Origin of the sequence: Bremerella cremea, from assembly GCF_003335505.1 — a bacterium.
Lineage (GTDB): Bacteria > Planctomycetota > Planctomycetia > Pirellulales > Pirellulaceae > Bremerella > Bremerella cremea_A.
Window position 1 is genome coordinate 346,029 of sequence record NZ_QPEX01000046.1, and the last position, 57,671, is coordinate 403,699.

At 55.6% G+C, this 57,671-nt stretch carries 51 protein-coding genes (2 of these 51 cut by a window edge); 28 read left to right on the forward strand and 23 right to left on the reverse strand.

Going from position 1 to position 57,671, the window contains the following annotated elements; translation table 11 throughout:
• From DTL42_RS25175 to DTL42_RS25190, 4 genes are all read left to right on the forward strand, one after another.
• Positions 1 to 732: the 3' portion of a GNAT family N-acetyltransferase gene (locus tag DTL42_RS25175; RefSeq protein WP_158545546.1), read on the forward strand. The gene continues 483 nt to the left of window position 1, outside the view; the window shows 732 of its 1,215 coding nt (coding positions 484-1,215); its start codon lies beyond the left edge, outside the window; the stop codon is at positions 730 to 732.
• A 96-nt stretch (positions 733 to 828) separates the two neighbouring features.
• Complete coding sequence (locus tag DTL42_RS25180) at positions 829 to 1,128, forward strand: hypothetical protein (protein WP_114373544.1); 300 nt, start codon at positions 829 to 831, stop codon at positions 1,126 to 1,128.
• Positions 1,129 to 1,626: 498 nt separating this feature from the next.
• Complete coding sequence (ptsP, locus tag DTL42_RS25185; protein ID WP_114373546.1) at positions 1,627 to 3,396, forward strand: phosphoenolpyruvate--protein phosphotransferase; 1,770 nt, start codon at positions 1,627 to 1,629, stop codon at positions 3,394 to 3,396.
• Between the two features lie 161 nt (positions 3,397 to 3,557).
• The gene (locus DTL42_RS25190) at positions 3,558 to 3,770 is read left to right on the forward strand and encodes a hypothetical protein (protein WP_147274435.1); all 213 of its coding nucleotides are present in this window, start codon (positions 3,558 to 3,560) and stop codon (positions 3,768 to 3,770) included.
• A 107-nt stretch (positions 3,771 to 3,877) separates the two neighbouring features.
• Here the strand turns inward: DTL42_RS25190 and DTL42_RS25195 are convergent, their stop codons facing one another.
• From DTL42_RS25195 to DTL42_RS25205, 3 genes are all read right to left on the reverse strand, one after another.
• Positions 3,878 to 5,257: a glycerate kinase type-2 family protein gene (locus DTL42_RS25195; RefSeq protein ID WP_234824357.1), complete on the reverse strand. Its 1,380-nt coding sequence runs from the start codon at positions 5,255 to 5,257 to the stop codon at positions 3,878 to 3,880.
• Between the two features lie 48 nt (positions 5,258 to 5,305).
• Positions 5,306 to 5,896: a hypothetical protein gene (locus DTL42_RS25200; RefSeq protein ID WP_147274436.1), complete on the reverse strand. Its 591-nt coding sequence runs from the start codon at positions 5,894 to 5,896 to the stop codon at positions 5,306 to 5,308.
• 104 nt (positions 5,897 to 6,000) lie between these two features.
• Entirely contained in the window at positions 6,001 to 8,733 is a 2,733-nt protein-coding gene (locus tag DTL42_RS25205) for a hypothetical protein (RefSeq protein WP_114373552.1), read from the reverse strand.
• Positions 8,734 to 8,987: 254 nt separating this feature from the next.
• On the opposite strand from DTL42_RS25205, the gene DTL42_RS25210 reads away from it, so the two are divergent.
• The 4 genes from DTL42_RS25210 (at position 8,988) to asnB (ending at position 12,932) form a co-directional block, all read left to right on the forward strand.
• Positions 8,988 to 9,287 (forward strand): transcriptional regulator, encoded by a 300-nt coding sequence (locus DTL42_RS25210; protein WP_114373554.1) that lies wholly within the window; start codon positions 8,988 to 8,990, stop codon positions 9,285 to 9,287.
• Positions 9,288 to 9,657: 370 nt separating this feature from the next.
• The gene (locus DTL42_RS25215) at positions 9,658 to 10,218 is read left to right on the forward strand and encodes a glutathione peroxidase (protein WP_114373556.1); all 561 of its coding nucleotides are present in this window, start codon (positions 9,658 to 9,660) and stop codon (positions 10,216 to 10,218) included.
• A 187-nt stretch (positions 10,219 to 10,405) separates the two neighbouring features.
• Positions 10,406 to 10,906 (forward strand): MarR family winged helix-turn-helix transcriptional regulator, encoded by a 501-nt coding sequence (locus DTL42_RS25220; protein ID WP_114373558.1) that lies wholly within the window; start codon positions 10,406 to 10,408, stop codon positions 10,904 to 10,906.
• A gap of 97 nt (positions 10,907 to 11,003) precedes the next feature.
• Positions 11,004 to 12,932, forward strand: a complete 1,929-nt coding sequence (gene asnB, locus DTL42_RS25225; protein WP_114373560.1) for an asparagine synthase (glutamine-hydrolyzing) — start codon at positions 11,004 to 11,006, stop codon at positions 12,930 to 12,932.
• A 55-nt stretch (positions 12,933 to 12,987) separates the two neighbouring features.
• Here the strand turns inward: asnB and DTL42_RS25230 are convergent, their stop codons facing one another.
• Complete coding sequence (locus DTL42_RS25230; protein WP_114373562.1) at positions 12,988 to 13,596, reverse strand: hypothetical protein; 609 nt, start codon at positions 13,594 to 13,596, stop codon at positions 12,988 to 12,990.
• A 704-nt stretch (positions 13,597 to 14,300) separates the two neighbouring features.
• Between DTL42_RS25230 and DTL42_RS25235 the strand changes: the two genes are divergently transcribed.
• The 10 genes from DTL42_RS25235 (at position 14,301) to DTL42_RS25275 (ending at position 24,145) form a co-directional block, all read left to right on the forward strand.
• A complete protein-coding gene (locus tag DTL42_RS25235) occupies positions 14,301 to 15,029 on the forward strand; it encodes a DUF1559 domain-containing protein (RefSeq protein WP_114373565.1) in 729 nt (242 codons plus the stop codon).
• Between the two features lie 95 nt (positions 15,030 to 15,124).
• Positions 15,125 to 15,889: a DUF1559 domain-containing protein gene (locus DTL42_RS25240; protein ID WP_114373568.1), complete on the forward strand. Its 765-nt coding sequence runs from the start codon at positions 15,125 to 15,127 to the stop codon at positions 15,887 to 15,889.
• 37 nt (positions 15,890 to 15,926) lie between these two features.
• Positions 15,927 to 16,655 carry a DUF1559 domain-containing protein gene (locus DTL42_RS25245; protein WP_114373570.1) on the forward strand — a complete coding sequence of 243 codons (729 nt, stop codon included), beginning with the start codon at positions 15,927 to 15,929 and terminating at the stop codon, positions 16,653 to 16,655.
• A 106-nt stretch (positions 16,656 to 16,761) separates the two neighbouring features.
• Positions 16,762 to 17,604, forward strand: a complete 843-nt coding sequence (locus DTL42_RS25250; RefSeq protein ID WP_114373572.1) for a DUF1559 domain-containing protein — start codon at positions 16,762 to 16,764, stop codon at positions 17,602 to 17,604.
• 73 nt (positions 17,605 to 17,677) lie between these two features.
• Positions 17,678 to 18,460 (forward strand): DUF1559 domain-containing protein, encoded by a 783-nt coding sequence (locus DTL42_RS25255; protein ID WP_114373574.1) that lies wholly within the window; start codon positions 17,678 to 17,680, stop codon positions 18,458 to 18,460.
• Positions 18,457 to 19,149: a DUF1559 domain-containing protein gene (locus DTL42_RS25260; protein WP_114373576.1), complete on the forward strand. Its 693-nt coding sequence runs from the start codon at positions 18,457 to 18,459 to the stop codon at positions 19,147 to 19,149. Before DTL42_RS25255 ends, DTL42_RS25260 begins: the two co-directional genes overlap by 4 nt.
• Before the next feature lie 6 nt (positions 19,150 to 19,155).
• Positions 19,156 to 19,281: a hypothetical protein gene (locus tag DTL42_RS26980; RefSeq protein ID WP_261341610.1), complete on the forward strand. Its 126-nt coding sequence runs from the start codon at positions 19,156 to 19,158 to the stop codon at positions 19,279 to 19,281.
• A gap of 11 nt (positions 19,282 to 19,292) precedes the next feature.
• On the forward strand, positions 19,293 to 20,039 hold the full coding sequence (locus DTL42_RS25265) for a DUF1559 domain-containing protein (protein ID WP_114373578.1): 747 nt from the start codon (positions 19,293 to 19,295) through the stop codon (positions 20,037 to 20,039).
• 67 nt (positions 20,040 to 20,106) lie between these two features.
• Positions 20,107 to 20,823: a DUF1559 domain-containing protein gene (locus DTL42_RS25270; protein ID WP_158545547.1), complete on the forward strand. Its 717-nt coding sequence runs from the start codon at positions 20,107 to 20,109 to the stop codon at positions 20,821 to 20,823.
• Positions 20,824 to 21,109: 286 nt separating this feature from the next.
• The gene (locus DTL42_RS25275; protein WP_234824358.1) at positions 21,110 to 24,145 is read left to right on the forward strand and encodes a DEAD/DEAH box helicase; all 3,036 of its coding nucleotides are present in this window, start codon (positions 21,110 to 21,112) and stop codon (positions 24,143 to 24,145) included.
• 22 nt (positions 24,146 to 24,167) lie between these two features.
• Here DTL42_RS25275 and DTL42_RS25280 read toward each other — a convergent pair whose 3' ends face one another.
• Positions 24,168 to 25,097, reverse strand: coding sequence for a hypothetical protein (locus DTL42_RS25280; protein ID WP_114373582.1), 930 nt, complete (start codon positions 25,095 to 25,097; stop codon positions 24,168 to 24,170).
• A gap of 275 nt (positions 25,098 to 25,372) precedes the next feature.
• On the reverse strand, positions 25,373 to 26,866 hold the full coding sequence (locus DTL42_RS25285) for a trypsin-like peptidase domain-containing protein (protein WP_114373584.1): 1,494 nt from the start codon (positions 26,864 to 26,866) through the stop codon (positions 25,373 to 25,375).
• 437 nt (positions 26,867 to 27,303) lie between these two features.
• On the opposite strand from DTL42_RS25285, the gene DTL42_RS25290 reads away from it, so the two are divergent.
• Both DTL42_RS25290 and DTL42_RS25295 read left to right on the forward strand, forming a co-directional pair.
• A complete protein-coding gene (locus DTL42_RS25290) occupies positions 27,304 to 27,831 on the forward strand; it encodes an RNA polymerase sigma factor (protein WP_114373586.1) in 528 nt (175 codons plus the stop codon).
• Positions 27,832 to 27,838: 7 nt separating this feature from the next.
• On the forward strand, positions 27,839 to 30,025 hold the full coding sequence (locus DTL42_RS25295; RefSeq protein WP_114373588.1) for a DUF1553 domain-containing protein: 2,187 nt from the start codon (positions 27,839 to 27,841) through the stop codon (positions 30,023 to 30,025).
• Positions 30,026 to 30,084: 59 nt separating this feature from the next.
• Here DTL42_RS25295 and DTL42_RS25300 read toward each other — a convergent pair whose 3' ends face one another.
• The 5 genes from DTL42_RS25300 to DTL42_RS25320 all read right to left on the reverse strand — a co-directional run bounded on the left by DTL42_RS25300 (position 30,085) and on the right by DTL42_RS25320 (position 34,821).
• Complete coding sequence (locus tag DTL42_RS25300) at positions 30,085 to 30,399, reverse strand: hypothetical protein (RefSeq protein WP_114373590.1); 315 nt, start codon at positions 30,397 to 30,399, stop codon at positions 30,085 to 30,087.
• 908 nt (positions 30,400 to 31,307) lie between these two features.
• Positions 31,308 to 31,694, reverse strand: a complete 387-nt coding sequence (gene panD / locus DTL42_RS25305) for an aspartate 1-decarboxylase (protein WP_114373592.1) — start codon at positions 31,692 to 31,694, stop codon at positions 31,308 to 31,310.
• A gap of 232 nt (positions 31,695 to 31,926) precedes the next feature.
• Positions 31,927 to 32,358: a nuclear transport factor 2 family protein gene (locus DTL42_RS25310; protein WP_114373594.1), complete on the reverse strand. Its 432-nt coding sequence runs from the start codon at positions 32,356 to 32,358 to the stop codon at positions 31,927 to 31,929.
• A gap of 537 nt (positions 32,359 to 32,895) precedes the next feature.
• Positions 32,896 to 33,978, reverse strand: a complete 1,083-nt coding sequence (locus DTL42_RS25315) for a PP2C family protein-serine/threonine phosphatase (protein WP_114373596.1) — start codon at positions 33,976 to 33,978, stop codon at positions 32,896 to 32,898.
• Between the two features lie 102 nt (positions 33,979 to 34,080).
• A complete protein-coding gene (locus DTL42_RS25320) occupies positions 34,081 to 34,821 on the reverse strand; it encodes a sensor histidine kinase (protein WP_158545548.1) in 741 nt (246 codons plus the stop codon).
• Between the two features lie 175 nt (positions 34,822 to 34,996).
• Between DTL42_RS25320 and DTL42_RS25325 the strand changes: the two genes are divergently transcribed.
• The gene (locus DTL42_RS25325) at positions 34,997 to 35,482 is read left to right on the forward strand and encodes a HEAT repeat domain-containing protein (RefSeq protein ID WP_114373601.1); all 486 of its coding nucleotides are present in this window, start codon (positions 34,997 to 34,999) and stop codon (positions 35,480 to 35,482) included.
• 235 nt (positions 35,483 to 35,717) lie between these two features.
• Entirely contained in the window at positions 35,718 to 36,671 is a 954-nt protein-coding gene (locus DTL42_RS25330) for an endonuclease/exonuclease/phosphatase family protein (RefSeq protein WP_158545549.1), read from the forward strand.
• Between the two features lie 48 nt (positions 36,672 to 36,719).
• Here the strand turns inward: DTL42_RS25330 and DTL42_RS25335 are convergent, their stop codons facing one another.
• Positions 36,720 to 36,974, reverse strand: a complete 255-nt coding sequence (locus DTL42_RS25335) for a hypothetical protein (protein WP_114373606.1) — start codon at positions 36,972 to 36,974, stop codon at positions 36,720 to 36,722.
• Positions 36,975 to 37,028: 54 nt separating this feature from the next.
• On the opposite strand from DTL42_RS25335, the gene DTL42_RS25340 reads away from it, so the two are divergent.
• Positions 37,029 to 37,673, forward strand: a complete 645-nt coding sequence (locus tag DTL42_RS25340) for an RsmD family RNA methyltransferase (RefSeq protein ID WP_114373609.1) — start codon at positions 37,029 to 37,031, stop codon at positions 37,671 to 37,673.
• Positions 37,674 to 37,950: 277 nt separating this feature from the next.
• On the forward strand, positions 37,951 to 40,518 hold the full coding sequence (locus tag DTL42_RS25345) for a hypothetical protein (protein ID WP_114373612.1): 2,568 nt from the start codon (positions 37,951 to 37,953) through the stop codon (positions 40,516 to 40,518).
• Positions 40,519 to 40,617: 99 nt separating this feature from the next.
• On the opposite strand, the gene DTL42_RS25350 is transcribed toward DTL42_RS25345, so the two are convergent.
• The 7 genes from DTL42_RS25350 to sucC all read right to left on the reverse strand — a co-directional run bounded on the left by DTL42_RS25350 (position 40,618) and on the right by sucC (position 46,370).
• On the reverse strand, positions 40,618 to 41,265 hold the full coding sequence (locus DTL42_RS25350; protein WP_114373614.1) for a hypothetical protein: 648 nt from the start codon (positions 41,263 to 41,265) through the stop codon (positions 40,618 to 40,620).
• A 343-nt stretch (positions 41,266 to 41,608) separates the two neighbouring features.
• On the reverse strand, positions 41,609 to 42,034 hold the full coding sequence (locus DTL42_RS26130; protein WP_147274437.1) for a hypothetical protein: 426 nt from the start codon (positions 42,032 to 42,034) through the stop codon (positions 41,609 to 41,611).
• 27 nt (positions 42,035 to 42,061) lie between these two features.
• Positions 42,062 to 42,499 carry a universal stress protein gene (locus DTL42_RS25360; protein WP_158545550.1) on the reverse strand — a complete coding sequence of 146 codons (438 nt, stop codon included), beginning with the start codon at positions 42,497 to 42,499 and terminating at the stop codon, positions 42,062 to 42,064.
• An 86-nt stretch (positions 42,500 to 42,585) separates the two neighbouring features.
• A complete protein-coding gene (locus tag DTL42_RS25365; protein WP_114373622.1) occupies positions 42,586 to 43,029 on the reverse strand; it encodes a hemerythrin domain-containing protein in 444 nt (147 codons plus the stop codon).
• Positions 43,030 to 43,071: 42 nt separating this feature from the next.
• Positions 43,072 to 43,506 carry a universal stress protein gene (locus tag DTL42_RS25370; RefSeq protein ID WP_114373624.1) on the reverse strand — a complete coding sequence of 145 codons (435 nt, stop codon included), beginning with the start codon at positions 43,504 to 43,506 and terminating at the stop codon, positions 43,072 to 43,074.
• 749 nt (positions 43,507 to 44,255) lie between these two features.
• Positions 44,256 to 45,134, reverse strand: coding sequence for a succinate--CoA ligase subunit alpha (sucD, locus tag DTL42_RS25375; protein WP_114373627.1), 879 nt, complete (start codon positions 45,132 to 45,134; stop codon positions 44,256 to 44,258).
• A gap of 51 nt (positions 45,135 to 45,185) precedes the next feature.
• On the reverse strand, positions 45,186 to 46,370 hold the full coding sequence (gene sucC, locus DTL42_RS25380; protein WP_114373630.1) for an ADP-forming succinate--CoA ligase subunit beta: 1,185 nt from the start codon (positions 46,368 to 46,370) through the stop codon (positions 45,186 to 45,188).
• Between the two features lie 396 nt (positions 46,371 to 46,766).
• Between sucC and DTL42_RS25390 the strand changes: the two genes are divergently transcribed.
• Entirely contained in the window at positions 46,767 to 47,540 is a 774-nt protein-coding gene (locus DTL42_RS25390; RefSeq protein WP_158545551.1) for a cyanophycinase, read from the forward strand.
• A 59-nt stretch (positions 47,541 to 47,599) separates the two neighbouring features.
• On the opposite strand, the gene DTL42_RS25395 is transcribed toward DTL42_RS25390, so the two are convergent.
• A complete protein-coding gene (locus DTL42_RS25395) occupies positions 47,600 to 48,985 on the reverse strand; it encodes a sigma-54-dependent transcriptional regulator (RefSeq protein ID WP_114373640.1) in 1,386 nt (461 codons plus the stop codon).
• 493 nt (positions 48,986 to 49,478) lie between these two features.
• Between DTL42_RS25395 and DTL42_RS25400 the strand changes: the two genes are divergently transcribed.
• Positions 49,479 to 50,111: a response regulator gene (locus tag DTL42_RS25400; protein WP_114373644.1), complete on the forward strand. Its 633-nt coding sequence runs from the start codon at positions 49,479 to 49,481 to the stop codon at positions 50,109 to 50,111.
• A 115-nt stretch (positions 50,112 to 50,226) separates the two neighbouring features.
• Here the strand turns inward: DTL42_RS25400 and DTL42_RS25405 are convergent, their stop codons facing one another.
• Genes DTL42_RS25405 through DTL42_RS25415 form a run of 3 tightly spaced genes read right to left on the reverse strand, consistent with a single transcriptional unit; the run spans position 50,227 to position 54,993 of the window.
• On the reverse strand, positions 50,227 to 53,373 hold the full coding sequence (locus DTL42_RS25405) for a hypothetical protein (protein ID WP_114373647.1): 3,147 nt from the start codon (positions 53,371 to 53,373) through the stop codon (positions 50,227 to 50,229).
• A gap of 15 nt (positions 53,374 to 53,388) precedes the next feature.
• The gene (locus DTL42_RS25410; RefSeq protein WP_114373650.1) at positions 53,389 to 53,904 is read right to left on the reverse strand and encodes a KdsC family phosphatase; all 516 of its coding nucleotides are present in this window, start codon (positions 53,902 to 53,904) and stop codon (positions 53,389 to 53,391) included.
• The gene (locus tag DTL42_RS25415; protein ID WP_114373653.1) at positions 53,905 to 54,993 is read right to left on the reverse strand and encodes a KpsF/GutQ family sugar-phosphate isomerase; all 1,089 of its coding nucleotides are present in this window, start codon (positions 54,991 to 54,993) and stop codon (positions 53,905 to 53,907) included. It lies immediately after the preceding gene.
• A 386-nt stretch (positions 54,994 to 55,379) separates the two neighbouring features.
• On the opposite strand from DTL42_RS25415, the gene DTL42_RS25420 reads away from it, so the two are divergent.
• A complete protein-coding gene (locus tag DTL42_RS25420) occupies positions 55,380 to 57,317 on the forward strand; it encodes a protein kinase domain-containing protein (protein WP_114373655.1) in 1,938 nt (645 codons plus the stop codon).
• A gap of 251 nt (positions 57,318 to 57,568) precedes the next feature.
• Positions 57,569 to 57,671: the beginning of a GNAT family N-acetyltransferase gene (locus tag DTL42_RS25425; protein WP_114373658.1), read on the forward strand. 1,046 nt of this gene lie beyond the right edge of the window; the window shows 103 of its 1,149 coding nt (coding positions 1-103); it begins with the start codon at positions 57,569 to 57,571; its stop codon lies off the right edge, out of view.

A 57,671-nucleotide genomic window follows, 5' to 3' on the forward strand; every position in this document is an offset into this window, starting at 1 on the left:
CAGATCATGGCCACCCAGTACGGCTATCAGTCTCGCGACGTCGAATGCCTCGATTGCTTTCGACTGCCTCTGCCCGCCGATTGGGAAACCTGGGTCATGCAGCTTTCCCGCTCGCGTCGTCGCCGCGTTCGCCAGTTGTGGCGTGATCAATTTGATACCGGCAAAGCGGTCATCAAAGTGGCCCACGACGAAAACACTTTGGCGGAAGGCTTCGAAATTCTGGTCGACCTGCATCAACGCCGCCAGAACGCGATCGGCCATCCTGGTTCGTTTGCCTCGAAGGCGTTCTATGAATTCCTGTGGGAGGCCGCGCAGCGACACTTGGCTTCCGGTCAACTGCGTCTGCAATGGGTTGAACTGGAAGGCAAACCGGTCGCCGCGCAGCTCGATCTGCAAGAGGGTGATACGCTGCTCGACTATTGCTCTGGCATTGCAATCGATTGCGAATACGCCCGACCAGGCTGGCTCGGTGTAACGGCCGGCATTCGTCACGCAATCGAAAGCGGCCGCACCACGTTTGACTTCCTGCGGGGGGACGAAAGCTATAAAAGCCATTGGCGAGCCGAGCCGGTCAAGATGATCCACCTTGATCTGGTTCCCCCGACGTTCAAAGGACGCATGCTGGCCCGGCTACGCGCCACGCTCGGGCACGCCAAGGCACTTGCCAAGCGTCTGCTACGACCGACCGCAAAACCGGAACAATCGGCCACCAACGGCGAAGACGATTCATAACCAGGCTCAACCGAATCGCCATCGCCAACCGATGAAACAGAACAGCAAGCCAGCTAGCAGCGACTTCCTGTTCTCCCTGTCGGTAATGGAACAGCCATGAAACAAAAGGCCTGGGCGATTCATTTCATCTATGCCGGCATCATCCTCCTACTTGCCGGAGGCCAGATGTACGCGGTGGAATCGTACCAATTGACCCCTTCGGCGACCAAGTTCCTGGCCCATAACGTCGGCCCTGGTCCCGAGACCACGCGGGGTGCGTTGAACCACTTGGTTGTCAACAGCGGAGCCCAAGTTCGCGAAACCATCACTCTACCCAATTGGATTGCCTGGGCGTCACTCAGCGCTGGCGCTATCCTAGCCGTTCACGGCGGCCTGCTGGTCGCCCATAAGAAGTAACGGACTTGGAATTTTTCTTTGGCGATGCCTTCTTAAACCTGAGACGACTCTTCGGCAAACGAAGACTCGCTGGGCGTGGTGCTGCCCAACCTCTTCGGAGCAGCAGCGTTTTAAAAGCCTCTGCCCATCGCATAACTGTTCGCTACGAGCACTCCTCCCACCCGCTTTCAGGTGTCTTGCTTAGGCGCGAGGTGAGCGATGACCTCTTCCCCACAAGCTTGAAATGCCTGGTCTAAAACGGCTACTCAAGGGAACCTCGCCTACTCACCCCTCACTAGCGTGTGACATCATTTCCGCGACCTATAGTATGAAAATCACGTATTCATTGAGATGAGATAGTTGTTGAAACGAATTTATCGGATTCAGTGGCGGACTGGGCCCCTTTAGCTTGCGTTTAAGTGGTTGCGGACCGCACATGAGGGGAGTAAGACTGCTATAATGCGGTGATAGGCGGACCTTCCCTGCGGCATCTACTAAAGAGAGACCATTGTGTCGGGAATGGAAAAAGGTTTAGCGGTGTCTCCGGGCATCGCCATTGGGGTGGCATATTGCATCCTAGAGATCTTCGTAAACCCAGACCGGAAACGGTTAGAAGAGCACGAAGTGAACAAGGAACTTGCGCGCTACGAACAAGCTCGCGAACGGACCGCAGTCGATTTAGCGGCGCTGCAAGCCAAGGTGGAAGAGCAAATCGGCAAGAGCGAAGCGGCCATCTTCGCCGTTCACCAGACGATTCTGCGCGACCCGGCGTTTACCAACAAAGTGCGTCACTGGATCGTGGAAGAACACCTCACTGCTGCAGGGGCCCTGCATCGTCTGCTGGAAGAATACACGACCATTTTCTCGAAGACAGGCGACGAGTACCTGCAGGAACGGCTCAACGATATTCGCGACGTGGTCGTTCGTTTAAGTGCCTACCTTTCCGATGTCCTGAACGAGGCTGAAGAGTCTGGTCTGAACGGGCCGCTCATTGTAATTGCGGACGAATTGTTGCCCTCACAAGCGGTTGCCCTGGGGGAAGCAGACGTGCATGGCATTGTGACGCAAGCCGGTAGCCAAACCAGCCACGCAGCGTTGATCGCGCGTAGCCGCGGTATCCCAGCAGTGAGCGGTGTCAGTGGGCTGCTTCGCAAAGTGAAGACCGGCGATACCGTCGTTGTGAACGGAAGCGAGGGGATCGTTTCGATCAACCCAGAATCGGAGGAACTAGCCGCCTATCGCAAGCTGGAACGCGAGTTCTTCCATCTGAAAGACCAACTAGCCGCCAATCGCGATCACCCTGCCGTCACCCGCGATGGCACCGCGCTGAAACTATTGGCCAATATCAACAACGTGAAAGATGTTGAGTCCGCCGTGGCAATGGGCGCCGCTGGCGTGGGATTGTACCGCACCGAGTATCTGTATCTGACGCACGAAAATGTCCCGGACGAAGACGAACAGTTTGCCGTTTACCGCGAGATTTTACAGAAGTCGCCCCAGCATCACATCACGATTCGCACGCTCGATATTGGGGGGGACAAGACGGTCGCTTACTTGGGGCATAATCACAACGAAGCGAACCCATTTATGGGCTGGCGGAGCATCCGCCTATCGTTCGAACACCCCGAGTTCTTCATGTCGCAGCTCCGCGCCATCATGCGCTGCGCGGCAGAGCTGAAGCCTGGGGAAGCGGGAGAAGTGAACATGCTTTTCCCCATGATCACCAACGTCGAAGAAATGCGCAAAGCTCGCCATTTGGTTCGCAAAGCCGAGAAGTCGCTCGACGAACGCGGTGTACCACGCGGCCAGATCAAAGTGGGCATGATGCTGGAAGTCCCCGCTGCGGCAGTTGCCATTCACCACCTCTTAGAACTGGTCGACTTCGTTTCGATCGGTTCAAACGACTTAGTGCAATACTTAACGGCAGCCGATCGCGATAATCCCAAAGTCAGCGGGCTCTGCCAGCCGTTGTCGCCGGCGGTGGTCATCACACTCAAGTATGTGATCGAGGCGTGCAATCAAGCCAACATTCCGGTCACGCTGTGCGGCGAGATGGCCGGCCAGCCGCGAGCGTTTCTCCTTCTTTTGGGAATGGGGCTCCGCAGCTTTAGCATGAGCCCGGCTTTCATCCCTACCATTAAAGAACTAGCCAATCTAGCCACCGTCGAGCACGCCCAAAGGGTGGTCGAGAAGGTCATGGAGATGAAAACGACCAATCAGGTGAAGCGGTATCTCCGCATGGAATTGGAAGCAATCTCACCCGATATCGCCCGTCTCGATACCGAATAAGGGGCAAAGCCAACTCGTCGCACTAATTTTACTGAATAGGGGGCTTGGGGTGCATGGATAAATTGAGGAAAATCTGACTGTCAACGCAGCTTGACGCGACGAGAGAGCTATACTTTCGCGTCCTTTGATTCTGATGATTGATAGAGAAAGGTTTACCCCCTATGACTCCTTCTTCCCGCATGAATGTGTTGTGCAGCTTGGCTATGGTAAGCATGGTTTGGTTTGGTTTCCAAGCAACCAACCTCAACGGAATGTCGCGTGTTCAGTACCGTACGCAAGTTCGCTCGATGCCGTTGCTCGAACGCCCGAACCGACCTGGTCACTTCTACGGCAATAATGTCCGTCGTGTCCACCACTGGCGTCACGGCCGCTAAGCCAACAACCATTTCCCCCCTAATGAATAACAAGATGGCCGCAACCGAACAGGTACCGGCCATCTTGGCGTTTCTTGCTTGGATAACGGGGCAGCTCACATCCAAAGCTACTTTGGCTGCGGTTGAATTCGGTCGACCACGACCACGCGGATATCGCATACGTTGGTATGGGTCGGACCGGTTTGAATTAAGCGGGCCAGGGGCTGGAAGAAGTGATAGGCGTCGTTTCTGGTCAGGTAAGCGGCCGGATCGAGGCTGCTCGTTTGCATCGTTCGCAGCGCCGGCCCATCCATCCAAGCCCCGGCTGCGTCGGTCGGGCCGTCTTCGCCATCGGTGCCGCCACTCAAGATGGCGATTCCATCCAGACCCTTTTGTGCGAGGGCATCCACGGTGGCGGCCAAAACTAACTGTTGGTTTCTTCCCCCTAGTCCTCGCTCAGACTCAGCGGCCAGCTTTACGACCGGTTCTCCCCCGGTGATCAGGCAATCGGGGCCTGCTTCGTTTTGCATCTTATAGGCCATCTTCAGCAGGTGCCGTCCGATCTCTTCGGCTTGCCCTTCCATGCTGGTCGCACAGTGCATCACGTGCGAGTAACCACGTTTTTCCGCTTCGATCCCTGCCGCATCAACCGCGACCGCATTGTTGCCAATCACATAGTTTGCCACGCTGCAAGACGTATGGGCAACGTCCTGCGAGTAACGCTTCGCTTTGGCGGTTAGTCCCTTCATAATCGCCGCAAACTTTGGCTCGCGATCGGCCCCAAGTTCTTCAAGCACGGCCAACGCATCGTCAGCCGTCGTAGAATTGGGCACCGTCGGGCCGGAAGCAATCACGTCGAGCGGGTCGCCAAGTACGTCCGAGATAATCAAGCTGACCAGATTGCCCGCTTGGCAGTGCCTTGCCAGGCCGTGCCCTTTAAAGCGGCTTAGCTGTTTGCGAACGGTATTGAGCTGTTCGATGTTGGCACCGGCACCGCTCAGGAACTTGGTGATCTCTTGTTTTTCGCCCAGGCTCACACCATCAATCGGGGCTGGCAACAAAGCCGAGCCCCCGCCAGAAATCAAACAGATGCACAGATCATCCGCCGTCATCGCTTCCGCCATCTGCAAAATCTGCCGCGTGATTTCCACCCCTTCGAGCGTGGGCGAGTTCTGTCCGGCAGGACGCCCTGCTTTTAGCTTGATATGCGAAAGCTCTTGCACGCAATCTCCAGGCACGCTGAGTAAACCGCACACCTTCTTTTCGTCGAGCAGTTTCTCTCCGAGCGCCTTTTGCAAACCGATTGCCATCCCGGCGCCTGCTTTGCCGCCGCCAACGACAAAAATTCGCTCAATCGCAGGTAAATGAAACTCGGACTCCCCGACGTACAGCGTTTCGCCCACCACTTCTACCGCGTCGTAAACTAACTGGTCACTTCGAACCGCGTCGACACCAGCTTGCCAGATGGCTTGGATATCCTCGGCAAGTTGCTCAGGCAGGCGTTTCATGGCGTAACCTCGGTTGGGGCCGCAAGGCGGACCAGAAAACAAATTGATCTAGGAAATCCGCACGATATCGGTCCACTGCTGCTTTTGCTGAACCGTAATTTGTCCCAACGGGTTGTCGTCGTCGGCACAACAGACCAAGCCAATGAGGTAGCCGGTTCCCTGGTAATCGGCTCGGCCAGATAACGCCAACCAGGGCGTCCCTTCACCATGCTGCCCCGGTAGGTTGGCCTGCGAAAAGAAACGTTGCGAGAATCCCTTCGTACTCATTTGGCCCGGCCAACGATAGACATCTGGGCGATGAGCCCGGACGACCGACATCATGTGGGGTAAGAAGTGGTCCATCAGGCCGCGCAAGGTTTCTTCACTGATCAAGTCGTGCCCCCTGCCAGCCTGGGCGACAACGATCGCTACGATTCGAACCGGCACGTTATAAACGCGAACGTCGGGTCCTAGAAGCGACTTTGGCCCCGAGGGGATCAGCGGATCGATGGCGATTTCCACCGGGTCGACTTCCGGAGGGAGATCCTTCTTGGGCAGCACATAAAAGTAGAAGATCAGGCCCACAACAAGCAGCCCAATAATCAACCCCAGCAGCATCGGCGGCGGCACGCCCCAATCAGCCAACAGCAACACAGGCAAGCACTCAGTCCTCAGAAGAAATCAAGATGCGGCGAAGATGGCCTCTCGATCGTAGCGAATCGACCTGCCTGATCGCAACTCCCCGGCTGGGAACTTCACGACGTTTACGGTTGAAGCGTTTGAAAACGATTGTCATCCGCCCCGGTTTCGAAGCCAGGGGCGATCTCTGGCCCACGTGCCTGTTCGTAAATCTGGACCGTTACATCATCCAGAAACACTTCCCCTTGGTCAGCCAGTTCAAAAGTCAGCAGCATGGTATCGTTCTCGCCGGTCGCTCGAATCAGCGTAAACTCGGTCCACTCGCTCGCCTCCTTGAGATGCAGCCCTAGCTCGCGTCCGCCTAGCGAATCGTGGATTAGTACGCCGCCCGATTCGTCCGAGAGTTTCTTGGGAATGCGAATCCAGCCACGAATTAAAACTAGCCGATCATGCTCTAAACGCACCGGAGCGCTGCGAATCGCGATCGGCGCTTGCTCGGGGCGGGCATACAAACCTTGAGCGTCCGGTTTCACGCGCATCGCCACCGCATAATTGCCACCGTGCGGCTCTTGCGGCGTGAACTCGACTTCCGAATTAAAGCCTGGCTGCGGCGTCCGTTCTTGCACCCAACCACTGCTTAGCAGGAACGACGGGTCTTCCATCGCTCCGCCTGGCAAGATGTTGCCACCAGGACGCAGGTACTGCAAGTTGCCTTGCAAACGCGAAGCAAAAGGTATCAGGTCGTACGACACCAACGTCGGATTGGTAAGCGGATAGCGATACTGCGCAGCTAACTGTTGCCACTGAATTTTCTGCACGCGGGCCACCTTGTTCTCGGCTTGCACGGCAAGGCGATAAGCTTCTTGCAAGTTCTCAGCTTCGTACATCCGCTCGGCCTCGCGAACCTCTGCCCAGGCCTGATTGATTCCGCGGGTGATCGCAGGGGATTGGGTCGGCGACTCGAGCGCACGTCGCACACTTTCGGCCAGGTTAAATTCATGCTGAGCAATATCGATCCGCAATTTCACCAGCGCCGCGCGATGCTCTTCGCTACGACGGTAAAGGTCGCGAATCACACGTTGGTCTTGGGTTAGCACGACGAGCGAAACGTGTTCCATCTGGTCGAGATGAATCTGCATGTCCCCCAGTCCGCGGCTTTGCTCTACCCAGTGAATGCCAGAGTCGCCAATCAAACGCGCCTCGGATGCCATAGGCACCCCTCGCACGCGGACGGTTACTTTTTTTCGTTCAGGGATCGGATCGATCACCAAGTGATCTTGCGGCGCGGTCCGAACGGCGATCAACAAAATCGCCGTATCGGTCGCCATCAACGAAACATGAACATTCGGATCGCTACACTCGGCCCCATCCATCCTGCGGCCAGCGGCCACCCATGGTTCGATCATATCGAGCCGACGATTGATGAGTTCTAACGCCAAACCTCGCGCGGCATTGGTGGGATGTTCGGCATTGAGTGGCTCGTTGCTTTCAAACAACACGCCGCGTACCCCACTGGCGACCGCCAGAAAGGTGGCTTTCTCTAATTGAACCGGCTGAAAACTAATTGGTACTTGCGACTGCTGTGCTAAGAGTGATACCTGACGCTGCGTGTTGGGGCTGAACTGGGTGGGAATCACCCCCCAACGAATCGCATTCGGCGAAGCAAACAAGCCCCACGATTCCATCCACTTGGCATAATCCTCTAACGGCTGCGAGGTTCCCAAGGTCGTGCGGCGCGTGGCGATCACGTCGCTGTGTTGGCTAAAATCGCGGATTCGGTTTTGCGTGATCGCTAAAATCGGGCGAGGCTTGGCTCCATCGAGCAAACGCAAATCGGAAGCCCGGATCGCGAAGTCAGAGAACGCATCTTCGCCACCGGTCACCGGCAATTCCCAGGCCAGGACAGCCGATTGATCTGCCGGCGATTGATCTTCAGGAGGGGAACTGACGCTCCACATGTTGTAACGCAACAACTCTTTCTGTAGCTGCGAAGAAGGTGCCTGGCTGGTCCGTATCGCCGTAAAGCCAAGCCGCCGCAGCAAGCCGAGAGGCTCGCCGTTGTAGTCGATGATGCGTGGCACTTCCGGATGATCGTTGACCTCGATCACCTGGCCGTTGGTCGTCGAATCAGAACGTTGGGGGGCAAGTTGCACGTTGACACCGGTGGTGCCTGGCATCCCTCGCAAACCTCCTGGGGTTTCAGGACGCTGGGTTATCGTGGCTGTCTGCTCCACGTTCAGCATTCCTTCTCCCTCCAACTGGTCGATCTGCACATTGACCGGGCCAGGTTTGGTATAAAGGTTCAGCACGACGTAATCGACATACGCTTCGCGCTGGTCGAACTGCGCACCATGCTCGCTGCGGAGGGCTGCCACTTGTTGGCGAACTTGTTCGTCAATGTTGCGAATCCCTAGCGCGTTCCAGCGGTTTGGCTCGCGATTGCGGTCGCCAAATACCAGCGTGACACGAGGATAGCCCGTTTGCGGATCGATCGCACGGGGAAAAACCACCCGAGCAGCGACCTGAATCCCTTGCCGATCAGTTTTGACCCAGACCGAGTATTTCAGGTCGGTCACCACACGCGCCGGGGGAACTGGATGTCCGAAGTAGGCATGCGTACCGGTGCCACAGTTCAGGCTGATCAGTTCGCTGCTGGCCCCGAAGTGTGAATCACCCACCTTGCGCTGATGAGCAACCAAGTTGGCGTTCGCATCGTTAGGCATTCGCACCCAAGTCGTCTGAGCCGATTCAAAGTCGTCGATGACGTCTGCCAGCGCGCAGCAAGGCAAGATGATGCCCAAAAGCAACATCGCCATCAGAGGCACGAGAATCTTGTTTGTCGCGTGACCGATTCGCACGCTGGATGTTTCCTTATAACAACACGTTGTTTCCTCGGTCGTAAGTCGTGCTTGTACTGGGATTTAGATTCCATTTCCAGATCAATCGTGGGGCAAAAATACAACATGTCGCCTTGCCACCACTTTTTCGTGAAATCCGTAAGTTGTTTCACGAAAAACACTTAGAGAATAATCGCAACATGCCAGCACGATCGTGGCACGGCGGGTGCAAATAATCGTGTCAGAAGCGAACAACACAATTGCGGAGAAACATCATGAGCCACGCCAACCAACCTATCGACGAACAAGCCGCCGCCCAAGAAGAACTGCCGAAGGATCTGGTCGAGCTGGCAATTATGATCGCTAAGCTGCCGAGCGAGCATCGCGACGTGCTGGAGCCAGCGGTCAATAAAGTGATCGAAAACAGCCGTCGTCGTCGCCGTATCTACACCCTGGTTCAAGAAGCGTTGAGCCAATTGCGGTTAGATATGAAGTACCTGATGTTCGACCTGGAAGCGACCCGCCGCGAACGTGACCACTACAAAGCTGAGTCTGGCGGACACGACGAAGAGTAATCTTCGCCCTGCCTACAAGAGCGGCGTGGCCGTTAAGAAAAAACATTCTGGCACATTCAATAAGCGAGACAACGCAGCCCTGGCGGGAAGCTATGCGTTGCCTCGCTTTTTTTGATACATCGCAAGCGGTAAGCAGGCTTTACTTCGTACGCAAGCTCGTTACGCTCGTGATGTTTAGCCGGAACAGTCTCAAGCACCGGTCCTCCTTCCACGGTTTCGGAAGGTCCTTTCGTGATTCTTCGTCAGAGATTTGTTTCTTTCCCACTGGTAGCTCGGTACACTAGATAAATGTCTGTTGGGACAACTAATGCCGTTCCCAGTCTCGCCCAGACCAAACATTCCCCCCGCACAAGTTTGAGGAGTTCCTCTGATGAAATCGGTTCTTGCCGTATTTGCTTCGCTGGCCTTGGTCGCCGCGTTTTCTGTTTCCGCCCTCGCCGCTGACGAAGTTTTGAAGGGTGAAGTCAAATCGTTGGAAGGTAAGGAAGTTGACCTGTCGCAGTACAAGGGCAAGGTCGTTATGGTCGTGAATGTCGCCAGCAAGTGCGGCAAGACGCCTCAGTACGAGCCCCTTCAAGCGTTGTACGAACAGTACGGCAAAGAAGGTTTCGTCGTGCTTGGCTTCCCTTGCAACCAGTTCCGCGGCCAGGAACCTGGGACCGCCAAAGAGATTCGTACTTTCTGCACGGAAGAGTACGGGGTGACTTTCCCGATGTTCGAGAAGATCGAAGTCAACGGTGACGACACAGCCCCGCTGTACGCCAAGCTGAAAAGCTACGAAAAAGATCCTGGCGACGTGAAGTGGAACTTCGAGAAGTTCTTGATCGGTCGTGATGGCGAGGTGGTCGCCCGCTTCCGCACCCCCGTCGAACCAGACGACTCGAAGGTGGTTAAGGCCATCGAAGCCGAGCTGAAGAAGAAAGACGACTAAGGCCAAAACGACGCAGGCCGAGTGAATCGCCCTGTCTGCGTTCCCTAGCTAGGATCAAAAGCCGCCAACACAAAGTGTTGGCGGCTTTTTGTTTATCCGACCCACCAGCGGCACTTTTCTGGTAATAATAGAAAGGTGTCGTCGCTTCCCAGCGCTTCCCCGTTTTTCGCAGGAAGGTCCCCTCGTTTTGTCGGAATCGATTCTTCAAAAGCAGCTCAAGAAAGAGCAACCGTTCGAGTCGCTCGAACTGGAAACGTTCCTGAATCTGCTGCGTACTCATAACATGATCGCCGCCGCTCCCGGCCGGTTGATGAAACGGCATGGCCTTTCTAGTGCGCAGTACAATATTTTGAAGATCCTCGATTCGCACCACGGGCAAGGGCTCCCTTGCTTAGAGATCGTCCAGCAGATGGTAACCCGGGTTCCTGATATCACCCGTTTGGTCGATCGCCTCGCCGAAGCCCAACTGGTGGAACGCAACCGCAGCGAAAGCGATCGCCGCGTGGTCATGATCAGCATCACCCCCAAGGGGCACCAGTTGGTGGAAACGATCCGCGAACCATTGCTCGAAATCCATCAACAAAACCTGGCCCACATGACCCAAGACGAACTTTCGCAGTTGAACCAATTGCTGGTCAAAGCTCGTGCCCGGGCTGAGGCCACGCCGCTGTGCGATGGCCCGGAATAACGCTCGATCAGCCCCTTTGTTTCTCGTTGCAGTCTGGCCTATGATGGCGCTCGACTCGCTGCTGACACCCTGAACCACTCATCAAGAACGACCAGCCATGTGTGGCATCGCCGGAGCATTTTGGACCAGTCCACACCACGAGGTGAGTGCAGCGGTGCTAACACAAATGACCGACAGCATCGCGCATCGTGGCCCGGACGATTCCGGTATCTACCATCGTTCGCAGCAAGTACATGGCCCCTACGGCATTATTCCCGGCATCGGGCTGGGGCATCGTCGGTTATCGATCATCGACCTGGCCGGTGGGCACCAACCTTTAGCTAACGAAGACGAAACCGTTTGGACCGTCTTCAACGGCGAGATCTTCAACTTCAAATCGTTGCGTGCCCGGTTGGAAGGGGCAGGGCACACCTTCCGGACCGATTCCGATACCGAGGTGATCGTTCACCTATTCGAGGATGAAGGTGTCGATGCGTTTCGTCACTTCAACGGCATGTTCGCCATCGCCGTGTGGGATCAGCGACATCGGCGAATTGTGCTTGGTCGAGACCGCCTCGGGCAAAAGCCGCTTTACTTTCGCGTGCAGGACGACCAACTTTTGTTCGGCAGCGAACTGAAAGCCATTTTGCAAGTCCCTGGCGTCCCGCGCGAGGTCGATCCTGGGGCGATTGATGCTTACCTGACCTATCAATATGTCCCTCACCCTCGCACGATTTTCAAAGGCATTCACAAGCTGCCGCCAGGGTGTTATCTGACATTCGATGGCCAGAAGCTTGAGGTCATCTCGTACTGGAACCCCGATTTCACCCAGGAAGCCAACCTCTCGCTAGCCGACGCCAAGGCCGAGCTGGTCGAGCTATTTACCGACTCGGTTCGCCTTCGCCTGCAAGCCGACGTCCCACTGGGCGCGTTTTTGTCTGGCGGGGTCGACTCGTCATTGGTCGTGGCGACCATGAAGCAGTTGACGGACCAACCGGTCAAAACGTTCTCGATTGGCTTCCCGCAGAAAGACTACGACGAAACCAGCTACGCCCGCCTGGTCGCCGAGCACCTGGGCACCGAGCATCACGAATTTCAGGTCACCCCCGATGCCGTCGAAATCCTGCCGAAGCTGATTCATCACTACGACGAACCGATGGCCGATAGCTCTGCCATTCCTACGTGGTATGTCTCGCAGATGACTCGCGAGCATGTCACGGTCGCGCTCAGCGGCGATGGCGGGGACGAACTGTTCGCCGGTTACGATCGCTACAAGGCGGTTCGCTGGGCCGCGATGATCGACAAGCTGGGCCCATTTGGGCGGCTGGCTTCGCGCATCGGGATGAAGGTCTTGCCCGCCGGCGGTCCGCAAAAATCGATTTTGCGGCGTGGTTACCGTTTTGCCGAGGCCATGTCCCTCAGCCCGGCCCGGCGTTATCTGGACTGGATAAGCATCTTCAACGAGACCCGCCGGGGCGACCTCTATAGCGATGCGTTCTTGGCCCAGCTTCCCGAGTCTGATCCCTTTTCGTTCCTGTACCAAGCCTGGAAACGCGTTGGCCAGCGCGATCCGCTGATAGCCGCTTCGCTGGCCGATTTAACGACCTACTTACCTTGTGACTTGAACACCAAGGTCGACATTGCGGCCATGGCCAACGCGCTGGAATGTCGCCAACCGTTTCTCGACTATCGCCTGGCCGAGTTTGCGATTCGCTTGCCCTCGAAATGGAAGTGGCGGGGGGGGCGTGGCAAGTTTCTCTTGAAGCATGCCTTCGGCGATCGCTTGCCCAAAGCGATCTGGAATCGCAAGAAGATGGGGTTCGGCGTGCCGCTGAACACGTGGTTCCGTGGCCAACTGCGCGATATCTTGCACGACACGCTGCTCTCGGAAGCCTCCCTTAGCCGAGGCTACTTCCAACCGGCTGCCGTCCGGCAACTGCTCGACGAGCACGACCAAAACCAATTCGATCACAGCGCCCGCTTGTGGGCCTTATTGGTGCTAGAACTTTGGCATCAAGAATGGGTCGATGGCCATCAGGCCGCTTAAACGGCCCGCTACTGCTCGCACTGGCCTGACGAGGTTCATTTTCTACGGGGGAAGCTTAGAACTGCTGTGCCTGGCCGTGTAAGCGATACGTGGTCGGTCTCTCTGGGGCAAGCACGTACGGGTATTCAACCTCGCCCTGTGGCTGCCGGGTTTCGTACCAGCCAGGATGAAGTACTTGCGGCGGAATCTGCGGACGCACCGGCACAGCAGCGAAATCGGGGTGGCGTCCAAAGTAGGGATCGAGCAGATCGTAGCCGTACAGGTCGTTGTAGACGCGATCGAAGTTGTTCTCGACGTTTCGCCAGTCTTGCATTCGCGGGTTGCCCTGCCGCCAATCTGAAGCCGTCTCGATGACGTTCCGCGCGTTCACGTAACGAACAATCATGGGATCGAACGCCCGCTGCAGCGCATAGTAACTCGCCTGACGCTGGGCCAAGCGGGTGTAACGTTCGGAATAGTCAGCCATCTCTTGCAAAGCCGAATTAAGCGTCTGCATGCCGGTATCGCGGGCTGCCAGCTTCTTGACAGCATGCTCTAGCGAAAGTGCATCGGCGGCCATGTTCCCTCGCTGAATGAAAATACCTTGCGCGAAAGCCGGCCCCGCCAGAAAGCCAGCCAACAACAAACCAGCCAGGCAGCCAAGCCGTGAAGTAGAACGAATCATGCGCATTACCTTCCACAAAGGAGCGAGTCGATGGTTTCATTCTACGGACGTTTGATAGCATTGGCGAAGAAAAAACAGCCCCCGCAGATGTAGAGAGCCACAGAAAGGTCGGCCTTGGGGAGGCTTTGCCTGGCGAAAAGTAGGTGCCCACCTCGCCTGTAACCGCTTGGGCCGGTACCGATTTTCAAAAAAACAAGAATCAAGAAACGTTGAAAGCCCGTCTCTCTTACCAAGGGTCACCGTACAAACAAGAAAGGATCACCAGAACTTGATCCCGGTCCAGAGGAGAAGCTTTCCCTGGAATCTTGTTGCACGATTTACTTTGGTAAGAGAGCCGGACTTTCAACTGAACTATCGTGCATGAACATGCGTCTTGTTCACTCTGATCGTTCACAAACCTTAACCACCTAGAAAGATCCCCATCTTGCCTAGGCATTAGAGATATCGACTTACCGTGGTTTTGACCTGATTGACACTGCTTTACTAATTAGATTTCTCGTCGCAGTCGACCGCTTTGCAGCGACTTTGCCGATTGTAAGGACGGTCAGGCAAAATGGCGTGTTGCTGGTTGCGCAAAATATGGTGGCGATTAACAGAATAAGTCAAAGTCGTTTTTTATTAATCGCGGACACGCCTGAGTGGGTGGTTTGATTGCAGCTTTCAAAGATACAGCTGATAGCAATGATCGTATAAGGATTTTTTTCGTGGTGCGTTGGTCGATTCCCCTTTTGCTGGTTGTCTTTGCGTCGGTGCTGGCGTTTGGCTGCAGCGACTCCATTTTCTCACACAAAGTTTGCTGCGCCGGCCCTCCGGCTGAATTGGTCTCGTCTGAGAAGCAACTACATAAACGCATGGCACAAATTATTCAGGGGCTGCGTGCTTATCACGAAGAGTTCGGCACCTTGCCGCCAGCTTATACCACCGATGAAAACGGACAGCCGCTTACTTCGTGGCGAGTCCTGATTCTGCCACAGATGGGCTTTCAAGCGATCTACGACCAGTACGACCAATCGCAACCGTGGGATAGCCCAGCCAATCAAGCGTGGGCCAACCAAACCCCGGCCCCTTACCAAGATCCTCTGTACACAGATGGCGAGCCAGGCTGGACCACGTTCGTTGGGATCGTCGGGGCTGGCCTGCCGCTGGGCGCAAACGGCTCGGCAGGGCGTTCCCTTTGGTCTGATAGCTTGACCAACGGAGCGCTGCTTGTGGAAGACTTGGCCCAGCCGGTTATCTGGTCGCAACCGGTCGATCGATCGCCCGACGAGATTTTGGCCCGCGAGTCACTTCGATGCGAGAAGGCTCCCTACCTCAACGTTGGGCTGGCCGATGAAAAGGTTTGGCAATTCACCGACGCCACCCGCCACACACTCGAACAACTACTTCGTCCTGAGGACAACTCCACCCCAGAAAACACGGTTGAACATCCTTAGTTTTTTCCTTTTACTCGCTTCCTCCGAGGGATATGATCTAAGCCAGTCTATTGTTTGCCAGCTTGATGATCTTAGCTTGAGGAGTTCTTATTTTGATGAAATGGCGTGCTGAATTTGCCACTTTGGGGCTGCTGTGGACGGTTTCTGTAATCTTGGTTGGCTGCCAGAAAATTGAACCACTCGACGGCGGCAATGCGAGTAGTACTTCTAGCAACGAAGGTAGCTCGAGCAGCACATCTGGCAGTGCGGTAGCTTCCGCTGGAGGATCGGCGTCGTCTGCCGACGTGAACAAGGCCGGCGCAAACATGAAGCGGCTCGTCTTGGCGTTTCACAAATATTACGACGCGAACGGAAAGATGCCTCCTGCTTATACCAAAGACGAAAACGGCAATCCGCTGACTTCGTGGCGGGTGCTGATTTTGCCCTACATTGGCGAGCAAGCGATCTACGATCAATACGACCAAACCAAGCCCTGGGACAGCCCAGAGAATTTGCGGCTCTCGAAATCAACGCCGGCTGGCTTGGTGAATCCACTGATTGCCAATGCAACCAGCGGCTTGACTCCTTTTGTCGGCGTGGTTGGACCGAAGACTGCTCTCAACACCGAGAAACCACTCCGCTACCAGGACATTTCCGATGGTCTCATCAACACGGCGGTCTTCATTGAAGATTTAAACCACCCGGTCATTTGGTCGCAGCCTACCGACCTATCGCCGGAAGAGCTCCTGGCCCGCTCTAGCTTCGAGGACAACGTCCACGGCGGCACGCAGTTCGGCATCGCCGACGGACATATCTATCAGTACGGTAACGAAGACCGCGAGAAAATCGGCTGGTTGATCGATATTGGCAACGGCTTGTAAGGACCGACGAAGTCTTTCCTCTTCCGAAAAATAGTTCATGAACGACATCAACGTACCCACCAACAAAAAGTTGCCAGCCCCGTTAATATTTGCGGCGGCTGGCTTGGCAGGGATTGTCTTGGCCCTGATTTATTTCTTCATCGTCACGCCGATGGTGGCTGCCTACCAAGAGCAAGTCACCATCAACCAGATGAAGCAGATTGCCTTGGCAATGCACCACTACCTCGACGCCAACCAGGTCTTCCCCCAAGCGGCTGTCTTGGACGAAACCGGCAAACCGGTTCGATCGTGGCGGGCCACGGTATGCTACGTGGATGAAAGCGATCTCTTCCAGCAGTACGACCGCCAGCAATCGTGGGATAGCCCAGACAACCTTCGTTTTGCGAAAGAGACGCCCCAGGCATTTCGTTCTCCTCAATGCGATTGTAGCGAAGGGAAAACCCCGTTCGTCGTGGTCGTTGGTCCCAACACGATGTTCCCTTCCGACCAACAAACGAAGTTTCGCGACTGCACCGATGGCAGCTCAAATACGTTGCTGCTGATTGCCGACCTAGAAAATCCCGTCCCTTGGAGCGAACCGAAAGATCTTTCACTCGTAGAGTTTCTGCAGCGCCGCTCTTCTCAAGTCTCCGATCAAAAGCCACTCTACGTCTCCCTGGTCGATGCCTCCACGTTTCGTGTTACCAAGATAACGCCGAAAGACCTTGAGAATCTGACCGTACGCAACGACGGCCATGTCACCTCCTTCGAAGGGCGAGCGTTTTAGCGTCTTGATGGATGATGTCGTCTTTCGAAAAGGTCAGCCAAGCAGAATATACTTCTATTTTCAGCATGCTTGATGAACCCGCAGCAAACACTTAAGACAAGAGACCATGCAAGACTCCAACATTACGAAGAAGAAGTCGTGGCCAATTGTAGTTGGAGTGCTGGTTTTCGTTTTAGCGATTGGCTTGGCCGCAGCATTCGCCTGGTATTACTACGCGATAATGCTTCCTGCCCAACTAGCAAAGCAGGAAGAAGTCACCATCAATCACATGCAGGCCATTGCCCGAGCGATGCTCGCCTATTACGATACCCACGATCATTTTCCGCCTGCATTCACTCCCGATGCCAAGCGTAGGCCGCTGACCTCTTGGCGGGTCAGCTTGCTTCCCTTTTTGGAGGAAGAAGCCCTGGCCCAGCAGTACGACGATCAGCAGCCGTGGGATAGCCCTGCCAATCGTAAGCACGCTGAAACGACCCCTAAACCATTTCAAGGCCCCTTAGCCGATTGTCTTCCCGGGCAAACTCCGTTCTGCGTGGTGGTTGGTCCAGATACGATGTTTACGGGCAACAAAATCAAGGGGCAACTCGTTCCAACTTTCTACGACCCCTACACCAATAAGCCACAGCCACCAGTCCGACTTCAAGGCACCCAATACGAGGATTGCCTGGACGGTACCGTCAACACGCTGCTGTTCTATGCCGATCTCGAACATCCGGTTACCTGGAGCGAGCCTACCGATGTTTCCCCGGAAACGTTTATCGCACGCTATTCCAAACAAGACCTACAACAGAAACGACTTTATGTGGCCTTCGTTTCTGGTGATGTTGTAAGGATTACGAAAATTGATCCGCAGAATATCTTGAACTTGCTCAATCGCCATGATGGCGAATCGGTCGAATATGAAAAGATCGATTTGCAGGAAGATCCCCTGGCAATCCCGACCAATTGATTGCACATAGCCCCCCAAACAGCGAAAATAAAGAGCACTCTTCTCTTCTCTTCTCGCAAAAACGGTGGGACTGATGGTCGACACACCCAATCCATTTCATAGTCCGCCCAAGGATGCCAGCGAGCGGGCACCTACGCTTGGACCTAATCCGCATTACCAGCGAAACGCGATCGTTACCTTGGCCGTCATTCCGATCGTCGGTTTCTTTTTCTTGCTTAGCCTGTGGTCTTTCATCCAGAATCCTCGGCCAGAAGCGACCAAGTACCAGGATCGGCACAACCTCAAGCAGATCGCCCTGGGGCTTCATAATTATCTCGATACCTACGGAAAGTTGCCCCCGGCCTGCGTTACCGATTCCGACGGTAAGCCTCTCTATTCGTGGCGGGTGTTGATTCTGCCCATGGTTGGCGAAGGGGCCCTGCACAAGCAGTTCGATCTGACTCAGGCCTGGGATTCGCCGGTCAACTTGCCGTTGGTTCGCCAAATGCCCGATCTGTTTCGCTCGCCCAATCGCCACATCGACGGCGCTACCGGGCAAACCCCGTATCAAGCGTTGGTCGACGAGTCTGGTTCGCGGACGCTCATAAAACATACGACTGCCCGCTCGCTGGCTACCGTCGGAGATGGAACCAGCAACACGGCCATGCTCATCGCAAACAACCAAGACCCGGTCTGCTGGACCGAGCCCAACGACACCGACCCCGCCAAGTTCCTGCGTCGCTTTCGACCAAGCGAGCACGAGGGGGAAGTGGCGATTGCCTACGGCGATGGATCGGCCCAAGGGCTGGGGGAGAACCTCCGCATCGTTCTGCCAGCGGCCATGTACGCCAACGACGGTAAGGTGCCACAGCGATGAAAGCAATCTTAGCTATTCTGGTGATTCTGCTCGGGCTGGCACTGCTGCTGCAGTTTATGCCGAATTTGGAAATGCCGCGGACCGAAGCTCGGCGGATGGAGTCGCTCCGTCAGCTCCAGCAAATCAGCCTGGCCCTGGCCGCTTACGAAGCCGATTACGGGACGCTGCCTCCGGCGGTCGTGACCGATGCCGAGGGAAATCCGCTCTACTCGTGGCGTGTTTTGTTGCTCCCTTATCTGCAACAACAAGATCTGTACGAACAGTTCGATCTTAACAAAGCCTGGGATGCCCCAGAGAACCTTCCGCTGGCGAGCAACCTTCCGGTGAATTACACCTGCTGGCATCTCGACTCGGAGGAGAATGGAGAAACCGCTTTCGTGGCCCTTGTCTCGGCCAAAGAGCCGCACACGGCCATGCTTCCCTTGGCCGGGCAATCGCTGGCCAAGATCGCCGCCGCCGATGGCCTGGCAGGCACTGCCCTGGTGGTCGAAGACCGCAGCCGCCCGGTCATCTGGTCGCAGCCGCAGGATGTTTCGCCAGAGGACTTCCTGGATCGGCTACCGCCAGCCGAGAAGTTCCCTGCGTGGATCGCCCTGGTGACCTGCGATGCGAACGCATTTGAAATCGAGAACCCACAACGGGAAGAGGTTGTGCCGCTGATGTACGCCGACGACGGAAAGGTACCCTAAATCCGTTTGACAGCCGAGAGCCCGGAAGCGGTTCTGGTACTGTTAGCCGATGGGGCGGTAAAATACCACGTCGAAGCGAGTGAACTTTCGGCCCTGGTATTCTGCGACGATGGTCGCATGAGTAGCCCGTAAGAGATTTTCCTATGAACCAGCCTCCCCCAACTCGGCAACCTCACCAACCGATCAAAGATATGCCTATCATGCTGGGAGTCGCTTTTTTCGCATTTTGTGGTCTTGTGTATGCGATGTTACCTGGCACCGGTCAACCTAGGTCGGCTTCATACCGTGTGCAGTCCATAAACAACTTGAAACAGATCGCCTTGGCACTGCACAACTATCACGACACTTATGGCGAGTTACCCCCTGCCTACGTAACCGATCAACAAGGCCGGCCGCTCTACTCGTGGCGAGTGCTGATCTTACCCATGCTGGAACATCAAGCACTGTACGATCAATTCGATTTGGATGCCCCTTGGGACAGCCCGACGAATCTGCCGCTGGTGCTGCAAATGCCCGAGGTTTACACCAGTCCTTTCTTTCGCCAAACTCAGCTCGAAGGGAAAACGCCCTATCTGGGCATCGTCGATGCAGTCGATGGAGGCACCATCTTACGGCCAGGCAAAGGACGCACGCTGCAGGAGGTGCCTGACGGTTTAGGCAACACAGCCATGGCGATCGACGACCCTGGCCGGATGGTGATCTGGACCAAGCCAGACGATATCGATCCGCTCGAGTTACTGACGATGGCTCCGTGGGATCAGAATGATCTGCATGGCATTCAGGTACTGCGCGGTGATGGCTCCGTCCACCATTTAAGTGAACAGGAACGTTCTCAGCTTGTCGATCTCATATTTTGCGACGACGGGCGAATCCCTAAAAAAGGCCCTTAGTGGTTATGAATCACTTGGCTGCAGAAACCACCACCAACCGACGGCTCTCGCCATGAAGGAACTCTCTTTGATACCAAACCGACTCGGTAATACCAAAGTGATTATCATCGTCGTGACGCTGGTTATGTTCATGCTGGGCTTAGCTTGTTGTGGAATCTTTAGTGCGGCGGTGATGCTGCCGGCCATTACTCAGGCCAAACGGGCCGCCCAGCAAATGACCTCGGCAAATAACATGAAGATGATCGGCCTGGCGCTGCACAACTATCACGACACGTACGGCGCGTTTCCGCCAGCTTATACCGTCGATGCAGCCGGCCAGCCGCTGACTTCGTGGCGGGTGCTGATCTTGCCGTTCATCAACGAGAATTACCTCTACTCGCAGTACGACCTTTCGCAGCCGTGGGACAGCCCCCAGAATCTTCCCTTGGCCAGCCAAACCCCTGCCATACTGACCAGCCCGGCGCTGCAAACGCAATACAACCCTGGGATGACCACCTACGTGGCTTTGGCTGCACCAAACACGCTGCTCAACACGCAGAAGAGCGTTAGCTTCCCGAACATTACCAACGGCACGTCCAATGTTATCGCCGTGGTGGAAGATGGCAGCAACCCGGTTCCCTGGACAAAGCCTACCGACCTTTCACCCCAGCAATTTCTGCTGCTCGATTTCAATGCCACCCCGTCTGGTGAAGTCACCGCTTTATTCTCCGATGGCTCGGTCCGCACCTTCACCAATGCCGACAAACCGCAACTTCAAGGAATGCTGTCGATTGATGGAAGCTAGTTCGTTGGCAGGCAATTTTATCTCTTCAAACGGGTGCCATGCTTTCGTCCTCGTAAGCATGCGAAGCCAGGAAGCTCATGCCGACGAAGACCACGGCATGGCACCCACCACATCGGCGCGAGAGAGGCATCCGGCAAGAGTGCCTTGGGCCGGTAAGGCCGCTGCAACCCGCATTACTCTGGTAGCCCGCGCCAGGTTTCGCTGATCCCATCGCCGACCGCTTGCCGAAGAAAGAGAATACGTATTGATGCTAGCTTTCGTGTGAACTTCCTGATCGACCGCCGTTATGATGCCTGATCCTTCGTTTCCTTCTATCCGGTTCCGCGGTCAGTTGCGTCCCTCGCAGTTGCAAGTCCGCGACGTCGCCGAACAGCAGTTGGCTCAGGGGGAACGGCAACTCCATATCGTTGCCCCGCCTGGCTCTGGCAAAACCGTTTTGGGGCTGTACCTTTGGGCCGAGTTGATCAAGCGGCCGGCACTGGTGCTAAGTCCGAACTCGGCCATTCAATCGCAGTGGGCGGCTAGGACTGATCTGTTCGAATCGAACGTGCCGGTTTCACAGATAGTCAGCACCGATGCCAACGAGCCGAAGCTACTCACCTCGCTCACTTATCAAGCCGTTACCTTGCCCCGCCGTGGCGACGACGGTCTCGATCATGCGGCTATGTCGCTGTGGGAAGATCGCTTGATCGAAAAAGGCCAGGCCCAAGATCCCGCCGAAGCCAAGGTCTGGATTCGCGATTTGAAGCGGCATAATCGTGACTACTACGATCAACGCTTGTCCGCCTATCGCAAGCAAGTCCGGGACGAAGCAGGCTTGGCTGGCCAATCGTTCGAGATGCTGCACCAATCGTGCTTACGTACGTGGCAGAAGCTCCGCGAAGCCAATGTTGGGCTGTTGATCTTGGACGAATGCCATCACTTGGTCGGCCACTGGGGACGTGTTCTTTCCGATGCCATGGCTTCGCTGGACGACGCCATCGTGATCGGGCTAACAGCGACTCCGCCGGATGGCGACGGCAAGGTGCCGGCCGACTTCGAGCGGTACACCCAGTTCCTCGGGCCGATCGATCACGACGTGCCGGTGCCTGCGGTGGTGCGTGATGGTTTTCTGGCCCCGTACCAAGACCTGGCCTATTTCGTGCGTCCATCCGAGGAAGAACTCCGCTTCGTCGCCCAAGCCGACGATCACTTGAGCGAGATTTTGCAGCTAGTTTGCGACAAGCCATTTGAGGAAACCGCCCAGCCTGCCAGCGTCCACTCATCGCCAGTTCCCCCGGTTGCTGCCGATGAAGAGGACGAACCGCAAGAGGTTCCCAGCCTCGCCCATGTCGGTGGAACGGAAGCGGTATACCAGGAAGACGATCCGTTCGCCGATTTAATTCCAGAAACCACGCCACCTGCTTCGCCAGAAGTTGCCCCAGCCGAGCCTGTTAACGTCGAGCCAGCCGCCGTCGAATCAACCACCACCGACGAAGCTCCTCGCGTGAAAGCTCTGATACCGTGGCTGCTCGAAACGTTGGAAACACGCCGCCACGCAACCAGCACGTTCAAGACGTGGGCCTCGTTTCATCGCCGCGACCCTGAGTTCGCCGACGCGGCGCGCGTCTTTTTACAGGTTCGTAAAATCAAACTGCCGGCAGAGGTGCCGCCGGTGGTGATCGAGGTTCCTTTAGAAGAAGTTCCGCCGATCCCAGTCGTTATCCCGGTGCTCGATCGCTACGTCCGCCACGCTTTGCGGCGTTCCCCCAATGCCGCAGACCGAGCATTGGCCGAGAAGGTCATCTCAGGGCTCCGCATGCTGGGCGTGCAAATCACCGAAACCGGTTGCCAGGCATGTGCTTCGCCGGTCGGACGTGTGCTGGCCTACAGCAGCGAGAAAGCTCAAGCGTTGGTCCCGATCCTCACAACGGAAATGGCCGCCCTGGGGGACACCATACGCGCGGTGGTGGTGACCGATTTCGAGAAAACCTCGGCCACGATTTCGGATGTCGAACACTTACTCAGCAGCGAAGCAGGGGGCGCAATCGCGGCGTTTCGCGTGCTGGTCAGCGATCCGAAGCTCGACGAGCTCGACCCGGTACTGGTCACCGGCAGCAGCGTGTTGGTCGACGACGACTTGGCCCATCGCTTTGAAACCGCCGCCAAGCAGTGGTTGGCCGAGGCTGGTTTCGAGGCGACACTAACCTTTGAAGAACAAGTCGGTTTTCATGTTGTCAGCGGCAGCGGTCGCGATTGGTGCCCGCGAGTTTATGTCGAGATGATCACCGAGCTGTTCCAGCGCGGGCTCACCAAGTGCTTGGTCGGCACACGTGGCCTCTTAGGGGAAGGGTGGGATGCGAACAAGATTAACGTGCTCGTTGATTTGACGACGGTCACCACCAGCATGACGGTGCGGCAGCTACGTGGTCGCTCGTTCCGGCTCGATCCGGCCGTGCCTGAGAAGCTGGCCAACAACTGGGACGTGGTTTGCCTCGCTCCCGAATTTAGCAAAGGCTTGGACGACTACGCACGGTTCATCAAGAAGCATCAAAACATCTTCGGCGTAACCGACGACGCGCTGATCGAAAAGGGAGTCGGCCACGTTCATCCAGCCTTAACCGACTTGCGGCCAGAACTGCTAGAAGGCTCGGTCCGCGAGCTTAACCGCAACATGCTCAGCCGGGTTGCCCTGCGGCACGAGATTCGCGACTTGTGGAAGATTGGCACACCTTACCAAGGAGAACCAAGCCACACGCTCGAAATGCGCGTTCACCAGTCGGAACGCGAAGCAGGCGGCTTCCCTCCGTTCACTGACGAGAAAGAACCGTGGTCCAGCGATTCGTTGGTCCAGGCCGTAGGAGAAGCAATCGCCCAGAGCATGGTCGCGCTCAAGCTGCTCAAATCTCCGCCAGAAGTCATCGCTCGGCCACGGGCCGGCGGCTATGTGCGGGTAATGCTGGAAGATGCCACGGCGGAAGACAGCCGCATGTTTGTTACCGCACTGCACGAAGCCCTCGGTCCGCTCAACCGACCTCGTTACATCATCCCGCGCAAGTTGAAGTTCGTTCGCACGACTTGGCTTTCTCGCATGTTGCCGCACCTGCTGGGTCAGTATCTCGAAAAGAACGAAGACCGCACCGTGATGGTGCATGCCGTGCCCAACGTCCTGGCGAAGAACAAAGAATCGGTCGAGGTATACGAACGGTATTGGAATCAATACGTCAGCCCCGGCTTCCCCGTGTTTGCCCTGCGTGGGGAAGGGGAGTCGCTGCTGCGAGAAGCGTTGAAAAAAGGAATGAGCCCGACCGGAGACTTCCACGAGAAAGAAATCTTCCGCTAAGCAGCGCCGTTACCAGGCGATCTTACTTAAACAAAGCTGCGATGTCGTCCTGGTCGAGAGGGCGATCTTCTAGCTCTTCTTCGGCAGCGGCTTCCAACTCCTCTTCGGTCTCAGCGGTCTCTGGTTCGTCGTCACTATCTGCCGTGGTCGAGTTAGCGAACATTGCCTCGATATCGTCGAGCGACGCCGCATCCGATTCGGCCTTTGCTTCAGGTGCCGGCTTCGCCTGGGGGACAGGCTCCTCTTTTCGCTTGGCTGCTGGTTTGCCAGAAAACAACGAAGCGATGTCGTCTTGATCGAGCGGACCGTCCTCCGCCTGTTCAACAGGCGCCTTCGCCGTTTCTGGTTGCTCGGTGGTCTCGGAAGTTGTGGAATTGGCAAACATCGCTTCGATATCATCTAGCGACGCCACCTCGGGCTTGCTGTCAGCTTCAGCCACCGGCTCGTCCCGCAGTCCGGCCAGGTAGTCTTCCAACTCGTGTTCGCTCGCCGCTGGTTGCTCTGGCGGCTTCTCTTCGGTCTTTGTTTCGGCGACCGGTGTTTCCTCTGGGACTGGCTGCGGGGCAGCGGGTTCCGCCTTCACTTCCGGTTTGGCTTCTGGGATGGGTTCTGGTTTCAGCTCGGCCACCGGTTCATTGACCGGGGGCGCAGCGGGCACTTCCGGAGCAACTTCAGCCACAGCTTTTTCCACAACCTTCTCAGCCACGACTTCTTGGGGAGCCGGTGACGGATCTGGCGCAGGCTTCGGCGGCGCAGCGACCACCTGTTCAGGACTCGCTGCCTGCTCTGAGGTTGCCTCTGCTTCAGCCTCGATCGCTTCAATTCGCACCAGACTGTCTCCTCCGGAAGGAAGAAACAGCGCGTACCATGGCCGAGGCCCATAGCCCAACAACACGGCACAAGCAAAACCAGCAACAAGGTTGATCACGGCGAAAAGCAGGAAGACAATCACAGGCGAATCACCAGGAAAAATGAGAACGCGATAGATAGAGAAGCCCCTTCCCTACGTAAAAAGCATACGTTTCGTCTGAGTGGGCGTAAGTCGCGTCTGCGGAATGCCGTAGCATGAAGCGAACAGAGATCGGTGCAATCGTTACAGAGCCAACCGAAACACCTTAAATCCCCATGAATGAACTGTCTATTAACCCAAGCAAACCCCCTGTCGATGGCTTCACAGAGAAAATCTTTGCGTAATTTGTGCAGAGATTCGCGTAAAGTGCTTGCTCCTTAGCGGCTTTGTCCTCGCATAATCGGCCCAGGCCGGCCGTTGTTTTGGGAGGCTTGTTGTAGCAGCGCCGGAGAAGGGCCACTCGGCAACGTAAATACTGCTGGTTGCGCGGTGGGATTATCTTTCGACCGCAACACGACGGTCACTTCTGCCCCACCTTTTTGACCACGCAGATAACGCAACATCTCTTGCTCGACTTCACTCAAACCTTCCATGCTTTCTACCGCAGCTCTGGCCGAAGCGGCTGATGGCATACTAGCCACCGCTTGAGAACGGCTAGGCGGATCCCAATTGTTGGTCGGAGCCGACGGGATAGCACGAGAAGGATTGGTTGGGGGCTGGGCAACCGGTTGCATTTGAGCCGGGGGCTGCGTGTGCGAAGCCAGACGCATCGGGCTTTGATTCTGGAACAAGTGAGCCAATTTTGCTTGCTGCAGCACAGCATGAATCGTAGGTAAAGCGGCGTAGATTCCTTCGTTATCTTTGTCGTCGGCGGCATTGCAAACGCCAATCAATTGGCCATCCGCCGCGAACAACCCACCACCACTGCGCCCAACGGTCGGGGCCCCAGCGGCTTGGACGTTGGCGTGCCCCACGTACCGGTTCAAACTGTTGATACGCGTAGGATACAAATTCCGTGGCCCTCCGTTATCGCAACCAACGCTAAACGCCGGTTGGCCAACTTCCACCGTGTGATTGGCCGCACCAATTGGCATTGGTTTAATCGGAGATTGCGTGCGAATGGCCACCAATGCGACATCGCGATCGAGGTCAAAAGCCAGGACTTCCCCCGGAACGGTCGTTCCCTGCTGGGAATCTTGGTAGGTGATCACTTCCAGTGGACCTTTCCCCTGGGAATCGCGAAACAGGTGCGCACAAGTCAGCACCAACGCTTCGTTCCCTTGAGAATGCACAACCGTGCCGCTACCGTACGAGTGGCCATCGGGATCGGTCACTTTCAACTTGACGCTGGCCTGCATCGCTTGGGCATGAACATCTGCCCCACCACGCGCTGACTGAGCAGCCGCAGCCCCAACGGGTTGTCCAAAAACGGCAGGCTGAACCATGCCACCATGCTGAGGCGATTGCCCACGCGCAATCCCTGTCGCCGCATTCAGCTGCGGACCAGCTTGGCGAGGCATCGCCTGGTTCGCGATGGGCTGCGGGGCAGGGGTTCGTGGTTTGGCAACTTGGTACAGGTTGATCAAACGGTCGTAGGAAGTGGCTCCTTCAATCTGACCGACGATTTGGTTTCCCGAGACCATCACAAAGTAAGGCAGCCCGCGTACGCCCATTTGTTGCGCCATTTGCGGTTGCTGATCTTTGTCGACAACTTGAACCGGGTAACCAGCTTGCTGCAAACGAGCGATGACTGGCTTCATTTGGTGGCAGTAGACACACCAATCGGCGGTGAAGCAGTACAAAACCGAGTCGGCGGCGGCCAATGGGGCCGTGAAGACTAGCAGTAATAAGAGCGAGGTAATCGCCTTCATCGCATCCCTCCTTGGAGCGAGTATTTGCCGAACCCTGATTTCAGGGCGATGGTTACCGGTTGGGCCAGCGGGGACAGCCCGGCGATCTCCTGCTGTGCCATCCTGGCCAGCGGGGGTCGGAAATCGCCGGGACAATGTCCTCAAGAGGTACAATTCCAGCAAGGGCAATCGTGATTGATTTCCCGCAATTTCCGCGAGAAGGCCAGAAAAACCTCAAGTTCACCCCTGCTATCAGCCGACGGCGCGGTGTGCCAGCGTAGCTTTCTCCCCCTTATCCGTCCGGCGGTTCCCTCGGTATGAGGGGGCAGTTCCGACCTTTTTAAAGAACACGGGATACACTGGAACAGTTTGCCCCTTGGGATACGAATCCCCAATCAGCCGAACGCGGCTGGCATCCTTTCTGAGTACATTTAGCCCCCAAGCATCGTTTCTAATAAATGAAAGACCTTCCGCAACACGAATCGCCGCCGGTTGATGTCGCGCAACTTGTTGCCGAACATCAGCTTACGGTTTGGCGAAGCCTGCGATCTTGGGGGTGTTCCCCTCAAGAGGCGGAAGATCTGACCCAGGAAACCTTTTTAAAGATCCTGGAAAAACCGTTCGAGGACCAAGGAGATGCCGCTACAAGGGGGTATCTGCGGACCGTAGCTCGGCACCTGTTGATCGACCGTCGGCGCAAAGAAGGACGACAAACCAACGTCCAAGCCGTCGAGAACATCGATCAATTTTGGGCCCAGACAGACGATCGGAAGCCGGAAGCATTGTTAGAGATGTTAGGCGAGTGCCTGCAAGCTTTGACCGACCGGGCCCGTTTGGCGTTGGAGCTTCGGTTTCAAGATCGGAAATCGAGAACGGAAATTGCCGAGGCCCTCGAAATCGGCGAACATGGAGCCAAAAACTTGATGCAACGTGCCAAGCAGCAGCTGCGCGAGTGCATCGAGGTTAAATTAAAAGAGCAAACCTAAGTCACCTATGCCTTACGAAGATCCCATCATCGATCCTCTGTTAGAGGAACTGCTCGGCCAAGAGCAGATGCCGGATCTGACCGCGCGCATCATGCGTGCCCACCAGCAACGACAAGCCGCTGCGGCTTCCCAGCAGAATGGTGCCCCTGCACAAAACGGACGCGTCAAAGCTCCTCTGTCGCTCGCAGTCAACGCCGCCACCGAAACGATCTCTGATGAACCGGCTGTCGAAGCTCCGACCAAACGTTCTGGCGAATACAAACGCCGCTTAAAACGACAACGTTTGGTTACCGCCATCGGCTCGCTTTCGCTCAGCTTATGCTTGCTGGTGATGCTGGGTGGAGTAACCTATTACACCTATCAACGATTTGTGCCAGGGCAAGGCATACCGCTCGCCGCCGACGGGACTGCAAAACCGTCGAGCGGCGCCCGCAACACTGAAGCAACATCGGACAACAGTCCGCAGCTTGCTAACCATAACGTTTCGCCAGACGATAAGGGATCGCGTGAAAATGGGTTGCCCAGCGTCTCCCCGGCGATGTCGCTAATGCCTGCCGAGATCGAAACGATCGCCCAGGTTGCTCGCACCGAGAAGGCTGCCCCCAGCTTTGTGGAACCACGTGTCCGCGATAGCCTGAAACTGGCCGACGACGAGGTCATTCGCGAGATTGACAATGCGATCGCCACCGCTTGGCAGGCCGAGAAGGTCAAACCTTCCCCTGCCGCCACCGACAACGAATTCTGCCGCCGCACTTATTTGCAGTTGCTTGGCCGTATTCCCACCGTTGAAGAAATCGAGAGTTACGCCAAGCATCGCGGCAAAAATAAACGCACCTGGCTGGTCGACGAGATCTTAGGAAACGAGAAATACCAGGCCGAATTCGCTTCGTTTTGGAGTGCTCGTTTCGCGAACATCTTGGTTGGCCGCGCCGGCGGGATGAGCGATGACAGCCCGATCGATCGCGCCGCTTTAGAAAACTACCTGGCCAGCGCGTTCCAGAAGAACACCCCTTATAACTTGGTAGTGAAAGACTTACTCACCGCCACCGGCACCACCAGTCCTGGTAGCGAGAGCTTCAACCCGGCGACCAATTTCCTGGTTAGCATGATCGACGGCGATGCCAAGCTGGCCACGGCCAAGACTTGCTCGACGTTTTTGGGGCAACAATTGCAGTGCGCCGAATGCCACAACCACCCGACCAGTGGTTGGGACCAAGAGCAGTTCTGGAGCATGAACGCTTTCTTCCGGCAAACGAAGCTGGCCAAAGACCGAGAGTCTGGCAAGCTGGCGATTGTCGATCGAGACTTTGTTCAGAACCAAGCATCCGACGCTGGCGAAGTCTATTACGAACAGCCCAACGGCCTGGTCAAGGTCGCTTATCCGGCTTTCGTCGACGGCACCAAGATTCCGGCCTCAGGCAAGATCCGCGAAGTCGATCGTCGGCACGAATTGGCACAGCTGATCGTCAATTCCGACGACTTCCCCAAGGCAACCGTCAATCGCATGTGGCAGCACTTCTTTGGTGTAGGCTTTACGCAACCGGTCGACGATATGGGGCCCCACAATCCCGCCTCACATCCCGAACTGCTTGACAATCTGGCAGTTCACTTCGCCGAATCAGGCTTCGACATGAAGCGGCTGATGCGTTGGATTGTGCTTTCCGAGCCGTATGCCCTTTCGAGTCGTCAGATCGATGCGAACCTGGCCGATGATCCCGACGCCGGGCAGCAGCTATTTGCCCGCTACTACGCTCGCCAGATGGAAGCCGAGCAGCTATTTCACTCGCTGCAAATGCTAGCCAAAAACCCTAGCCGCAACAATGCGATCATCGCTTCCAACGATGACCGTCATACGTGGCTCGGGCAGATCAATCAGAAGATGGGAGACGACGAAGACAACGAAACCTCGTCGTTAGATGGCGGTGTCTCACAGTCGCTGTTGATGATGAACGGTGGTTTAATGCGTCAGGCAACCGATGCTCAAGCTGCCGTGCTGAAAAACGTGATCGCCTCGAAGATGTCTCCGCCGGAAAAGGTCGAACACTTGTTCCTCGCGGCACTCTCGCGTCGCCCCACCAAAAAAGAACTCAACGCGATTGGAGAGATCCTAAAATCGCGAAATAACGAAGCTGTCGCCCTGCAAGACATTTGGTGGGCACTACTCAACAGCAACGAGTTTATTCTCGATCATTGAGCCCCCTGGGCGGCATCGGCTCGTTTAGCTTAGCCGCCCTCTCTCTTAGGCAAGCCGTTTTAAGCGGCTCGCAGATCGTTCTCCATGCGGGTGAGGGCCTGCATCAGTTGGCTCCATTCGCTGACGATATCGAGCGTCTCGAACTGCGTAGCGTCGTCATTCTCGAAGCCACGTTCGCTCAACCGCATTGCATCCCCCAAAACCATCGATCCAACCGGTTCCACTTCAGGTAGGTTATCCACGTCCAATTCCTCTTCTTCGTTAGGCAAAATGTGTTCCATAGCACGATGAACGGCCCACAACGCGGCTCGGCGAGCATCTGCAGCATCCACAATCAATCGCAACGAGCCAGACTCGACGTAAAACTTAGCCATGATGAATGTCCTTCCGTGTATATGTTTGGGTTCTTTCGATAACTTGATTCCCCTTTGGGGCAGTAGTAGTTATCGCTGGGCGATTGACACGGCAGGTCACAGCGAGAAATTTTTTGGCGATTGGCGGCAAAAAAGTAGAAAAGCAGACGATTACCAATCTGCGCAAGGCGAGAGCCGGCCGAACGTCTGCCCCAAGGGATGCGAATAAATCCGCATAACGCTCTGCCGGCTCTTCATAAGCGAAAACGGGGACCCCGCTTCGCTAGAGTGGCATCTTGCCACACTTATTAGCCTTACATCTTGTATTGTCGTTTAAGCACTTTCATCGCTCTGTGAAGTGATGAGGGGTGCTTTTGCAGTTGGAGTGGCAGTCGAGAGGAAAACGCGGCTGCCATCAACCACTTCCCCCTAATGTGACGTAATTGCGAATTTCCCGCAAGCGTCTTAGGCAAGATAATCGACCACTGTGCGGTCTTCCACCGCTGAGTAGGGAAAGACCGCAGGTATACCGTTCCAATGTAGGTAGACAGCTCGAGTTAAGAAAAACGCAGTTGCCGCTGAATGATCTACCACCTCAAGAGAGGTCTGCCCCGTAGTTTAGATCGATTCAGCAAGCAACTGCGTTTTTGTAACGATCCCTGGCAAACGCTTGCGCGGGGAACAAATAGTGAACAGTAAAACCATGCCTTTGGGTTATATCCAAACTGCCTCTGGAGTATGAAGAATCGGAAAAATTATCGCGCAGCCTCCAGCTCAGATGCTGATAAAACGGTGTGGATGGCCGCAGCAGAAAAGCCAGCTTGCAGGTAGAGAGTTGCCTGGGAAGCGTTATCGGCTCGAACGAGACGGGCAAGATTCTAGGATCACGTTTTGAAACGTGGCCGATCTAAAAAATCCAACCGAGGCTACTAGGTCGCGGAATTCATCGAATCGGATTCGACGATACAGTCGGTTATCCGATTCGCCTGGTCGACCAAGATCACCCGAGGCTGGTGCCCGTTGATTTCCTGCTCGGTGTACTGGGCGTAGCAAACGATGATAACCAGGTCGCCTGGGCTCACTAGGTGCGCAGCAGCCCCGTTGATACCAATCACGCCGGAATCAGCCTCGCCAGGGATGGCATAGGTGGTAAGACGCTTCCCATTGGTGATATTTAAAACATCAACCTGTTCATGAGGAAGAATCTGTGCCGCCTCTAGCAGGGTGGAATCGATCGTGATGCTACCCACGTAGTCCAAGTCGGCCTGAGTGACCGTGGCGCGGTGAATTTTGGATCGGAGAAAGGTCCGAAGCATTCCACTGCTTTCGTTGTGTGAACCCATATTTCAGTGGGACATGGCAGCCTTGCCTCCCAGGTGGGCCGGAAGGCAATGCTACTATGAGAATGGCTGTCACAAGCCAAGCCTTTTATTATATCGGATAATACCCGAAATGGAAAAAGCCCCCAGGTGGAAACCTGGGGGCTTTTTTAAATTTGGAATGGCTGGGATAGTCTTTGAAATATAAAAAAGAGTCAGATAGGGTTAGCTATTCCAAACAAGTATCAACATCACTCTCGACGCTAATTGGCGACGAATAATGAAGTTGAGCAATCTTCCAGCCGTCTTCCGTTTGGATCATTACGGCTGTAATTCGCATCGGCACTTCGGCCCGGCGGTAACCGGCTTGGACATAGAGATAGCAATCGGTCGCGAGCCAGGCTACCTGACCCATGGTCGAAACACTTCTCCAGCCAAATCGCATCCGCAAGGTGTCTGTTTGTTCCCAATCTCGGCGAATTTGCCCTAATGCGGCGTTGATCCCGACGTTTCGTTCGTCGCAACCACTGCCCAAAAGGACTACGTCTCGATCAGTGCAAAACAGGTTCAACAATCTCCTTTTGTCACGGTTTGCGTAAGCGTCTGCGAAATTGCGCAGCACACTCATCACATCCGCTTCAACGGAAGCAGTTGCATACACGACAATCCCCCTGTCATGCGCGAGGATGTTTTCCAGCACGAGCGCCGGAGATAGAAGCAAGTCGGTAGGGCGGGCCGCATGAAAAGGTCGAGAAACTTTCGTGAGGCTTGAAAGAACTCTTTGACCTAAGGCAATGTCCGGTTAACTAGCTTGATCGCCGTAGCATCTGGCTAAACACACTCCCTAAGGTGTTTTTTCTTCACCGACGAAAACGAGGCAGAATTCGTATCGGTTAAGAAATAGAAAAGATAAGGCACGCGTCTGATTTTAATATTCCTTCGGCCAAATCTCCAAGTAGAAACGATCCGGTTGCGCGGATTAAATCAGAAAGTTTTCTAGAGAAATCCGTTACACTGTGAATAATGGTGCCATATTTTGCCGTAAAGGGTGTTTCCAGCTCGAATGGTAGGTAAAGGTATTAATACGCGCAAACATGAGTGATTTGGAGCCGCAAAATAATTCTCCACAAAGGCATCGCACTGCGTAGAAAACAGTACTTAGCCTCTTCCCCATCGCTTCAACATGGGCATTTTGAGGCTAATCAGGGTCACCAATCTTGATAATGACCGCCGTCAGGTCGTCTTGCGGTCGAGGTGACGCAGCGAAGCGGCTCACTTCGCGATCGAGCATTTCAACCAGTTGGGTAGCGCTCAGCTGCCGGCTCGACGAAACGAGTTCGCCAATCCGGACCGTCCCAAACTGGCTGCCGTCTCGCCCAATGGTCTCTTGGATTCCGTCGGTGCAAAAAACCAGAATCTGGCCTCTTTCTAACGGCAGAGACTTCGCTTCTGGGAATACGAAATCGTTGATAATCCCCAGTGGCGGTCCACTTCGCTCCATCTCCACAACGGTGGCATCTGGTTGAATCAAAAGCCCATTCTGGCCGGCGCCCAGGTACTCGATACGCTGCTGTTCGAGATCAAGCCGGACGACAATCGCTGTGATGAAATCCCCCGTTTCCACATCTTCGCTGATCTCGGAATTCCAAGTCGTCAGGATCGGGCGTACGTGTTCCTGCGTTCGCGCAATCCCACGGAAATAGGAACGAGCCGTGGTCATTAACAACGCTGGGGCCAGCCCGTGCCCACACACATCGGCCACGGTAACCAACAGGCAGCGGGGATCAATCTGCACGAAATCAAAATAGTCGCCACTGGTCCATTCCGCTGGACGCGAAAGAAATGCGATGTCGAGCCCAGCAATCTGAGGCGCCGTACTAGGGAGCAAATTCGCTTGCACACGATGTGCCAGTTGCAATTCCTCGCGGCTATGCTGCACCTCTCGATTGAGCTGGGCATTTTCACTGGCCAAAAGCTGCCGAGCGGCGGCGTTCTCTTGAAAGAGCGGCTCGATGGTGGCAATTCCCGCGAAAAAGAGGATCGACGTCAGCAGGGTCGCACAAGTTTGCAGCCACAACGTCAGTTCGCTGGCGATTGCCTCTGGCGGATGCCGAATCGTCTCGACCAGGCTCACACCAATCCACAACACCATCAAGATGCCAGCCCCGGAAATGAAGAGCCAGGCGAAGCGTCGGTGATAGATCGTATTCAAACGCAACGCCAAAACGACGGCGGCAAACTGAAAGAGGGCAGCGAGCCCCAAAACAATCGTAAATGCCATTGTGCGGCCATTCCCAAAGCAAATCGCTATCCAAGTGGCTTGGTTGACGACGGAACCCTCACGACAAACGAGACCGCACAACAAGCGTCAGGCGAGAGGAGCTTAGGAGACCGCTACCTGGAAATGCAATGTCAGCTTGGTCCCTTGCTGCGGGGCACTGTCGATATCCAGCTTAGCTTCTAGCAGCTCTGCCTTGTGCTGCAAACTTCGCAAACCGTGGCTGACCAGCGAAGCCGATTGAGGATCGAAACCAATTCCGTTGTCGTGAATCGTGGCAACAATCGACCTCTCAGCAGCATGTACCGACACTTCGATTTGCGTTGCTTCGCTGTGCTTCCGCGCATTGTTGATCGCTTCTTGTAGAAAACGAAACAGGGTTGTCCGTTGCCAAGTCGGCAGAGGTGGCAACTGGTTGTCGATGTCTAAACGAACCTGCGCGTTCGATGGAGATGGAACGAGCAAAAATTCTTCGAGCGCCGCCGCCAGCCCTTCTTCATCCAAGCGTTTGGGATTGAGCCCCTGAATCAGACGTCGCGATTCGGCCAATGCTTCTTCCAAGATCGCTCGGCAGCGTTCCAAGGCCGTTCGGTCTGGCTTCTCCCAGTTAAACGATTCCAGGAATAACAGCGCTGCGGTGATCTGTTGGGTCAGACCGTCGTGTATCTCGTAGCCGACCGATTGCCGCCATTTTTCTAAGTGCTCTATATAACGCCACAAATCAGCCTGGGCTTGATGGCTGAGAGGTGTTAATCTTCTGTCACCACTACCTTGGGGGTCTTCAGGAGCGGGGCCGCAAGGTTCTTGCGAACAGGGAATCGGCGGTTTCAGTGAGTTGGAACCCATTTGGCTAGTTGCTAAAGCAATCCTTGCGTTGGGAATTTGAGTGAGCCTGGAAATTAAGACTGCCCCCCAGATAGCATGATACCCCCATGTGGGTGGAATAGTAGGCGCATTTTCATAAATGGCGGGTATTTTCTGCAAATCGGGCATACTGCCCTGATCTCTCAAGGAGAACTATTTGGAACCGTCTCAGATTATTCAAGACTTGGGCTCAGGCGATTTAAAAACGCGATTAGCCGCTACCCAGGCATGCGCGAAATCCCCTGATGTAGCGAAAACGGCCATTATTCCGTTATGCCGTCTTACTGCCGACCCAAATGAAGAAGTAGCCCAATGGGCGTCCGCTGCTTTAGAGGAAATGGGGGCACCCGCCAGCGAGGAACAAGACGCTTTGGCCGACTTGTTTACGGCGGAAGAAGCAACCGCCTATTGGGCGGTCACTTTAGTGGGACGGTTGAAGCCTAAAGACTTGGCGATCCCCAAGCAGTTGGCTCAGCTCGTCGAGAACGAAAAGACCCCCGAGGAAGTGCAAAACCGTGCGATTTGGGCGCTCGGTCAAATCGGCCTGAACAGTCCTGAAGTGCAAACCGCTTTAGAGAATGCCGCCAAAAGCCCCAGCCCTCGCACAGCACGCCTCGCAACCAAGGCGCTCGCCAACCTTTAACCAAGATTGCGAGCAACCTACCTGGGTCGAAACATCTTCCACTGGTGGACTAAGCATGCCACAAGTTCACCTTGATATTCTTTCGCGAAGTTTTTATCTGCTCTTCGCGGCGATTCGTCTGGCAGCGTCCGCCAGCATTCGCTAAGGTTGCCCGGCTTATAAGAGGATGTCTGGCCAAAGGATGGCCAACAGAGCATCCTGCGAATCTTATCCGCACATAGCAAGGAGGCTTCTGGTGCGCGCATTTATTTTGTCGGCGTTGGCTTTTGTGGCAGGTTTGGTTGCGGCTACCGGCTGCAATGTCGAGCAGATGCTAGAGCAACTGCCCGATAAGGCCGAAACTTCCACAACAACGACAGGCCAGCCTGCCGGCGATACAATTCGCATCGCCAGTTTCAACATTCAAGTCTTAGGGCAATTGAAACTCGACAAGCCTGAGGTGATGAAAACGTTGACCCAGGTCGTCAAAACGTTCGATGTCGTCGCCGTGCAAGAGCTACGCAGCAAAGAGCAAGACGTCATTCCCCGCTGGCTGGAAATGATCAACGCCGACGGTTCAAAGTGGGCTTCGTTGGTCGGCCCACGCTTGGGACGCTCGGTCAGCAAAGAACAGTACGTGTTTCTCTACAACTCCGAAACCATCGAGTTCGTTCCCGAAACCGACTACACGATCAACGACCCCAACGATCTGATCCATCGCCAGCCATACATCGCTTCGTTCCGCACGCGCGTCACCGAAGGACAGCCCTTTTCTTTCACATTGATCAACATCCATACCGATCCGGATGAAACCAAAGAAGAGCTCGACGCGTTAGCCGAAGTGTATGAGGTGGTCCGGCATGATAGCCAAATGAAGCTGAATGAAGACGACGTGATTTTGCTGGGCGACTTGAACGTCGATTACACCAAACTGGGCCTGCTTGGCAAAATCCCCGGGATCTATCCCACCGTTCAAGGTACCCCCACCAACACCCGCAAAACGGCCAGTTACGACAACATTATCTTCGACCAAGCCAAGACCGCCGAATTTAGTGGCCAAGCTGGCGTGCTCGATTTGATGACCGCTTTCAAGCTCACCGAAGATCAAGCGTTGGAGGTTTCCGACCACTTGCCGATCTGGGCCACGTTTTCCAGCCACGAATTCGTCGGCGGCCCTCTGGCCTCTGGCCCAGCGGCCACCGCCCGTTAACTCGCGGTTGATTTTCGGACGGCCGTATCGCTTCGATCGGCGCGACCGTTACGTGGAAGAGCGGGCAGCGCGAGAGGTGATGACCCCGGCTGCCAAGATGCCGGCCAGACAAACCACAAACACGGCGGCGCCAATTCCCACGAAGGAAAGCCAGTTCAGCGCCACCCCCACCAGAAAGAGAATCGCTGCGAGATTGCCTGTCGCGACGCAGTAGATCTGCCGTTTTCGCCAGCGATCGATCGTGTTTCGTTGTTCTTCAGACAGTGTCATCGCGCTGTGGGGGTTCGAGGTTGAGGTGCGCATGGTACTATAAACGCTCGTTCTTTCCGCGTCTTTCCCTCATGTTGCAGTTCTTCCATGGCCAAACGCCCGGCTCCGAAACGAAAACCGAATCGTAAGCAACCACCTCAACAACCGGTGGTCGATGCTCCGATGCGGATTATCGGCGGGCAATTGAAGAACAAGCGGATCGAGTACTCGGGCGACGTCCGTACCCGCCCCATGAAAGAACGAGTACGCGAGGCCGTCTTCAACTTAATCGGCCCTTCGATCAAAGGGAAGCTGGCCATCGATCTGTTTGCTGGCACTGGGGCACTAGGGATGGAAGCGATCAGCCGCGGCGCGATCGGTGCCCACCTAATCGAGCGGCACGTGCCAACCTCGAAGCTGATTCGTGACAATGCCGAGGCGTTGGAACTGGTCGACCAAGTCACGATCTATGCCCATAACTCGTTTATCTGGGTAAAGAAAGAGCTTGCCAATCTGCCGCGTACTCCCTGGGCCGTCTTCATTTGCCCCCCGTACGAGTTCTTTGTGTCGCGGGCGGAAGAGATGGAAAAGCAGATTCGCACGCTGATTGAAACGGCCCCGCCCGAAAGTGTCTTGATTGTCGAGTTCGACAGCCAGTTCGACGGGGCCAACTTGCCCGATGCCGAGAACTGGGACGTCCGCGTCTATTCGCCAGCCCATGTGGGTGTCTATCGGATTCCCGAAAGCGAGTAGCTTGCTTAGCATCTGCCTTGCTAGCGGCCTGATCTTCCAACTCAGGGTGTAGTTTTACCCTGAATGTGACCGATGTAGGGAAGAGACGGCTTATTACGGTTTCAGAGTGCGGTCGATTTTCCCCGGGCACTTCTTGAGCGTGAAAAATACAAGGTGGACAACAACCAATTCGCGGCTTCGCGTTTGGTTATTACTGACATTCGTGCTTATTGCTGGACAAACGGCATCGGCTATCGCTGCGCCTCCTCAGTCGGGTGAGCCACAGCAACCGCAATCGATGCCGCTGGAACCTGCTGCACAAAAGCAGTTCTTGCCGTTCGATAAGCTGAGCGGTAGCCGTGCTACCAATCTTCAGGCTCCTGCCCAGGCCGAGGAAGCTTCGCCCGGCTACAGCATGCCAGATTTGCGACGGCTGCATCAGAGCTTGCCCAACGCGGTTCGCTCGATCCGCGATATGCTGCTTCCGGTCGTCGAGCCGGAACCGCCCAGCGATGACTTGGCCGAACCACCGGCAGAAAAGGTTGATCCAGCCCCGCTGCTCAGCGCAGACGGCACCGGCTTGTTGCCCCCAGTGGAAGTCAATCCTTGGCGCGACCCAACCATTCATTTGCCCCTGCCTTTGTCCCGCACCCTTCCTTCGCTGGAACGGATGCCGCTGATCTCGTACAAGCCTGACACCCGCAACCAAAGCGAGATGTATCGGGTTACCGACGAGCCACCGAGCGTTTCGCCGATGCTGCCAACCTTAGAACCTCCGGCGAAGTTTGCTCCACCGCAATCGACGCGTACCCAAGCTTTCCGCTGGCCGAAGACCCCACAGCTCGATGCGATGTTGAAACGGTTGGACGCGTATCCCGAAACAAAAGCTTGGGCCAGCGCCGTCCGGACCATGGTAGGACAACTGCGCGAAAACTCGACCATTGGGTCCCCATCAGCTACCGCCTATTTGCAGCAACTGGAAGAAGTGACCTCGGAAGCGGTTGACTTGGTCGAACACCTTGGGCTGGGCTGGGAACGGACCGATCTGACGCAAACCTACTACGCACTAGTTCGTCGGCTCGACTTGTGGGAACAAGCCAACGCAATCATTCTTAGCGGGGCGCCACGTTACGCTTCTCCGACGACGCTCGGCGATTTACATAAGCATTTGGAAGCTGCGGAAACCATTTTGCGAGATGGCGGGCAACTGTTGAGTTGGAGCGACTATCTCCGCTTCAAACAACTCCACCAAGCGATGGACAACAACGCTTCGCCACAAGAGATGCAGGACGTCGCCAGCCAGGTTCTCGCCCGTTTGGAAGGCACCGATTTCGACGAAGCACAGAAAGAGTTGCTTTCGCAGCCCGCATTCTTGAACTTGGCCGAGTCGCTGCGACCTTGGCTGGGCATTGAATTCAATCCCGAAAAAACGCTGGCCGCGATCGAACGCTATGAACTTGAACAAGCAGCCGAGGACGCACGGCAGATCGCCCAAGAGGCGAACTTGCTGCAGCATCACGCCCAGCCCGAGATTGTGGCGTACGGCCAGTTGATCGACCATACCTATCGCAACGCGAATGCGCGGTTCGAGGTAAGCCAAAACTTCATGCAGGCCTTCATGCCTGAGTTGAGCCCAGCAGACGAACCGGTCGACGATTTCATCTTAGGAGCCCGCGTGCGTGGCCGCAGCCGTAGCGTAACGCGGCTGCACGTTCGCCCGGTACCGGACAACCAGCAATGGCGTGTTCAGTTGGAAGTGCTGGGGGCTGTCGACAGCCACACAACCAGTTCCAGCGGTCCGGTCACGATTTTCAATCGAGGACGATCACGCTACCACGCGGCCAAACAAGTGGTGGTGAACTCGAAGGGTTTCTGGGTTTCACCGGCAGTGGCCAAGGCCGAAACAACCACCAGTGTCGATAACCTGCAAAGCGATTTCGACGGCATCCCTTTGATTGGTTCGCTTGTCCGGAATGTAGCTCGCGGGCAAACGGAAGAGAAGAAGTACGCTGCCGAAGCCGAAGTGGAAAGCCGCGTGCGTCGCCGGGCCGAGAACGAGCTAAACGCCCAGCTCAACACCAAGGTACATCAGTGGCAAGACAAGTTATATGTCACCGTGATCGAGCCCTTGGTTCGGGTTGGCCTCGAACCTTCGATCGTCGATCTGAATACCGGTCGCCGTAGCATCGCTGGTCGCTTCCGCGGGGCTGGCACCAAGCAGCTTGCCGCCCATACGCCGCGTCCTAGCAGCCCGGTCGATAGTGTCCTGGCCGTTCAATTGCATCAAAGTGGCATCAACAACATGATCCGCCAATTGCGGTTGGGGGGGCGAGAACTGACGCCACACGAGTTCCTCCGCGAGATCAGCACGCGGTTCCCGGCCATTCATCAACAAGCAGACGAAGAACTACCGACGGAAGTCAAGTTTACCTTCGACGCGTCCGATCCGATTCGAGTCGAATTCCGCGACGGTCAGGCCCAACTCACGTTGCGGCTCGATTCCCTTCAGGTTGGCGAAAACACCTGGGAAGACCTGGAAGTCTCGGCGTTGTACAGCCCAACCAGCATGGGCTGGGACGCCAAGATCGTTCGCGAAAGCACCGTCTTCTTGAAAGGGAAACGACTCGGTTTCCGCGATCAAATCGCCCTGCGAGCCGTGTTCCTGAAGGTCCTCTCAAAGAAGCACGAGATTCCGCTGTTCCCCGAAGGGGCAACCAACGACGAACGCCTGGCCAGCTTCGGCATCAACCAACTTGCCCTCCACGAAGGCTGGTTGGCCATTTCGCTAGGTCCCAAGGCAACCACCAAGCTTTCCGCCGCCAACACTCACCGTATCGGCGATCAGCCAGAAAGAGCCTCACGCTAGGTCTCTTCTTCCACGACAAGCAACCACTTGCCGCAAGAACGAAAAAGAACCACGTGCGGCAGGCAAACGCACGTGGTTCTCGTCGAGAAAACCCCTCGACTATTTAATAGCGGCTTTCAACAGGTGAGCCCAAACTGGGGCGTTGCCCTGGACTTGAACCTGGAATTTGCCGTTCTTCTGCCCGAAGCTGACTCCACCTTGGTTGCCGTTGTAAAACGGACCGTTGCCCGAGACGAAGGGGCCAGGGGCGTAATGTCCATGCCCATGGTGACCGTGACCGTGCTGGATCGTGCAGTGGTATTGGATGTAACCGCAGTGGGCTTCGTACAAGTCGTAGTAAACGCGATCGAACGCCCGTTCCACATCGGCCCAGGCCGATTGAATGTGGCCATCATGGTGATGGTGGTGATGTCGGTGCCAAGCTCGCTGCATCTCTTGCTGGACGTGCCGCATCTCGCCTGAGACTTCGCGGAAGTCGATCTTCAAGTGCCGCAAGCTGCCGTGATTCTGAGCCGTATCGCAGAAGTGATCGACTTCCAGCAGTAAGGCCCGTGCTTCGGTGGATAAGTCCGAGAAACGATTATGAAAGCGGACTTCGCGGTAGAAGTCGTCGACTGCGTGGTGTAGCACTTCAATGTCGCGAACCAAGCGGCCCTGATGTATGAAGTGATCGGCCTTGGCGGTCGAGCTCAGCGAAACCATTGCCACGCCTAACATCCCAGTCCAAAGTAGTGATTTGACCAACATCTTCTATCTCCCCCAAGAGAATGACGAAACCTTGTTTGCTTCTGTTTGCTGTGCCACCGCTGATTCGCTGGCAACGCTAGTAGAAAAAGCAGGGGGAGTGCCAAACGAGAAAAGATCTCCGCGCAAAGAGACGTAAGCCCATACACCACAATAACTTGAGCGTTATCTTAAAATTATTGCCTGCCACGGACGCCAAAACCGATCGCCGTCTTGTCATCAAAATGACAACACACTGTCTCAGCACCAGGCGCCGGCTGGTGTTCGCGTCAGCGTAACCTAGCAAAGACAAACTGGCACGATGAATCCAAGCCCGGAGCTAGAAGATCGCTGGGTTTGGCTTTTGTTAAGCCCGCTTACGCCACTGCTTAAGCATCGTTTGAAGGTTGACGCGAAAGCGTTTCAGCAAGCCCATGCGATCAAGCACGAAATGGACGACTAGTCCTGTTATCCCGCAAATTAGCGAAGCAGACAAATGGTAGAAGAGACGAGGATAAAGGTAATGCCAACCTGCTTCGCTCGGAGGTACCAAGCCGAAAAGCTCGCGAATCAATTCCAGATAGTACCGTCCCAGCGGAACGACGGTACTAATTGCGCGAATGCTGGAATGATAGTTATCGACCGGTACCGCCGACAAAACGACAAAGACGAAGGCGAATCCCCACCCAAAAGCGACCCGTCTTTCTAGCCCAAGCGAGTCGGCAGGTTTGCCCCTTATTTGCGATAGCTCAACGGGCGAGTGAAAAGGGTTGTCTGTTGTTGAGTCAGGCATCGAATTTCGCGCCAGGCCTGCGAACGCTTAGCCGCGCGGCTTCTTCAGCACGATCACCGGGCGATCAGCCAAACGGACGACGCGATCGGCAACCGAGCCGAGCAGAACTCGCATAATCGAAGAACGCCCATGCGAAGAGATAATGATCGAACTCGCGTTCAGCTTCTCGGCGTAATGACAGATTTGTTCGCCGGGGTCACCAAACGCGATGTTGATTTTCACGTCCTTGTACTTGTCGTCGGAAAGTTCCTTGCGGATCGCCTGGGTGGCGTGCTGTGTCCTGGTGTTTTCGTCGACCGTGTGCCAGACTTCTCCGGGGTCGGCAGGCGAGAGTTCTCCCAACACGTGAATCACGTGGATCCCCTCGCCACTACCTGCCAAAGCAATCGCCTGATTGACGGCTTCGCGTGAATCGGCAGAGAAATCATAAGGCACAACGATCGGCGGTGTGGATATCCAGGACACAGCTAGTTCCCTTTCGGCAATTCGTTAGTTGTCGAATCTTCTGAGGCGTTTGCCTCATGTTACCGAAGCTGTTCGCATCGCAACAGTCAGGCATCCTCCTCCGGCAGCATTAAACCGCGGCGGACCAAGGTCCGTTCGTCGTTTTCGTGCGCCATCATGGTATGCTCGAAACGGTTGAAACGTGTTCGCCAGGCGGTGCCAGAATTGGCTTCGTCGACGTCGGCGATCAACTCGTCGACAATTTCCAGCAGCATCTTATGGGTTTGCTCTAGCTGCTTGGTTTCCGTACACATATGCGGTTGCCGGGCACAAATTTCGTCGAAGCAACCTTCTTCTTCTTCCAGGAAGTGTCGCGACATCATTTCGCGGAGCTGGATCAGCCGTCCGGCGATTTGCGATGTCGGCAACTTCCTGCTTACATCGTTCAAATCGCGTTGCAAATCGTGAATCACACCATCAATTGCTTCGTGTTCGCAAGTGAAGTGCGTGTAAAAGGGACGACTACCTTCATTCAAAAAACTGTCAGACATCGCACACCTCCTTCCCTTAAAAGGGAAAAAACGATGGGGGGGTCATGCCGAATCCGGGGGCTGCTTGAAGGTTAGAACCGGACACTTGGCGTGCCGGACAATCGATTCTGCAGTACTTCCGATCAGCATATGTAATAGGCCAGTGCGGCCGTGGGTTCCTAACACAATTAGGTCTGCTTTCACTTCATCTGCCAAACGCACGATGGCCGTCGCAGGGTCACCCGTAACCAAGTGATATTCCACCGGAACGGATGCGTCGCTTGGCTTGATCTCGTGCAGCATCTTTTTCAGATCCTCGGGAGAAGGATCGAGCATGCCGTAATACATCTCGCCGGTACCATAAACGGTAGGCGGTTCTTCCACATGGGCAATGACGATGGTCCCTTCACTATCGCGTGCCAAGGCTGTCGCCAAATGCAGCGCTTCATCGCCACAATGAGAAAAATCAGTCGGAAAAAGTATCCGTTTGAAGTTCATGGCTCGACTCCTTATCCATCTGATGTCGTAGCTTTGTTGTTAATCGAACCTCGGTGTCTCTCTGTACTTTGTTACGAATTGCACGAACTAACAGTTCTAAAAATCGGGCCATCTTACGGCCAATAACAAAGCCAAGGGACATGGAACGCGGCAAGAAGCAGTATTAGACCAAACTTCGCCCTCCAGCCAGCTTTTCGGCTTGCTGAACGGACGCCAAGTTTCTTGCCAGAGCAGAATTGACCAACGCCTTGCATTCGGACTTCAGCAGCCGAAGCCTTGGCATCCATGGGTCAGTTCAAACCCGACGGTCTATTAATATTTATTCTCCTCTTAAGCCCTCTCAATGGCAACTTATTCCGCGTCACGCCCCCCTTTTTTTGAAAACTGGGCCTGCTGGCGTTGCTGGCAATCGACTCTTTGATTCCAAGAGGAGCAGAAAACGCATCACGCGTGCATTGCCGCCGATATTTACCTCGTAGCTTTCGGGGGCAACCACGGTCAAAGCACTACGGACGGGCTACGTCTGTAGGCTCTATTCGGGTTAATTGCCTAAGAAGCTTCTCTTGCCCTCGCTTCTTACTCAAAATGCCTTATTGCCAGTGCGCAACTAGACAGTTCTGTTGGGCTTGGCGGAGGATGCCTGGGAGGTTATCGACACGGACAAGGGAGACCGGCAGTTGGGGGCGCATAAAAAAAGGCCACGATGGATATCGCAGCCTTTTCATGAAACTCGCTTTTAAGGGCGAAGCTTATTTTTTGTTGTCGATCGCTCGCTTCAAAGCCGTACCCATATCAGCAGGGCTTTCGGCGATTTCGACGCCAGCGTCACGCAGAGCAGCGAACTTTTCGTCGGCCGTTCCCTTGCCGCCGCTGATGATCGCGCCGGCATGACCCATTCGCTTGCCAGGAGGGGCTGTGCGTCCGGCGATGAACGCGGCGACGGGCTTGTCGACGTTGGCTTTGATGTAAGCAGCGGCTTCTTCTTCAGCCGTACCACCGATTTCGCCCATCATCATGATCGCTTCGGTCGCACCGTCGTTCTGGTACATTTCCAACAGATCGATGAAGGAGGTACCGACGATCGGATCGCCACCCAAACCAACGCAGGTCGATTGTCCTAGGCCCAGGTTGGTCAGCTGCCAAACCGCTTCGTAAGTCAGGGTACCACTGCGGCTCATCACGCCGACGGGGCCCTTCTTATGAATGTAGCCCGGCATGATGCCGATCTTGCATTCTTCCGGGGTGATCACGCCAGGGCAGTTCGGGCCGATCAGGACCGACTTGCTCTTCTTAACGATTTCGTAGACCGGCACCATATCGAGGACCGGCACCCCTTCAGTGATCGCACAGATCACTTCGATCCCCGCATCAACCGCTTCCAGAATGGCATCGGCGGTGAACGGAGGAGGAACGAAAATCATCGTGGCGTTGGCCCCGGTCTGCTTCACGGCTTCTTCCACCGTGTCGAACACCGGCAGGCCTTCGACCGTTTGGCCCCCTTTGCCCGGCGTAACACCGCCGACCATCTTGGTGCCGTATTCCTTACAACCCTTGGTGTGGAACTCGCCGACCTTGCCGGTGATGCCCTGACAAATGACCTTGGTGTCTTTGTTGACGAGAATGCTCATAGCAAGTTTTCAGTGTTCAGTTTTCAGTGTTCAGTGAAGACGCCCAAGGGACTAGGCGACGGTGGCAACGACTTTTTTCGCAGCGTCGGTCAAGCCGTCGGCGATGATGATATCGATGCCGGAATCGGCCAACAGTTGGCGGCCTTGTTCCACTTCGGTACCTTCTAAACGAACGACCAGCGGCACGTTGAAGTCGAGCTTCTTGTACGCTTCCAGCAAGGCGTTAGCGATCGTCGTGCAACGCATGATCCCGCCGAAGATGTTGACCAACACGGCCTTCACGTTCTTGTCGTCGAGCAAGATGCTAAACGCTTCGGTGACCTGATCGACATTGGCACCGCCGCCAACGTCCAGGAAGTTGGCTGGTTCGCCGCCGTGCAGCTTGATGATGTCCATGGTGCTCATCGCCAGGCCGGCACCGTTGACCAGGCAGCCGATGTTGCCGTCGAGCTTCACATAGCTGAGCCCGGTGTTGCCAGCCCGCACTTCGGCAGGCTCTTCTTCGCTTAAGTCGCGAAGTTCGGCGATATCTTTGTGACGGAACATGGCGTTCTCGTCAAAGGTCATCTTACAATCGAGAGCGATCATGCCGCCGTCGCCGGTGATGACCAGCGGGTTGATTTCAGCCAACGCACAGTCGGTTTCGACGTAAACCTGGCACAAACCCTTGATGAACTTTTCGGCACTGCGAGCAGCCGGGCCGGAGATTTCCAACTTCTTGCATAGCTTGCGAATCTGAAAGCTCTGCGGGCCGAGGGCTGGGTCGAAGTGTTCTTTGAAGATTTTCTCTGGCGTGTGGGCGGCGACCTCTTCGATCTCGGTCCCACCTTCGCTCGACATCATCAGAACCGGCAGCTTGGCGGCCCGATCGAGCACGATACCCAGGTAGAGTTCGCGTTTGATATCGCAGCCTTCTTCCACCAACACCTGGTTGACGACTTTGCCTTCAGGACCGGTCTGGATGGTGACCAGTTCCTTACCCAGCAGGCCTTTGGCAACGGCGGCGGCTTCTTCAGCCGACTTCACCAATTGCACACCGCGCTGGTCGGCGTTGTCTTTCACAGTCCCTTTACCGCGACCGCCAGCATGAATCTGGGCTTTCACCACGGCGATGCTACCACCCAACTCGGTATAGGCGGCACTAGCTTCTTCAGGGGTCTTTGCAACGATGCTGCGAGGTACGGCGACCCCGGCTTGGCGAAGAATTTCCTTCGCTTGGAACTCATGAATCTTCATCGACTACTTCCAACGACAATGGCATACGTCGAGGCAGGAAAAGCCGGATTATACGACTGCGGGAAAATAAGGGTCAACCAGAGGAGGGCAGGGAAAACGCCGAGAATCGTTCCGCCACTCAGGCAGCAGCCAGCTGCCAGGCACTGTAAATCTAGGCCCAAACCACGCTTGGCCTGGCCTTCTTTCCACAGCCAACCCGCTGCGGAATTTATCCAGACTTCTTCTTCCCCATGCGCGCCACTGGTTGCTTGAACAAACACTTTGCGCGGTCTGCCAGAGATTGGCCTGTTTTTGATGGTCAGCGGTGGGCCGACTTGCTATAGGAAAACCAGAGACCGGCGACCTTCGCCATTTCGTCACCCACCGCAACCTTTCTTTCACTCTGGAAACGACTCGATGCGATATCTTCTGCTTGGTTTGATCCTTGGTTCCTTTATCGTAACCAACACGCACGCCGCCGAAAGCGAACAATCCGGTGCCTTGATAGTGGTAGGCGGGGGCGGCTTGCCCGAGTCAATCGTCAAGCGATTCGTGGAACTGGGTGGAGGCCAAGAGATGCGTGTGGTTGTGATTCCGACGGCATCTTCCCTGCCGGTAGACGAAGAAAAAATTGCCTCGCTCTGGCAGAAACGTGGCGCCAAAGAGGTCCACGTGCTGCATACCACCGATCGTGAAGTCGCTAACTCGGCAGAGTTCATCGCTCCGCTGAAAGAGGCGACCGCCGTGTGGATTGGTGGTGGCAGCCAATCACGCCTGGCCGAAGCGTATGCCGGCACAGCGGTTGAAAAGGAACTGATTGCTTTGGTCCAGCGGGGCGGGGTAGTGGGGGGAACGTCAGCCGGAGCGGCGATTCAATCGCAAGTGATGATCGCCAGTGGCCGCACAGAACCAGAGATTAAAACGGGCCTGAACCTGGTGCCGGATGCGATCATCGACCAGCACTTCTTGAAACGCAACCGTATGAACCGCTTGCTCTCGGCGATCGATCAGTACCCGCACTTATACGGCATTGGCATCGACGAAGCGACCGCCATCGAAGTGCAAGGCCGCGAGTGCCGTGTGCTCGGCAACTCGTTTGTAGTGGTCGTCCAAGATCAAGGTGCCGGCAAGATGCCCAACATTCGCACGTTCAATCAAGGGGAAAGCTTCGAACTTACGCCGATCGAGTAAGCAGCATCCCTGTTCATCCCACGAAAAGTTTCGTCTCGCAAGTCCGAGACGAACGGCGATTAGCTGGCGTGGTGATGGGCGGCCATCTCTTCCAGACCGAGGCGTTTCATCTTCTTATAGAGCGTGGTGCGGTTGATGCCGAGTTGGTCGGCCGTTTCGTTGCGGTTCCAGCCGTTCGATTCCAGCACTTCGCGAATGATCTGTCGCTCAGGGCCTTCCAAGGCTTCCTTCAGCGTGGTGCCGGTGCGGCGCGAGACGCTGATGGGGGCCCCCGAAGCGATCGAAGCAGGCATATCGTCTGGGGTGATCTCTTGGTTCTTGCTTAACAGCACAGCCCGTTCGACCACGTTCTGCAGTTCACGAACGTTGCCTGGCCAGCGGTAACGCTGCATCGCGGCGATTGCTTCGGCGGAAAAACCTTCGATGCGGCGACCGGTGTCTTGGCAGACTTCGGCCAGGAAGTGTGCTGCCAGACGCGGGATATCGGAAATACGTTCGCGCAGTGGTGGTAGCTCTAAGTTGATCACGTTGACGCGGTAATAGAGGTCTTGGCGAAACTCGCCCCGTTCGACCGATTTGGCCAGGTCTTCGTTGGTGGCCAGCACCACACGCGTATCGACCGTTTCGGTTTCGGTACTGCCGACCGGTTCGAATTGCAATTCCTGGAGAACACGCAACAGCTTAACTTGCATACTCAGCGGCGCGGTGCCGATTTCGTCGAGGAAGATCGTTCCCTTGTCGGCCGCTTTAAACTTGCCGAGCTTGTTGCCGGTTGCCCCGGTAAACGAGCCGGCGACGTGTCCGAACAGTTCGCTTTCGAGCAAAGCCTCTGGCAAAGCACCGCACGCCACTTCAATAAACGGTTGATCGCGACGATTGCTGCGGCGATGAATGGCCCGAGCCAAAAGTGACTTACCCGTCCCGCTCTCGCCGGTGATTAAAACGGTAGCGCGGGTATCGGCCACACTGTCCACCATGTCGAAAATGCGCAACATGCGGTGGTCGTGGCCAATAATATTCTCCAAACCAAAACGGAGATCGAGCTGTTGCTTTAATTGTTGATTTTCCTGCATTACCTGTCGTTGAGATAGCGCACGCTCGATCGCCATAGCCAGTTCTTCGTCAATCAGCGGCTTGGTCAACAGATCGAACGCACCCGCCCGCAGAGCTTCAATTCCGGTTTCCACGGTGCCATATCCGGTGATCATGATCACCGTGGTGTTGGGGTGATTGGCGTGGCAATAACGCAACACGTCGAACCCATCGTCCATTCCCAAGCGGACATCCACCAAGGCTAAGTCGTAGCGATTGGCATCGATTAAGGCAATTGCTTGGTTGCGATCGGCGGCCAGATCTACGGCGTAACCAATTTCGCGCAGCCAACTTCCCATCGATTCCAGTACATGGCGGTCGTCGTCGACAAGTAACAGTTGGGCTTGATTCATGGCCAATCGGTCCGACAGATGCTTAGGGTAGTTTCACACAACATGGGGGGGCGCTCTTCAAGTTGCATAAATAACGCATGCACTTTGTTCCCATAAGATTATCTAGGTTACATATTTACCCAAGTCAACGTAATGTGGTATTTCCGAGACACCTCCCGAGCAGGAAACACCCCTTAGAACTGCGGTAACCCGCACCTTCGGTTTGGCGGCAGATTTCCCCTTAAATGACTACGAATAACCGGAAAATACTTCGTCCAGCGGGTGCGGAACATCGCAAAAAGGATGACCATTCGGCGGCCCGCACTGGAAAAGCTCATGGAGACAGTTAATATGTCGAGTAAGCGATTAGCGATGACGCAAAGTTATCTCTGATAGGCAGTTAGCGATATCACCTAAGTTTTTGGAAAACTGGGAGTCTCGCTAGGGTAGGGGGATGCTGCTTTGTTTACGCTTGTCATAACATCCATGCCTGATTCAATTCGAGAGGTTTCTTATGTCCATTAATGTGTTGGTTGTCGACGATCATGAAGTCGTCCGGAGTGGGCTGGCTTGCCTATTTCGAGGTACCGACATTAACGTTATCGGTGAAGCCGTTGATGGTAATGATGCCATCGAAAAAACACTGCAACATAAGCCTGATGTCGTCCTGATGGATATCCGCATGCCGGAAATGGACGGCCTAGCCGCGCTAGAAAAATTGCAAGCGGACTCCCCTGGCACGCCAGTGGTGATGCTAAGCACGTACGACAACCCCACCTATGTCGCTCGCGGCGTTGCTTTGGGTGCGGTCGACTACGTTCTAAAAGGTTCGCCGCGCGAACAAATCGTGGAAGCGATTCAACATGCGGCAGCTGGTGGCAAACAGCCAGAAGGGGGCATCATGTCACGCGTCAAGGGAACGATGGCTAAGCGTCACGACGCTAAGAACAGCGAGTTCCCACTTACTAACCGCGAGATGCAGGTCCTTCGCCACTTGGCTCTGGGGCTCAGCAATCGCGAGATCGGTCGTTCGCTGAGCATCAGCATCGAAACGGTCAAAGAACACGTGCAGAACATCCTACGTAAGATCGACGTGACCGACCGCACCCAAGCTGCTGTTTGGGCTGTCCGCAAAGGACTGGTCTAGTCACACCCTAAGATAAAAACCGCGCTTCTGACAAAACACTGAAAACCCCGCGTGATGCACGCGGGGTTTTCTTTTTTAGGGGCTGCTGCGGCGACCAATCGCCAGGGAACTGTGGCTAGCGGAGGCCCGGTATCTTGGGAATGTTAAGGTTATCGGCCGGGATGCCAGAGACCCCGATCTCTTTGCCATCGAACAGTTCAAATTCCCGCGTTTTAGTCCAGTATTGGATCTTACCGGCAGCGGCGGTCGAGCGTGTTCCCCCGATCTTCTGCTGGAACGTAAGCTGGACGGTGTTGCGTCCGTTGCCGCTCATGGTCAGCATATGCTTGGAGGTCGCATAGCTGATGCGATCGGCCCAAGCGCTGAACATCTTGCCCTGAACTTCGCTGTTGCCTAAAGCCAAAATCTCGGCTCCCTTCATCTCGGAGTTAGCAGGGTGCTGAACGATCGTCAGTTGATCGCAGCGAAGCGAGACGGCATCGGGATTCATGGCCGCTAGGTTCTTATGGTCGATCTCTTCATCCCACTGCAATACGGGCCCATAGATGGCCTGATCGACCTTATGGAAGGTAACCTCTTTGCGGTGCATATTGCCGCTGACATGGCTGACAAATTCGACTCGCACATAAGTCAGCCCCTTCTCAACTTTCGGCTGCTGAGCGGCGGCTTGCTGCCCTGGCATCTGGCTGGAAAAGTCTCCGACCATGACCGACTTTGCTACGCCAGGACCTTGGGCATGAATATCACCACTGACTTGGTTAATGGCCAGGGTCTTTCCCTCGAATTGGTCGACCGACTTCAAGACTCCTTCTTCGACGTTGCGGTTGTACAATTGCACCCCGCCCGAGCATTCGACGAACTTAGCACTCAGGCCTTTGTTCGTGCCTGAATTGGTTAAGTTGATCGGGCGGTTCAAGGTGATGGTCAGCTTGGCGGTTGTTAGCTGGCTTTGGCGTCCCTTGATCGTCACGGCTCGATTGAAACTAATCTGATCGTGCTGGGCTTCGAGGTTCCCTTGCCACTGCACGTTGAAATATTCAGGCACGGCCAAAGGACGTCCCTGGAAGTCGCGATCGAGCGGGAAGATCAGTTCGCCTGGCCCTTCGGTCCAAACGCGACCTTGGCGTTGATTCACTCGCAGTTGCCCGCTGAACAGTTGCAAGCCGCGTCCCGAGACGACCGCTGGCTGGCCGGTCACGTGGATCTCGGCATTGTTGTTCGAGGCATTAAGTAGATACACCACGTTGCCACGGACCATAAAGGGATCGATCACCTGCTCCCCTTTCGGCATCTCGGAAAGTTGGACCTGACCTTTCACCGTGGCGCTGTCGAGGTGCGACTTTTTCCCGTCAAAACGGACCACCAGTTCGATCGCATCGCCGGAAAGCCGGAAGCGGGTCGGATCTTCTTCCTCGGCCTGCTGGGGCGGAGGTACTTGCCCGCCCACTGGTCGCCGAGGAGGGGCTGGCGGGGCAGCCACAATCGGGCTGTTACCAACCGAAGCGGAGGGTGCCCCTTGGGCTGAGGAAACAGGCGTCGCCATTGGTCCGTTACTCAGGCCACCAGTTGGGTTGGCTGCACAGGCTTGAGCTGTGGTTGGCAGGCGGCCTGGTTCTGGTCTGGTCGAAGCTTGCGGCCCCAGCGGCTGCTGAATGGTCGGCTGCGGTTCGTCGAACTGGAACCACGCTTTGATCTCGTTGGTTCGACCTAGCAGTTGAGGCGTATCGATGGCGATGTGGCCGATGCCGTGCATCCGATGCGGCACCAGCTTCTGCTTTTTGGAACCTGGGGGTGTGACATCTTGCAGATAGACAAACAGTTGGTCGCCGTCGACCTGTCCTTTGCCATCCATGGAAACGCTTGCTCCTTGATCGACTGCCACGGCGTATTCGCCGTTTTGCTTCTCGATGCGGAACTCTTTCTGCCAGCTCAAGCGGCTCGTTTCCTGCGGATTGGCTTGGTTCATGTGCCCAGTGAACACGCCAGGACCGGCCGACCAGACGCGTCCGAGGTGCGACGGCGTTTCCCCTAGTTCGTACTGCAAACTCGGCGACTCGACACGGTACTGATCTTTCGTCAGCACTGCCAAGGGATTGCCGACCACTTCGATCCGCTTCTGGATCATGTCGTAAATCAATTGCCGCCCTCTTGCGGTCGCCGAGACACTGGTCGCCGTCAAATTGAACGGATTTCCAATGGCCACCAGACGCTGCATTTTCAGCTTTCGCATGCCTTCCTTATCGGAAGTTGCCTCGGGCGGTTGCCCCTCGGACGAGGCTGCGGCGTCTTCTTTTTGGAAATACACTTCGAGCAGGTCAGCTTCCAGCAAGTCGGTCACGCCCGCAGCGACCAAGCGGCGGACGTTGACTTGATCGCGGAAGGTCGCCACGCGGTGTGTTCCATCGAAGACGAAAGGCCCGCTGCAACTGATTTCGACCGGGGCGGAGGCATACATTTTGCCAGGCGATTGACGCTGACCAGGAATCGCCGCAGCGTCTCCGAGTAAGCCACGTCCTTCGGTAGAAAGCAGGATGCGGTCGACGTGAACCAGCTCTAAAACCGAGAGGCCAGAAATGTTCGGCCCGCGTGACTTGGCTTGCTTGGGGCCTTCCTCGAACTGGGCAATCAAGTGGCGACCACTTCCCTGGTGTTTACCCATCAGGAACTGGACATCCTTCTTGGTTTCAATCCGATCGGTCGCCAGCAACACATCGGACGTGATGATATCGAGCGGTTCGTGATTGCCGTCGAGGCTTTTGCGGGTGATGGTCACGTTGTCTTGCAGTTGTCCACCGACCAAGTCGCCAAACTTGGCGAAAGCGATGTTCAGCTCCGAAAATTGCAAGAGGGCCGAATCGGCATTGAGCACCACCACCGGCTTGTCCCAACGCGTTTTCTCGTCCTCGCTATCGAAAGCGATAATCGTGAGCGGTTTCAGTTCCAGGCGATTGTTGCCAACATCGCGGAAGTCTTTCATCAAGAGCATGATGTTGTTGCTCTTGAGCACCTTGGTCCGCCCCAATTGCCAGCTGTTGGCCGGGAAGAACTGGGTTAGCTTTTGCTTTTCCTGGTCGAGGAAGTCGTCGGAAACGAGCGTTGCTTTGGTGAGGTCTTCGCGGATGGTCGGTTCCATCCAAGGAACGACCGTGGCCTGGTAGATGGCGGTGATCGCAATCATCACACCAAACACCACCCCCACCCGCACTGCTTGGGCAGTGAAGGTCAATGGTTGCCAGCTATCTTCCTGAACTGCGGTGGCCAACGTTTGCTTCCGAGCTTAGTAGGTTTGAATGATGTCGTTCCAGACTTTCTTCGCTTTCAGAATCAATTCGACGACCTCCCGAATTGCTCCTTTGCCACCAGGTGTCTTGGTGGTGTAATCAGCAGCCGCTTTGACTTCGTCCACGGCATCCGCCACGGCAATGCCCAGCCCCGCCAGACGAATCACGCCCAAGTCGATCAAGTCGTCTCCGACATAGGCCAGCTGCTCGGGCTGAAGGTTAAACTTCTGCAGCAGCTCTTCCGCCACGGGGGCTTTGTTTTGAATCCCTTGCCGCACGATATCCATTCCCAGTTCCTGGGCACGTAGCCGCACGACTTGAGAGTTGCGTCCGGTGATGATGCCACAATGGAAGCCCGCCTGACGCCACAACCGCAGGCCAAAGCCGTCGCGAATGTGAAACTGCTTCGACTCGACCCCTTCGTTGCTCAATATCACGCCACCATCGGTCAGCACACCGTCGACATCGGTGATCAGCAGTTCGATCTGGCGGCACTTCTGTTCCAGGTTCATCTACGCCTCGTGCTCGTCTTGGTTCGGAAATCGGATCTTTAACGTGGGCGGTCCGGCCGTGGGGTCGTCCGCATCGGCATCGGTCGGCACGTGGCCGACCATATCCGTAACATCCAACATACCAAGCGGGCGTCCTTCGTGGTCGATGACCGGAAGTTCGCTGATTTTGTCATCGGCCAGGCGATTGAGGGCCGCCTGAAAGCGAGTGCCGATCGTGGTGGTCTTGGGGCGACGGGTCATCACGCTGGCAATCGAGCGTTCGATGTCGACTGCTTCGTCTTGTTCAAATAGCCGGGCCAGGTCACTGTCGGTAAAAATGCCCGAGAGCCGTCCTTCCCGGTCGGTCAGCATCACGGCTCCAGTCCGCCGGCCAGCGACACGGACCGTACGAAAGACTTCGCGGATGGTTAGCTGATCGGAGGCGACACGACACTGGGCCAAGGGCCGCATCTTCTCTTCGACAAATGCCAACCGGCGTCCTAAGCTGCCGCCAGGGTGGTAGCGGGCAAAGTCTTCTGGGCGGAAGCCACGCTGCTGGCTGACGGTCATCGCCAAGGCATCCCCCATCGCTAACATCGCAGCAGTACTAGCCGTGGGGGCAAGATTCAGTGGGCAGGCCTCGGTGATGCCCCCCAGTTCGAGCACGACCTTGGCCGCCTTACCTAGGGTGTTCTGGGCGGAAGAGGTGATCGCCACGATCGGGGCGCCCAGCCCTTGGATCATCGGCAGCAACCGCACAATCTCTTCCGTCTCGCCACTTTGCGAAAGCATCAGCACGATGTCTTGATCCCCGACGCGGCCCAAGTCGCCGTGAATGGCCTCGGCCGGGTGGAGGAAGTGGCTTCGGGTTCCGGTCGATGCCAGCGTGGCGGCCAGCTTCGTCCCGACATGTCCCGCCTTGCCGATGCCACACACTACGACATCTCCCCGACAATGCAGCACCATTTCAACCGCCGACGCGAACCGATCGTCCAGCGTCTCGGCAACACGCAGCATCACCTCGGCCTCGTGCCGGATGGTCGACTGCCCTTGGGCAATCCAACGCGTCCGCGCGAGAGAAGTTTCTTCCTGGCGAATCGGAGAACTCATGACGTTCGTCTTCCTTGACTTGGCCACTTCATTGGGGGGAATGCGGGAACAAAGCAAACCTGAGCGGGGCGATTCTACGAGTTTTTGCCAAACACCTCAACAGAAACCGGGCTGGATCAAAATGATTCATTTTGAGACAAGAGTTCTCAGATCGACATACCGAACCGCGCGAAAGTCAAGCTTCCGCAGGAAAATATTGCGGCAAAAAGTCTTTTAGCCACAACAGGTTATATCGAATAGCAGGGTAATCTTGCGATTTTGTTCGAATCTGGCTTGGGGTTTGCTTAGTTAAACTTTTGGCAGAAGAGGCGAACGAACCAACCATAGCGCGCGTCAAAACAATTGGCGAAACCCTCGCTAGCCATACCGATTTGAGGGACCGATCGATGACAGAGTTATCTAAATTGGGTCCGTTTGCCCTTGAGAACCGTCTCGGGAACGACCAAAACAGCCACGTGTTTCATGGCTTTCATTTGAAACAAAAGCGTCAGGCAGTTGTCTGTATCTTGCCAGAACGCTATGCCGAAAATCCACGAGCTCGTCGCCGCTTGGAAAAGCGGAGCCGACAGCTAATGAAGATGAACCATCCCAACATCGTGCGGTACCATGGTGCCGGGATCGATCAAGGGATTCCGTTTTTCGCGCTCGACTACGTCGACGGCATTAGCCTACAGCAATACCTCAAGCAACATGGTCCGCTTCCGTGGGAAACGGTGGTCGAGATCGGTCTGCAGGTTTGCGGTGCCCTAAGTGCCGCCCATCATCTGAACATTCACCATCTTGATGTGCGGCCAGCCCACATCTTGCTATCCGGCGACGGCCTGACCGATCCGCGTAAGCCGCTCAAGGTGCAAATCACTAGCTTCTGGGCCGATCCGCGGTGGCGACGATCGTCGCTGCTGTTGTTCCCGAAGGACCGCCAGCAGTACCTTTCGCCCGAGCAATTTGAAGATCCGCAGTATGTCGACGACGCCAGCGATATCTTCTCGCTTGGCTGCGTGCTGTACGAGATGATCACCGGCAAGCTTCCTTTCGACCCGCTCGCAAGCGGCGAAGAGCGTTGGAAGCAACCTGAACGCCCCGCTTCACTGGAACTTGACTGTCCAGTCTGGCTCGACCGCGTTGTGATGCGGATGATCGAAGTGTTGCCTGACCGTCGTCCGGCAGACATCGATGCCGTTGCCGCTGGCCTGCAGGAATCGCAAGAAGCGGTCGCACGTGGAATGAGTGCCATCGAACATGCGTTAGCAGGCAACAACGGACGAGAAAGCATCATCGATATCGGTATCGACCGAACAGAAGCCGAAAAGCTGATGCACAAGCCACGCTATTACGAGCCAAGCACCCTGTTTAACAGCCGAATCTTGCTGGGCCTGGCCTTGATCGTGGTGATTGGCTTGGTCGTGTTCGCCCTTCGTCCTTTGTCGGACGAGCAGCTTTACGAACGAGCCACCCCACTGGTCGACTCGCGCGAGAGCTTAAACTGGCGCCTGGCGGAAGAGAAGTATCTGCAGCCGCTAATCGATCGCTATCCCGATAGCCCGTACGCCGCGAAAGCTCAAAGCGATATCGACATGATCCAAATGGCTCGGGCGGAATCACGCCTGCAAAACAGCCTGACTAAACGCGAGTTCGACAACCCTGCCGAACAGCACTTGGCTGGGGCTCGGGCCTTGGAAGCCAACGGCAACCATTTAGGTGCTTGGTACCAGTTCGACAAGATGGTTCAGGAACTTCCGGAAACCCCAGAGAACCGTCCTTACCGATTGATCGCTCAACGGGAAATCCAACGTTTGCAAGGTCTGCGACTTCGCAAAGGGGTCGATAAGGTTTTGTCCGTAACGATTAACGACTACGTAAGCCAAGCCGAAGACATGATCTTGACCGGCCAAGAGCAAGAAGGACGCGAGATTTTCCGCCGAATTCATTCGCTTTACCAGTCTTACCCTGACGCCAAGGGAGCCGTTGACATGGCGACCGATATCTTGGCAAAGCCAATTGCCAGCGAGAAGAGTAAGGAAGCTGCCACCAAGACGAAAACGGCTCAAACTCAGCCTACGCAAGAGGTTCGCAAACAACCTCTGGCCGAAACGGAAAGCCCTCGTGATCCGATGGCCGCAACCGTTGAGGAGGTCCAAACCGAGTCGGCAACCGTAGAAGAACAGATGGTTGAGCAGGAAGCGGCGACTGGCGACTCGGAAGAGATGCCGATTGAAGAAGCAACGCTCGAGAACACACCTGACGAGCCAATGCCTGAGCAAGTGCGACCGCCCTTGTTCCCGGATTCGCCAATTTTGCCGGGTGATAAGTCAGGGCAGCCCTAGGCATCTCGCTTGGTTTTCCCCTTTTGCTAAACCAATTCCCTTCAAGAGCCCGGTAACCTCGCGTTGCCGGGCTCTTTCCGTTCTTGACGGTTATAGCGACCTTAGCAAATAGCCCCACCGCTGAAGTGGTAAATGGGCAAGCAATTTTCGGCTAAGCTGCTAGATCCAACATAGGGTTTAATATTCCCAAGTTTCGCGCACTTGGGGTCGCCCCAACCCGCCCTATACTTCTCTCGGAACAGACGCTTGTCATGTTACGTGTTTTGGAAATAAATGAGCCGGAGGACCTTTCCCACGTCCGCGGCAATTGGCAGCGATTGTGGGAAGCCACGAAGGACGCGACCTTCTTTCAGA

Coding starts and splice junctions, on each gene's coding strand:
- DTL42_RS25180 (WP_114373544.1), top strand. CDS start 829: ATGAAACAAAAGGCCTGGGCGATTCATTTCATCTATGCCGGCATCATC.
- ptsP (WP_114373546.1), top strand. CDS start 1,627: ATGGAAAAAGGTTTAGCGGTGTCTCCGGGCATCGCCATTGGGGTGGCA.
- DTL42_RS25190 (WP_147274435.1), top strand. CDS start 3,558: ATGACTCCTTCTTCCCGCATGAATGTGTTGTGCAGCTTGGCTATGGTA.
- DTL42_RS25195 (WP_234824357.1), bottom strand. CDS start 5,257: ATGAAACGCCTGCCTGAGCAACTTGCCGAGGATATCCAAGCCATCTGG.
- DTL42_RS25210 (WP_114373554.1), top strand. CDS start 8,988: ATGAGCCACGCCAACCAACCTATCGACGAACAAGCCGCCGCCCAAGAA.
- DTL42_RS25215 (WP_114373556.1), top strand. CDS start 9,658: ATGAAATCGGTTCTTGCCGTATTTGCTTCGCTGGCCTTGGTCGCCGCG.
- asnB (WP_114373560.1), top strand. CDS start 11,004: ATGTGTGGCATCGCCGGAGCATTTTGGACCAGTCCACACCACGAGGTG.
- DTL42_RS25230 (WP_114373562.1), bottom strand. CDS start 13,596: ATGATTCGTTCTACTTCACGGCTTGGCTGCCTGGCTGGTTTGTTGTTG.
- DTL42_RS25240 (WP_114373568.1), top strand. CDS start 15,125: ATGAAATGGCGTGCTGAATTTGCCACTTTGGGGCTGCTGTGGACGGTT.
- DTL42_RS25245 (WP_114373570.1), top strand. CDS start 15,927: ATGAACGACATCAACGTACCCACCAACAAAAAGTTGCCAGCCCCGTTA.
- DTL42_RS25250 (WP_114373572.1), top strand. CDS start 16,762: ATGCAAGACTCCAACATTACGAAGAAGAAGTCGTGGCCAATTGTAGTT.
- DTL42_RS25255 (WP_114373574.1), top strand. CDS start 17,678: ATGGTCGACACACCCAATCCATTTCATAGTCCGCCCAAGGATGCCAGC.
- DTL42_RS25260 (WP_114373576.1), top strand. CDS start 18,457: ATGAAAGCAATCTTAGCTATTCTGGTGATTCTGCTCGGGCTGGCACTG.
- DTL42_RS25265 (WP_114373578.1), top strand. CDS start 19,293: ATGAACCAGCCTCCCCCAACTCGGCAACCTCACCAACCGATCAAAGAT.
- DTL42_RS25275 (WP_234824358.1), top strand. CDS start 21,110: ATGATGCCTGATCCTTCGTTTCCTTCTATCCGGTTCCGCGGTCAGTTG.
- DTL42_RS25285 (WP_114373584.1), bottom strand. CDS start 26,866: ATGAAGGCGATTACCTCGCTCTTATTACTGCTAGTCTTCACGGCCCCA.
- DTL42_RS25290 (WP_114373586.1), top strand. CDS start 27,304: ATGAAAGACCTTCCGCAACACGAATCGCCGCCGGTTGATGTCGCGCAA.
- DTL42_RS25295 (WP_114373588.1), top strand. CDS start 27,839: ATGCCTTACGAAGATCCCATCATCGATCCTCTGTTAGAGGAACTGCTC.
- DTL42_RS25300 (WP_114373590.1), bottom strand. CDS start 30,399: ATGGCTAAGTTTTACGTCGAGTCTGGCTCGTTGCGATTGATTGTGGAT.
- panD (WP_114373592.1), bottom strand. CDS start 31,694: ATGCTTCGGACCTTTCTCCGATCCAAAATTCACCGCGCCACGGTCACT.
- DTL42_RS25315 (WP_114373596.1), bottom strand. CDS start 33,978: ATGGCATTTACGATTGTTTTGGGGCTCGCTGCCCTCTTTCAGTTTGCC.
- DTL42_RS25320 (WP_158545548.1), bottom strand. CDS start 34,821: ATGGGTTCCAACTCACTGAAACCGCCGATTCCCTGTTCGCAAGAACCT.
- DTL42_RS25335 (WP_114373606.1), bottom strand. CDS start 36,974: ATGCGCACCTCAACCTCGAACCCCCACAGCGCGATGACACTGTCTGAA.
- DTL42_RS25340 (WP_114373609.1), top strand. CDS start 37,029: ATGGCCAAACGCCCGGCTCCGAAACGAAAACCGAATCGTAAGCAACCA.
- DTL42_RS25345 (WP_114373612.1), top strand. CDS start 37,951: ATGCCGCTGGAACCTGCTGCACAAAAGCAGTTCTTGCCGTTCGATAAG.
- DTL42_RS25350 (WP_114373614.1), bottom strand. CDS start 41,265: ATGTTGGTCAAATCACTACTTTGGACTGGGATGTTAGGCGTGGCAATG.
- DTL42_RS26130 (WP_147274437.1), bottom strand. CDS start 42,034: ATGCCTGACTCAACAACAGACAACCCTTTTCACTCGCCCGTTGAGCTA.
- DTL42_RS25365 (WP_114373622.1), bottom strand. CDS start 43,029: ATGTCTGACAGTTTTTTGAATGAAGGTAGTCGTCCCTTTTACACGCAC.
- DTL42_RS25370 (WP_114373624.1), bottom strand. CDS start 43,506: ATGAACTTCAAACGGATACTTTTTCCGACTGATTTTTCTCATTGTGGC.
- sucD (WP_114373627.1), bottom strand. CDS start 45,134: ATGAGCATTCTCGTCAACAAAGACACCAAGGTCATTTGTCAGGGCATC.
- sucC (WP_114373630.1), bottom strand. CDS start 46,370: ATGAAGATTCATGAGTTCCAAGCGAAGGAAATTCTTCGCCAAGCCGGG.
- DTL42_RS25390 (WP_158545551.1), top strand. CDS start 46,767: ATGCGATATCTTCTGCTTGGTTTGATCCTTGGTTCCTTTATCGTAACC.
- DTL42_RS25395 (WP_114373640.1), bottom strand. CDS start 48,985: ATGAATCAAGCCCAACTGTTACTTGTCGACGACGACCGCCATGTACTG.
- DTL42_RS25400 (WP_114373644.1), top strand. CDS start 49,479: ATGTCCATTAATGTGTTGGTTGTCGACGATCATGAAGTCGTCCGGAGT.
- DTL42_RS25410 (WP_114373650.1), bottom strand. CDS start 53,904: ATGAACCTGGAACAGAAGTGCCGCCAGATCGAACTGCTGATCACCGAT.
- DTL42_RS25415 (WP_114373653.1), bottom strand. CDS start 54,993: ATGAGTTCTCCGATTCGCCAGGAAGAAACTTCTCTCGCGCGGACGCGT.
- DTL42_RS25420 (WP_114373655.1), top strand. CDS start 55,380: ATGACAGAGTTATCTAAATTGGGTCCGTTTGCCCTTGAGAACCGTCTC.